This window comes from Calothrix sp. NIES-2100, from assembly GCF_963875285.1.
Classification (GTDB): domain Bacteria; phylum Cyanobacteriota; class Cyanobacteriia; order Cyanobacteriales; family Nostocaceae; genus Aulosira.
In genome coordinates this window covers 2,525,665-2,583,335 of sequence record NZ_CAWNLA010000001.1, presented here as the reverse complement: position 1 = coordinate 2,583,335, position 57,671 = coordinate 2,525,665, and the positions used below count along the sequence as shown (strand labels likewise).

Genomic DNA, 57,671 nt, shown 5'->3' with positions numbered 1-57,671 from the left:
CAAATGCCTGGGGTTTGGGAACTGTAGCCGTGATTACTGGGGAAAGCACACCAAACAGCATTGCCAAAGTCGCTGTACGCGCTTCTGGTACCATAGTCATTACAGGCGGCTACAGCAATGATTTTAGAATAGCTGGCATAGCCATCATTATCTACGCTCTCGTTACCATTACCAGCCGCAAATAAAATCACACAGCCCTTTCCATTGCGCCCTTTTGTAAAGGCGTAGTCCATCGCCAACCTTGTAGAATCAGGTAAAGGCACTTTTTGCTTGTGAACCGGGTCGGTTGTGTCCCACCAATCCCCATCTGCTGGGCCCCAGCTACAAGAAATGATATCTGCACCATTTTGCGCCGCCCAGACAAAAGCGTCAGCTTCTTCTTGTGAACCCAACGCCGAAACAAACCGAATAGGCATTAGTTTAGCTTTTGGTGCTACACCTGATGCACCAAAGTTACCATTACCACAGGCTACCCCAGCACAAGCTGTGCCATGATCGTCTGAGTTTCCTGGTCTGGGATTATTAGTTTTGAAGGTCACATCTCTAGGGGCGACAACCTTACCAGCAGAACGGAATTCTTCATGGTCGATATCCACACCATCATCAACAATGGCAATAGTCACTCCTGTACCGTCGCTCAACTTCCAAGCTGCTTCTACGTTGGCATGAGCATTAATATTTTTACCATTAATTGTAGTTTCTTTAAGATGCCATTGCTGGGGAAAAGCTTGACGTTTACGAATTTCCCGGACTAATTCAGGATGGCACAATTCCACAGATTCTTCATTGAGTAGACTTTCGGCTAGGTCAAAGATTGCTAACCCAGTATTTGCAGGCGCACTGACAAAATAGGCATTACGGGCATAATCGAGTTGACGTTTGATGGTTAAATTGTAACGCCCTAAAACAGCCTCACAGGTGCTAGCTTCCGCTTCATCATCAAACTTCACGAATAAGTTTTCCGTGTAGATTACTGGCTGCTGTGACCGAGGATCAACCAATACCCGCCCAGCAAATTGAATTTGGGGTTCTTGATTGAGAATTGCCCTAGCTTGGTCACGTAAAGCACCATCTTCCCTGGGTGCTTTCACTTGCAAAACTTCTACACCTGCTTGCCGAAATCGGGTTTTTACCTCAAATTGCTTGAGGATACTCCGGGCTTCGGGTGATACAGATGCTACTTCAAAAGGGCGATCGCCTACAAGTAAACTGCGATTTTCCGTACGAACTACAATGTGATTATCACTAATAACAAGTTCATACTGTTCACCGTTCTGACCACCATAGCGAACCTGAACCATAATTTCATCTCCTGGTATCTAGTAAATCTCAGCCTCTGGCTTGCATGTGCATATCTGAAATGAAGCACCCGTAAGCCGCAGCTAAGAAATAAGTTAGTATTGCCAGTAAATACAAGCTTTAACTAGATTTTTCCTGAATATTGCTAACATAAGTTTAAATATCTTAGTAAATAGCAATCTGGGGAAACTTTCTCTTGTCTAAAGGCGACAAGTTTGTAGTGAGGACTTCAGTCCTGTTAAAAATAAGAGAATTTAAACAAGATGATCGAATTATTTCTCCAGGCTAATTCTCTACCCCCAATTGCTGAAGTGAGATTTCCATCAGACTACTTTAGTGAATATCCCCAACAAATTCGCATTGGCAAAGATGCGCCTGTGTTATACAGTCGTCAGCCTGGGTACTACGCTGTACACTTTCAGCAACCAACAGCGATGTCTACGCAATCAACAGCCGCTTTAGTATTGAATGAGGGGAAAATAGCAGTTTTTGCTGGTGAACCAAAGCCAGCAATTACAGATAAACTCAGCCCGGTTTATACATTGCAAGGAGGTTCACTCGCTGTTCCCACAGGTTTAGTATTTATTCGCTTTGCCGAAAACGTTGATGTAGAGTCACAACAAGCCGCGATTAATCAAGCCGGTTATGAAGTCGCCGAAAAATTGGCTTATGCTCCTCATGCTGCTTGGTTACGTGCTAAATCAGGTAAGATGAGTGATGCTTTCCAAAAAATTGCCCAATTACAAGCAATACCGAATGTGGAAAATGTCGAACCGCAAATGCTGATGGAAAGAAGACAGCGTTAGGAAGGTCTGAGAAAAAAAGGCAGATGGCAGAGGGGGATGAGAGAGACAAGGGAGATGAAGGGGATGAATCACAAATGACAAATGACCAATGCCCCATGCCCCATGCCCAATCAATTACTTAAACCATGTTCCAGGGCATAGCGCACTAACTCGGTGCGACTATTTTTACCAGTTTTGGTGAATAATCTACTAACATACTTCTCAACGTTGCGAACGCTAGTGTCTAGGCGACGGGCAATTTCTTTATTCATTAAACCTTGTGCTACTAGATCTAAAACACTTTGTTCCCGTGGTGTCAAATCAATGTTAATTGGCGAAGGCTTAATTGGCGCAGGTGATTGAGGAAACACACAAGTTCTCTCTAACATTTCCTGAAGTATTTCAAATTGGCGGATAATATCATCAATATTTGTCATGCCACTGCTGGTTTTAATCGTACTCCCTCGCCGTAAGAGCAAATTTTCCACAATAGCAACCAACTCATCAGGGTTAAAGGGTTTTGGTAAATAGGCATCACAACCAGCTTGGTATCCAAGAATGCGATCGCAACTCATGCCTCTAGCAGTCAAAAACACTACTGGTAAGGACTCAAAACGGGGATCTTCCCGTAATTGCTTCAGAAATTGCATCCCGCTTACCTGGGGCATCATAATATCGGAAATTACTAAGTCTGGCACATTTTTTTGCAATAATTGCCATGCCTGATTCGCGTTACTAGCTACTTGAACCGTAAAACTACTTTCTTCCAAGTAATCTTTGACTGCTTGGCGCACTCCAGGTTCGTCATCTACTAGTAACAATTTTGCTGACATAGTTTCTTCCTTGCCACTTGTTGTTTATATATGTGTTGATATATGTACCCTGTCCATGCCCAAGTCAATAGTTGAGCCGCTAGGATAGAGCTATTTTTCTTCTTGGTTTCAATTTAGCGAAATTTCTCCACCTACTTTTGTACGGTTATCCCTATATAATAGTCCGGTTTATTTTACTTGACAAATTTCAACTTTCTTAAATATTTAAGACAGCCTATTTAGTTCAGGACTTACAGCAGATTACAGGTATATGAGGTACACAAATTAATCATATAGCTCTTGTAGTGCTATTGTAGTACGGGACGGAAAGCCCGCTACGACTAAGGACAGTAAATTAATGTCAGCCCTAGTAATGTTAAGTTAGACTCTAAAACAGCAGTAATTACACGGTTACAGACAAATGAGTAAACGCCTATCGCAAATTTGGCAGAATCTATTTTGAGGTTAAGAGACGTGTTGTCGCCAAGCGCCGCACCAAGGTCTAGAATACGGTACAGTACTCTCGCTGATAACGCACCCTACACATACTTAGATTTTTTCAATAATCAAATCGGATTCCTAAATGAAGCAATAATCCCCGAAATTACAGCAGTTTTCACGTATTTGCACCACATCGTAGGGGCACAGCAATGCTCATACGTGTCAACTTAACATGAAACCCTTGCCAAAGCTTGATTTTGAATTAAATCGCTTAACATCAAGATCCGCGTTACCCCACCCCAGTTTTGTCTAAAGCCAAAACGTCCCCTCAGAGTTTACGGGGAGGGGATTAAGGGGTGGGGTGAAAGACTTGTGGGATAAGCGTTTTAACTTAAGTTGACACCAATGAGCATTGCTGTGCCCCTACAACGTGGTCTATTTAAGGGAAGATGCTGGAAATTTCGGGGAGTGTCAAGAAGACGAACACTTTCATTAACAAAGGGAACCCTTTCATTAACAAAGGGAACCCTGTCCGCAGCGTGTCGCAGACAAGCGATCGCAAAAATTACGGGAAGATGGGATTACTTCGCTTCGCTATCGCTGCGCTCGTAATGACAATTTAAAGGGGATCATAGACGCAAGAAAACACGCCCTAGGGGTGGGTTTAAACCCGTTGCAAATCCTCCAATCGCGCCAGCACTTCTTTACTGTGAATATTAGGATTAACTTTGACAAAAGTCTCCCGCAAAATGCCCTGTGGATCGATGATAAAACTGTGGCGCATGGAGACAGCCCTAATCCAAGAACCGTAAGCTTTACTCACAGCACCGGTAGTATCTGCCAATAGCGGGAATTTTAGCCCCTCGGAATCACAAAATTCAGCGTGAGAATCAACATCATCCGCACTCACACCGATAACTTGCGTATTCTTTTCCATATATTTGGGTAAGTCTTGCTGAAACCGCCGCGCCTCTATTGTGCAACCAGAGGTAAAGTCTTTCGGGTAAAAATAAAGCACTACCCACTTACCGCGTAATTCGGAGAGTGAAATTGTACCATTACCTGTATTAGTTGGCAAAGTAAACTCTGGTGCAGGTTGATTAATTTTTGGCAGTATCCCACCCAGAGCATCAGCAACAGAAGTAAAGTTTAGCCAACTGAAAAGCGTAACACAGCTGGCAAATAATATGCTTAAAAAAGTACGACGAGAAATCATGTACAGATCAGAATTATAACTTTACACAAGTTTACAATTCTTGGTTACTATTTGAGACAAGCAAGGATGAAGTGAGAATTAGTACACATCGTCCATTTCATCCTTCAGTTGACTCTGGCTGAGATTCAGAAGGGATATCTGTACTTTCGATGTATTGACTATCAAGGAGAAAAGCTCCCTTGGTAAAACGAATACCCCAATATCCACCAGGACGACGGTCAATTACCGTACCTTCTTCCCCAAGGTGAATCACATCAGGAGGACGCAGCATCGGCATAGGTTCAGCAGTTTTGACGTAAGGAGGTAGCGCTACCACCCGGACTTTACTACCAATGATAAATTCTTTAGACATTTTGATGATGTAAGGAGTTGTGAAGAAGGCAGAGGGCAGGGAATTGCCTTGTTAAATTAACTCATAACTCAAAACTCCTATCTTTAGCTAGCCCCCAAGCGATACCTTTTCCTGTCAAAGACGCTGCGCGGTAAGCGTACGATCTCACACACAACCAGAGTATGAACATCTTTATTCCCTAGCCCCTAATCCCTAACCCCCATTTCCAAAATAGATGCACTTATTTTATAAGAGTGATTATAACTAGGTTATTATTTATCGCTGTCATAATTTAAACAATGGTGAACTCTACCCTCCTGTCCACAATCTATGTCAACTCTGTCCAAGGGAGTGATGCTAACGCTGGTTCACGGTTGAGTCCGTTTAAAAGTCTCACCCGTGCTTTAAAAGCATCGACAAAATCTACAATTATTCAGTTAGGTCCGGGAACATATAGCACTGCTACTGGTGAGGTGTTTCCACTGATGATCCCGCCCGGGGTAATTGTAGTAGGTAACGAAACCAACAAAGGCGCAGGGATTGTGATTATCGGCGGTGGGGCTTATCAAAGTCCCAGCTTTGGGACACAAAATATTACATTGCTATTACAGGAAGATGCTAGTCTGAGGGGTGTGACTGTCACAAATAAAACGAATAAAGGTACTGGTGTCTGGATTGAATCAACCGCACCAACTGTATCTAACAATACATTTATTAACTGTACGCGGGAAGGTATATTTACAACAGGCTCAGCCAAACCAGCAATTTTAGATAATGTATTTTTGCAAAACGCCGCCAGTGGGTTAACAATGGCACGCAATAGCAAAGGAGAAGTGTTGCGGAATATTTTTCAGAAAAATGGCTTGGGGATCGCAATTAGTGACTTTGCTGCTCCTTTAGTAGCAAATAATAAACTAACTGAAAATCAAACCGCGATCGCGCTTTCACGAGATGCACGCCCTGTATTGCGACAAAATGTCATTACTAATAATACCCAAGGTGGTTTATTGGTGAATGGAAACGCCATCCCCGATTTAGGTAGTACCCAAGACTCGGCTGGTAATATTTTTCGCGATAATCAAGAATTCGATTTACAAAATGTCACATCAGTGCAGCTGGTTTCCGTTGGGAATCAGTTAAATCCGATTCTGGTAAAAGGAGCAATAGATTTTCTCTCAACTACCGTAGAAGCTTCCCCACAAGTATCAGTTGGCACTAGTTTCTATGACCTAGGTGGACATTGGGCTGTAGCTTTTGTAGAGGCGTTAGTCAATAAAAGCTTAATCAGTGGATTCCCCGATGGGTCATTTAAACCCAATTCCCCGATCACTCGTGCCCAGTACGCTGCTATAATTGCCAAGACTTTTCCGCCACCAAATGGCAGCAAAGCCAGTAATTTTACAGATGTCAAACCAGATTATTGGGCAACCTCAGCCATCGTGCGAGCTGCCAATATGGGGTTTATTAGTGGATTCCCTGATGGCACTTTTAGACCAGAACAAAATTTAACAAAAATTCAGGCAATAGTATCAATTGTGAATGGTTTGAAATGGAGTGGGGGGAACCCTCAGGTGTTGAGTATCTACCGCGATCGCGCCCAAATACCCAGTTATGCTACTAATGGTGTGGCAGTTGCTACCCAAAAACTCTTAGTAGTCAACTACCCAAAAACAGAACAGCTAGAACCAGTCAGGGACATCACCCGTGCTGAGGTAGCAGCATTAATTTATCAAGCATTAGTCGCCATTGGTCAAGAAAAAGCGATCGCCTCGCCTTATATAGTCAATCCCGAAATTAATCTTCCCTCCTTCACAGACTTAAAAGGACATTGGGCAGAAGCATTTATTCGGGGATTAGTTAGTATGGGATTAACTACAGGTTTTGCTGACGGTAGCTATCAGCCAGATAAACCCATGAATCGCGCCCAGTATGCGACTTTAGTGGCGCTGGCTTTTAACCCCACGGCTAAACGCCCAGCCATAGAATTTACTGATGTGGCGAATGATTTTTGGGCGGCGAAAGCGATCCAAACTGCGGCTAGGGGAGGGTTTGTCAGCGGATTTAGCGATCGCACCTTCCGCCCAGATCAAAACGTGCAACGATTACAAGTGATCGTCTCCTTAGTCAACGGACTAAGTTTAGCCGCTGGTGATAGTAATAACTTACTGGCTTATAGCGATCGCAATTCCATACCCGAATATGCCCGTCAGGCTGTAGCTACCGCCACCCAACAGCAAATAGTAGTTAATTATCCAGATCCTAAGCAGCTTGTGCCAGTTCGTGAAGCCACACGCGCTGAAGTAGCAGCTATGGTTTATCAAGCTTTGGTGGCAATTCAACGCACAAATGCCATTAAATCACCATATATTGTCTCCCATACAAGCAATTGACCAAGTAGAATAAGAAACATTTCCTATTAATTTAAAATAACTTGGGCAACCACCCCGTAGCTTAAAAGCTCTTTCGCCTATCAGCAATGGGTAAAAAATATCACTTATGTCTGAAGCTCATAGCTCCATGTTAACACCAGTTACAGACAATTATGCCGACTTAGCAACCGCCTTATTAACTCACTATAGCTTTGACCTCAGCGGTTATAGTGCCAGTGAGCTAATTAGACGTTGGCAAGCCAATTACCCCATTGAGTGGCTACACATTGCCGTGATCGAGGCATTGTATCAAGGTCGTTACAAAGCAGTTTCAGTACAACAAATTTTAAACTTTTGGCATCGGCGCGGTCAGGCTACGTATCATTTCAACATGGAATTTGAACGCCTGATTTGCAGCAAATTTCCCGAAAGCTTAACTTCTATCCACACCCCAGTTTTATATCCAGCCAAGAAAAGCGTCAGTCCGGAAAATAATAACTATCATTTATCATCCGCGAGTGGCGAACCATCACCAACTAAAGTAGAGCGTGACTATAGCCAAAGAAAACTGGCGCCAGTGAAAGTGATGCGAGAAGTCGAACAGCCACCAGTTATCAGCGAAGATACAGAAGAAGCTGTAGCTTATGCAACAATACCTCCAGTTGCCGCTGTGTCACCCAGCCACCAGGCCCAAAGTGATCATAAATCACAGCGACTACTACCATCGAGTGCGAGTCATCATCCCATTGGGCAATTTACCCCCGACACAAGCGATCGCACCGAGTCATTTACATCAAAACTCAAAGCTATGTCTAGTAGACCAATGGGAAAAACCTATACAAGAGAAAAAATCAAAGATGAAAATAGTGCCAAAACTTACGCTAATAATAGCCAAAATCCGTAGTTTCATGTAGGGGCAATTCATGTAGACGCTCAGCGGCTTCCCGCAGGGTATTGCTTCAACTACAGCCTGTAGTTGTGCGTAAATGTTAAGTGTAAAAAATTAATATTTTACAAGTAGAAGATAGAAGGTATTTTAGTTAATGACAATTTTGTCCGCAATTGCGAATTGTTCGGTCAAATTAAACCGCTGATAAACATTTTGGGCAATGCTTGAAACTCCCCTGCTGTCCATGCGAGGTGATTCTAGCTCTACATATAGAGCTTGCTTAGACTGCTTTTTATGATAAGTTTGTCATTCAAAAATTAGCTTTTTGGCTTTTTATTTTTGATTAATTAAGCCTTGAGTTACCTGTATGCTGTTGCTGACATTGGATAATACAACTCACTAATCGCATTGGCTAACACAGTCAAGGTAACCCATTCGAGCGACAAGGAGAAATCTATTTGATTGTTATCATTCCTAAGCGAGCCACTCCCGAACAAATGGAACAAATGCTTCTGGAGCATAAATTTTATATAAAAGTGGCGGTTGACATCGAGCGTTATACCCTGGCTGGTGGTGGTGAAATGCATTACGATTGTGAACAAGCTTTACTTGCAGACGGCAGCCGACAACAAGATATTTGGGGTGCGGGTTATATGCCCTCAACTCAAAATATTACCTATGATTCAATTATTAACCTTCGCCCGCGCCAAAACCGTTCAATGGAAATCCTCGACGTTACCATAAGAGAACGGGTAGCCCAAATTATTACCGAATTCTTGGGAGATATATGAATACAGTAACGCTGGATCGAGAACGCTTTCAACAAAACGATATCCCCACGCGGTTAAACCACTTGGCAGCACACCTTGCCCAAATTCAATCGTTTGTAACGAATGGAACGGGTGAAGATAAAATTGTTAGCCTCATGCGCGAAAGCCTATATTTTATTGAATGGACTGTACCGCATTATATTGATACTGATGTGGATCGCTCTGCCGAACTAGTAGATTTGGGACGCATCCTTGCCCAGTGGCTGTTTAACTGGGAAAAAATCTGGGCTGACATAGAGAAGCGAACCGAGGTAGCCCAAATTGCTGGTAGTTTGTCAGAACGTGTGCAGGAAGTGTCTTCATTAGCATCATGACAGGTATCTTTCCCCGTGCAAACATCGTCAAAACTATTAAGTTTCTTGCCTATCCTTTGCAATTGGAGTATTTCCGGCACAATTTTAAAACAATCATAAAATAATTACACTAATCACAATAGTTTTAATCTATTTCAGGAATTGTGGCATCAATAATATTGCTGCTAATTTCTTGGTATCGCTGCATTGCTAAACTCAAGATGGAACTATTGTAAAACGATGGCTTGCATAAAATTCCTTCCAATAGTCGATGCCACATTGCATACTTTTCCTCAGACATATAAACTTCTTGCAAAAATTGATACCAAGCTTCTTCCTCCTCATCAGTTTGAGGTTGTTTCAAATTATCTAAAATAAGATTTCGATATTTGTTATCTTCAACTGGATAATCAGATAGAGTGAGAAGCGTAATACCTACCACACGATATTTACTATTTTCATGAGCAATAAAACTCATTCCCAAATTAAAATCTATACGAATTTTTTTCAATTCTTGAAATATATATTTTCTAGAGTATTGGCGCTGATTTTCAAAGTCTATAATTAATTTTAAAATTAGAGATATCCCAACACGTACAGCTTCTTCTTTGTAGAAGAGCAAAGATTGCATTAAATGGAGGAATTTCGGGTCAGATTCGACAACAGCTTCACGAGGAGGCCAAGGTCTTCTAATTCCTAAAATTTTAACTGGCGATAAAGTGGTAAACAAACGAGAAGCTGTTTCCTCTACCTGTGTATCATATATTAATAACTTAAGAAAAATAGCTACGCTTATACTAGCAAGAGGAAATTCGGAATCTTCAGAGTAAGTGTCAATAATTAACTCCAGAAGTTGACGAAATTGCTTGACTATTACAGTGTCAAACATCCAGCTATTATCAATTATAGCCCATAGTAATTTACCTGGTATTTCACCTTGTTGTATTAGGTTATAAGCCGTTGTCAATAATTTTGGTAGTTGGTCATTATCATAGTTCATTGACCGACGAACATCGGAAACAACATAACTAGGATATACTGTAATATGCGCTCCCACAAAATCCTCTACTTTTATACCCATCTGTTCTGCCAAATTTACCAATTCAGGCAAAAGTTCATCCAACCCAATTTTTGTTTGTAGTGCTATCAAAAGTTTTTGTTTTTGTGCTATTTCTGATTGTTGAAAATACTCTTTAATTTCCCCTATAATTCTTTCAGAAACAGATATTTGGGTATTTACATCCAAGAAAGGTAGTAAATTATTTACAGTACTTTGCCCTTCAATTCTTTGTCTCTCCAGAGCCAGAGTCAAAAGAGGCCAAGCTGCGCTTAAGCCAGAATAATACCATATCTTATAAAGAAATTTATGTATTTGCTTATTTAAATTAATATCCTCAAGAAAAATTGTTGCTTTTGCTTGACTTGGTTGATTTATAAACCAGTAAATTGCCCACAAAGTTCCTCGTAACCAAGGCATCAAGTCAGAACGCTGTAACAGAGCATCTATAGCCTTGACAATGTTATCAGGAACTGATAAGCGAGGAGATGATTTATAGTTTAATCTTGTTCTTATATGAAGCACAGTTTTTGGGACGGCATCATCGTCATTTATCGCAATATCAGAGCGATTTGGAATTTCCATTCTCAAATTGTGGACAAACCAAAGATACCTCAACATCAATATTAATTGCTCTGAGATTGTGTTTGGCTGTGGCATATCCCAATCGATTTTCTGGCGAGAATACATCTCAATATATCGGCGAGGATTTTTACAAATTGTTTCAGCAATTTCCGTTGCTTCAGCTTCGGATAATGACCAGATATTTAACAGATTTTCAAGATATTTGTATGAACGAAAAAATATAGGGGGAATGTCATTTTTCCAAAATGACCAATAACGTTTTAGCCGCTCCACCATCCATGCAGGATCAGATTCATAGAGCAGAGAAAGCTTTAATGCAGAAAGCACAAGATTTTTCTCTTGAGTCTCAAGTAGAACATCAATCTTCTCTTGAAAGAATTGCGTTGTTCTAAAATGCCGACCATACAGATTCAAGGCGACTTCCCAACAAGTTTCTGGTAAATTCTTTGAGCTAAGTTTACCTTCCAACATAGGACGGAAAAGGTCGCGTTGGTCTTTTTCAGACAGTTGCCCTATTAGAGAACTTAACTTACGCCGTTGTCCCTCCGTCAGACCTGTTTCTAACACCTCTAAACCATACTCGATAGCTTCACACTGGAGGTCGCGGTAATTTTTACTGAGAGAGCCATCGGCTGCTACTTCTAAAGCAAACCAAGCTCCAGGTCGTAAGTAATGATTTTTATTTTCGTCATCCATCGGTTGCGGTCGATCTACAGCACGACACACATTTCTGAGAATGCCATCTGCATCATCACCCAGTTCGCGAGCAATTCGACCAGCTAGGAATAAAGCTACATAACTCCAGTGTTCAGAACAGAAATTAACAAGCATTCTTGGCACAATAAAATGTCTTGAATATTTTGAGGAGATATATCTCCTGGTCGCAAGGTTACTCTACTCACTTCTTCAGCTAGGTAAGCTTCTAAGCTATTATTATCAGATGTTTTATTCCCAAGCCACTGAGCAAAATACTTTAGTACAACCCGAAAAGGAATACGTTTAACTTCAACTTTGTCCTCGAAATCATAAGGCTTTTCAAGCCATATGGCACGATATAATTGGGCAATTTGTTGCCCTAGAGTAGATTTACCTTGACCTGGCCCACCGATAATTACAATTTTAAGAAATTTTTCTTGCAAGAGACATTTAATTGCAGACAAATTTTCATTACTTTCTCCAAAAAAATCATTATCATCATCATCAGACGATATATCCCTAGCAAATAGACTTAGTTGTTCTAGTTTTCTATTACGTGTATTAAGTCTTTCATAAAATTGAACATCAAGATCAATAAAAACTTGTTTTAGTTGTGTGCGACGTTCGGAACCTGTTTCTGGCTCACCCGCTTGGTCTAATTCAGCAAAAGTGTCAGCGCTAAAAGACTTTGAGAGATAAGTCTTTATAGTTGTTTTAAGTTTTGAGTCTAGTTCTTTCTTCGGAATCTCAGATATTTGTATGTCACTTGCTAATAAATTTTTCTCAAGTTTAGACTTTTTTAATTCGGGACGGTTGCGCCATGTTAATTCCAACTGTGTCAGATTTTCTTGCTCTTTGCTTGAGTGCCAAAGAATAAACGTGAAATTTCGTATACCTTTGCGTTTATCACTACTTGTGCTGTTTTCTCGCACAATATCTAAAGTTTTGAGGCGGTCAATTATACTTTGAATTTCTTCTTTTTCTTTCTTTAATCTACTGTCGTGTTTCGACTTAATATTACTGTCTTGATTCAGTAACCAGGCAAGATTTAACAGCCTTGTTTGTATATCTAGCTCAGGACGGTTACTATCTATTTTACGCCAAGCTTGAACAAGCAAGCTGTCACGTTGGTTATTGTTATAACCTAGCAAAAACTTAATTAAATGCTTCGCCCGCTTTAAAGGCTCCTCTCCCCAGTTATCTGTGCGTCCCATAAGTTGAGTAAATCACAAAAGTTTCTTACTTCATGTTTGGGTTAACCGACACCTACCCCAAGCTGAATGTAACTATTTTACAGGACTGCTGCTAGAAAATGTTTGGGGTATTCCCAAACACACCCCAAGCTGTAAAGCTTGTTTTATAGCTATTTCGCTGATTATCAAGTGTTTCTTGGCTTGGGGTAATACGTAAGATTTACCTTTGGGTCAGCATTGGAAATGTATTCATGACCCTAAAACATAAACGAATCCTTACAGATGACATCCATCAACCACTAATTACTGGATTTCAAGAAGCGTTTTCACAATCTCAAACATCAGCAACTACCTATAAACCACTGTCTGACACATCCTCTCAGGAAATTCAATTGACACAACCAGCAAAAAAACGGTTAAAAACCTATATCTGGGTAACTTGGCTTTCCAGCCTCATGGGCGAAGACAAGCAGTGCAAGTACACTGCTTGGTTATCTGCTAATTACCAGTTTCCCAAACGTGAGAGTGACTTTGACTCCTCTGCACACGATCGCATGGTGAAACAACGAGCAATACAGCATAAAAACCAAGGCTTTGCTGCATACATTGAGGACGATAACTCTTTTACAATCAATGGGGAAACCTGCGACATCGGTGGGAAACCCGACATTGTAGTCAACGAGAATGGTCAGATCATTATCGAGGACTGCAAATCAGGCAAACGAAAAACTTCACACCGGATGCAAGTTTTGATTTATATGCTGCTGTTTCCACTTTCTCCCCAAGGCCAACAGATCTGTCAAAGACAGGCTCCCTCAGGGCGACTAGTATATCCTAATGGAATAGTAGAGATTGCGCCGTCAGAAGTTAACACTGAATTTAAAGAGTTTTTCCGTCAAACTGTTGCTATAGTTAGCAGCACCACTCCTCCTTGTCAATCTCCAAGCCATTGGGAGTGCCGCTATTGCAATGTTCCTAGTGCATACTGTCCTGCAAAGTTTGACAAAGAAGCAAATACAGAAAATCACGACCTCTTTTAAACTGTAAATTGTCTAGTTAAAAAGCAAGCTCTTGAATTTTCAGGAGCTTGTCACCAGAAAAGCAACAACTTGATCGACCTTAAAACCCTTACCAATGACAAATAACAAATGACAAATGACAACCTAAACATCTGCAATTAACCGCGCTTTTCTCAAGAAAAATTGCAGTACTGTTTCTTCACGGGAAATAATATCTACTCTACCTTCCATTCCCAATTGAATGTGACAGAGATTATTGCCTTTACCTAAAACCAGACTTTCCGGCTCAATAGTCACCTGATAAAAAGCACCAGGGACAGACGCTTTTGGAGTAGTATTGGGATGGGGAGATCCATTTGGGCTATTTGTAGGCGGAGTCATGGCATCTGGAGAAATCGCCTCCACCTTACCATTGAGAGTACCATAATCTGGATAGGGACAAGCACTCACCCGCATTTGCACTTTTTGACCAATTTTGAGCTTACTTTTATCTTCAGATCCCACAGCGGCTTTGATAATCTGCTTAGCATAACTAGGGACAATTTGCAAGACTTCCTCGCCAGCACGGACAGTTTGACCGGGGTTACGCAAGTTTATCTGAGAAATGATACCATCAGCAGTGGCAGTAATCGTGGTGTGATTAAGTTCATTTTCTACCTGCTTGAGTTCGCTGCGATCGCGCTCTAGCTGTTTTTCAACTTCAATCCGTTGCTTGATCATTGCTTGCAGTTCTTTGTCTAAAACTGCTTTGTTACTTTCACCTGCGGCTTTTTCTTGAGCTATTCTAGCAGTCGCAATTTCTACTTCTGCATGACTGGGATTTAAAGCTGTTTTCGCACGTTGCTTTTTAGCGATCGCCGCATATACAGCTTGTTCTTGCTGTTTTGTAGCTAACCGTGCTTCCTCTAATTTATCCCTAGACAATGCTTCCGCTACACTCTCATATCGTTTTTGCTTTAACTTCGCTGCATTCAAAGCTGCTTCAGTAGCATGGAGATTAGCTTGAGCCTCTTGGAATTCAGCCACCGTGGTAATTTTTTTATCCTGATATTGGCGCAGGCGATCGCGTAATTCCGCCTCAGTAGCAGCGATAATTCGGTTAATTTTCGCCGCTTCGGCACGAATTTGACTGTTAAAAGCTTGAATTTGCGCGTTGATTTGCACTAGCTGCAACTTAGCTTGCTGAATATTACTTTGCAGTTGGCTTTTTTTAGTTTGTAAGCGGGAGTCATCAATAATAGCGATCGCATCTCCGCTTTTAACAACCTGATTTTCTTGAACATAAATCTGCATAACTTGGCCTTCAGTTGCAGCCTGGACAATTCGCAATTCCCCAGATGGACGCACCACGGCTTGTCCTTTGACTGTCACCTTATATTTAGTAATTGCGGCGACGGGAATTGCTAGTGCCAAAACGCAGAGAATAAACACTCCACCATAGGTAGTCCAACGACTAATCGGTGGGATAAATTCATCTGTTTGAATTGGGTGTAAAGAATCTGTGTTGTTAACCATAGTTATACCAATTCACTGACTTGTTCCTTCTGCCCTCTGCCTTCTGCCCTCTGCCTTCTTCAACGCCAATTCATCTTCAAAATCACATCATCCAAAAAGTCTAAATGCTCCCCAGGAACTTGCAGCAAATCTTCTCGCGTACCGGCAATTTTTAACTGTCCTTTTTCTAAAAAAACAATCCAATCTGCTCGCTGAATCACCCGAGGGCGGTGACTAATTAAAATAGTCGTTTTACCCTGACGATGGTCTAAAAGCTTATCTAGTATTTGTGCTTCGCTCACAGGGTCAAGTGCGCTAGTAGATTCATCTAAAATCAGGATAGGTGGGTCAGTAACTATGGCTCTAGCAATAGCTAATCGTTGCTTTTGTCCACCAGAAAGATTAGCACCAAATTCTCCTAAGACAGTTTGATATTTATCAGGTAATTCGCTGATAAATTCATCTGCACCAGTAATTTTACAAGCTATAACAATGTCTGCAAAACTAATATGAGGATAGCTAAATTGGAAATTATCCAGAATAGAACGACTCCAAAAATGAGCTTCCTGTGGGATTAAAATCACCTGTTGCCGCAAACATTCTAAAGATATATCTTGCTGATTATAACCACCATAGCGAATATTTCCTGATTGAATTTTATATAAACCAGTCAACAATTTTGCCAGGGTACTTTTACCACAGCCAGATTTACCAATTAAAGCAATTACTTCACCACCAGGAATAGTTATAGAAAAATCTTGCAGTAAATCAACTCTACCTGTGTGGTGAAAATTAATTTCCGTGCAAGTAATATCTGTATAAGCGGGAATTTCTACCCACTGCTTTTTCAGGTCATTTTCATCTTCTGGGGTAGCATCAATAACTTCTGTCAGCCGTTGAATAACTATTTGCGAAGTGATAAACTCATCTATCAAGTTAATGGCAGAACCCAAAAAGCCGAGAAAATTGCTACTCATGCCGTTATAGGCTAACAATTGTCCGATTGTTAAAGTGCGATTAATTACTAAATAGCTACCCATCCAGAGGATACCAATATTAATAAATGTCGAAAGAATACTGGTAATAGTGCTGCTGTAAAGTCCTAGCTGCATCGTACTCCAGCCTAGGTTAGCAAGGTGTCCAAAATTTCCTTGATATTCTTCCCAAGCTGGGGTTGTAGCTTGGGTAGTTTTGAGGACTTGTACTCCGCGAAATGTTTCTACCAAAAAGCCTTGGTTTTCTGTACCAGAAACAATCATGTTGCGGGTTTTCTGTCGCAGTGCTGGTAAGAAAAGTAAGTTAACAGTCGTGACAATGACAAATGCAACTATCGAAGCCAGAGTTAACTCCCAAGTGTAAAACAGCATAAAGCCCAAGGAAACTACAGCAATAAAAAATTGACTGGGTAATCCGAGGACAATTTGGGAAACTAAGTTATTGACAGCGTGAACATCAGCAATGCGGCTTACAACCTCCCCACTGCGTCGTTCTTCAAAGTAAGATAAGGGTAAATGTAAGAGTTTGCGCCCGTATTCCAGGATTAATCCTAATTGCAATCTTTGACCAAAATAGCCGATGAGGTGCGATTGTACCAAACCAATAGCACTTCTAATTAAGTTCAGGGTGATGACACCAATAGCCACAGTGGTTAATAGTTGGGTATCTCCCCGCACGAGAACATCATCGGTGAGTAGTTGCATCATGAAAGGTGATGCGAGAGAAAGCAGACCAATAGCGATGTTAATAGCGATCGCTTGGGCTAAAATAAACCGATAGGGATAAACCCGTTGGATGTAACGTCCCAAACCGCCAATATTATCTGATTCTTGTTGATAAAAGCGGCTTTCATCGGGAAGGAGTAACAGCATCACCCCATTACTCCAACCTGTAATTAATTCCTGGTGAGTCAAGAAACGAATCCCAACACCAGGGTCAGCAATGACATATTTATTACCCTTCTGCCCGTATAATACTACCCAGTGGTAGCCTTTCCAATGAATGATGGCAGGTAAAGGAGCTTGATTTAACTGCTTGATGAGTTCGGGAGTAGCTTTAACTTGTCGGGAATGAAATCCCAAAGCTTCTGCACCCCGCTTTAATCCTAATAAAGTCGTTCCTCTTGCTCCCGTACCAACAGCTTCGCGCACACGGTTCAGGGTAAAGTTGCGTCCGTAATGTTTGGCGATAGTCGCTAAAGTAGCTGCACCACAGTCTTCTTCACTGTGTTGAAGGACAATTTGATATTTCATTTACAGGCGCAATTGTTGAGGAGAAAATACAGTGAAAGAAGTTGACTATATGGAATGAGGATTTACGTTGAAAAATTATGATTCAACAAAGTAGCTTCAATGTTGGGTTTCTGTGCGTCCAAAGTCACCGAATTTGAGATTTTAAATTTTATATTTTGGTGAAGATTCAAAATTTAAAATCTCAACGAGTTTGAAGCCCCCAAATTAATTACGTGAAATAAATCCAAAATTGATTCATTCCCTACAAGCCGGGAAACTCATCTATGGCGGTAGCTCATCAACCTACATTTAGATTTTTCTACATCATGCGAAAAGCCAGATTAGCCTACAGAATAGAGATCAAGATCATATGGATTGCCTACAGTGTAGTCGTTGTTTTGAAATTCATAGATTCCCCCGTCATCCAAATTGTATGATTTAGTGAAGTTGTAACCCTCTCGACCATCAGTATCAAATTCAATTATTCCTCCGCTGTAGGCAGTATATGTCCATTCTTCACCAGGTTGAATTAGGAATTGTGTACCATCTACAGTGTGTGTAATGTTGTAGTTTGTTTGATTTCTAATCGTAAACACCTCGTAGCCGCCAGCAATTATTTCCGCAGCTTGTTCGTCCAGTTCTTCAACCAAAGCAAAATTTTGTAAAATGCTTTGGTTGTTTAACATATTTTTTTCAACTGTAATAGCCATTTAAGTTCCTCCTCAAACTTGGTGTAGTTGATTGTTAGTCAATTAAGTAGTAACTCAGGACACAGAGATTAAGCAGCGCGAAAACAATCATTAAGTTACCTATTTGCTTGATATTTACTGCTGATTTATTCAATCAAATTTTTTTTGATGATTCTTGCTGTAATGGCAAATTTTGACCTACAACCGCAATCCTTGTTGAAGAGAAAATACAGTCTAATGAGTTGACTATATTGAGGTAGGATTTACGCAGATAATTTTTATTGACCGTGGAAAAAGATGTTAAAATCCATCGCAATCATCTAACTCTTTAGGGCAGGTTTAGCAAATCAGTTATTACTAAAATCAACAATTGATTTATCAAACCTACCGTGACATTAGCAAGCCCTACTTAATAGTAGTGATTTCTGTTGCTGTTGCTTCTTAACTATCTTCTGTCCAGACCAAATGCAAAATTAGCCTGCTGGAAAAATTGTCCAGATAATGTTTCATCGTCTTTTTTGTCATCCTCTCTTTCTTCTCCTTTCTTTGGTGGCTTCTCCTCAAAAGCATTGAAAGATTGACCCCCAGAAATTATTTCTGCCCCTTGTTCATCAATTTCTTCTACCAAAGTAACTTTTTCTAAAATACTTTGGTTGTTTAACAAGGTTTGTTCGCTATTAATAGCCATTTAATTTTCTCCTGAAGTTTAGTCTAGTTCATTGGTAATCAATGCAATCTTTATTGAGAATGCAGAGGATTAAGAAGCGCGAAAATATGTAACCCATTAGGATAGCTGATACCTAGTAAAATGGGTTAATCCTACGAATGACTCCTCACGAAAAAACTTTTTTTGTCAACCCTAAATAATCTGAAAAGTCAGATTACATTAATCAAACCCAATAGAGATTAATACGATTGGAATTATACGGAGCGACTTGGAATTCATATTGTTCAGAATCACTCAGGTCATATCCTTTCGCTCTGACTTGCTTGTCTCGAGTATCTCTATCAAATTTAACGATCCCACCCATATCGGTAACAATTCTTTGTTCTTGACCGGGTTGTATTACACATTCTACGCCATCCATTGTGTAAGAAATTGCCTGCGATGTTGTATTTTTAATCCTAAATTTCTCAGTGCCACCAGAAATTATTTCCGCAGCTTGTTCGTCAATTTCTTCACCAAAAGCAAAATTTTGTAAAATGCTTTGGTTGTTTAACTGGTTTTTTTCGACTGTAATAGTCATTTGAGTTGCTCCTGAACTTTGGTGTAGTTGATAGGTAGTGAATTCAGTGGTTATTCAGGACGCAGAGATTCAGAAACGTGAAAATATATCAACCATTAAGTTACCTCTTGGCTTAATATTTTCTTCTTATTGATTATATTGAAAAAAATTGATGATTCTGAAAGCGGATAGACGCTTTCGTATACTTGCTAAATCATCAATTACTGTTAAAATCATACATTGTTTTTATAGTCATAAAAGTCAATATTGCAACTTTTACAACAATAGGAATTACGCTAGATATTGGGCAATGCTTAACCTGTATGCGTTGCTGATAGATAATATCTAAATCTCACGCATCCAACGGTTGTCTTGAGCATTGGAGAAGGCTAACTGTGTCCTCACAATAGTCATTCTTGCATATTAAACACAAAGATAATTGGAAAAAATCCTGTATTTTCCAAAGATATCATCAAATACCCTGATTTTTTTATCATATCAGAAAAAATAATTTTTAAAGCACTGATTTCCGCCCAACCTTAAACGCCGCATTCAGGGTGTAATAAATTTTCCTTCCCCCTATCGAGAAGGAAGATAATACCGATCCTCTCTAAACTCATTGCAAAGGCGGGGTTTTTCAACTACCGATAACAGCGAAGTCAAAAATTTTATAGTTAACTTTTGTTACTTGGAGGTTGTTTGAAAAGTTTTTAGCTGTGATCTTAAGTAGTTATTGATCCCCCCTAGCCCCCCTTAAAAAGGGGGGAAACCTCTTAAAGTCCACGGCAGTTGCTTCAAGTCGGGAAACCCGCCCAACGCACTGCCTCCCCTTTTTAAGGGGGATTTAGGGGGATCTAAAACTTTTTGCTACACATAAGAGGACTTTTCAAACATCCTCTTAAAAGCGATCGCCCTCACAAATAAATTACGAATTACAAATTACGAATTATTAATCACTTCCCACTTCCGAGGCTGATAAAATAACGAACGACTAGTAATTTTACTCGCTTTGACCATAAATCGAAAAGATTCAACAATATCAAAAGAACACACACCTTCTTTGATATATATTTTGGCACTATATAAACCGGGCAATAAGCAAAAATAAGGCATCTGCATTTGGATTTCCACCTTTCCCGGTAAAATATTCAATGGTTGATTATCGCTAGCAGAAGTGATATATAAAACCCGCTCATTCTGTCCAGATAAAGCAGTGATAGATACACCTAAATTCGCATTTTCCACTTGTTTATCGGCTTTGCATTCTACACATAAATAAGCTAATTCCCCACAAAGAGGAGCCGTAAGTATATTACCATGCTCATCCTTAAAGCAAACAGAAACAATATCTATACCTAAGCTTTCACTCTCCGGCTTTGGCGGTAAAAACATCCTTCCTATAGATGTATCTGTTCCACCCAAACTTAAATCTTCTTCGTATTGACGAATTACCGCTTCTGTTTCACCATATTTAATCAATTCACCCTGCTTCAGATAAACAGAAGTTTCACAGACATTTAAAACCACATGGGGATTATGAGAAACTAAAATAAAAGCTGTACCCGCTTCTCGCAGTTTTGCTAATCTCTGATAACATTTGACGCGAAAATTGGTATCGCCAACCGCTAGCACTTCATCAATTAGTAAAACATCAGGTTCTATGTGAACCGCACAAGCAAAACCCAATCTAGCCGCCATCCCAGAACTATAAGTTTGTACAGGTGCATCAATTGCTTCTGCAATCCCCGCAAAATCTACCACATCTGCAAACCGCTGTTCTATTTCTTGAGTCGATAAACCCAAAATCGACATATTAGCATAGATATTTTCTCGCCCTGTCAAAACCGGATTAAAACCAGCTCCCAAAGCAATTAATGGTGCTAATCTCCCCCTCACCTTCACAGTTCCAGTATCAGGATTAATCAGTCCACTAATAATCCGCAGCAATGTACTTTTTCCAGCGCCATTGGCTCCCACTAAGCCTAAAGCTTCTCCGCGCCGCAGTTGAAAGCTCACATCTTTCAACGCCCAAAATTCTTTGGGACGTAGAGTATCACCTTTTCTAGTTCCTCCGGTTAACTCTGTACAAATATCTTGCACACCATATAGTAAAGACCGTTTTAAATTCCGGCAAAATTTCTTAGAAACTTGCTCAACCGAAATCAGTAATTCAGAATCCATCATTAAGAACTGACTCTTTCAACTACAAAAGGCATCGCCAAACGGAATGTTACCCAAGTTATAATTAAACCAATTAAGGTAATTGCACTGACAACCCAAAAACGATAAGGATCGGATATCACTCCCGTGGTTGCTAATTCTCGCGTTGTTACTAATAAAGGAGTGACAGGATTAAGCTGGACTAAAAAGCCAAATATTCCCTGCTTTGGGACTGGATAAACTACCGGAGTCAGAAATAACCAAAAGCCTGTAATTAAACTCAGACCTCTAGATACATCTTGATATAAAATCCCCAAGGGAGCTAATAAAATCCCTAAAAATGTTCCCAAAAAAACTAAATGAATTAGGGCGACGGGCGCGAGAATTACTGTCCAACTCACAGGAATTCGGAACCACAGGAAAAATCCCGCGATTAAAATTAACTTAATTGCAAAGTTAAAAAATACCTCACCCAGTTTCGCCAAAATCAACGCTTCTCGCGGAAAGTTAACCCTCGCTAACATCGGTTTGGCTACCATGACAGCTTGTACTGGCCCATTTACAGCTTCCACAAATGTTTGCCATAATGCAGTGCTGAACATGACATAAGCTGGATAAGGTAAATCTGTAGCTTGAATATTAATTACTTTGGCATCATGGGCTAAAGTAAATCCCAATGCCATAATAATTGGTGGTAAAAAAGCCCAAGCTACTCCTAAAAAAGATTGACGATATTGCGCACTAATATCTCGCACCAGCAATCGCCAAGCAAGTTCACGAGATGCTAACAAGTCTCGCCACATTTGTTGAGCCAACTTTAGCGGATGTCTCAACCTACTTTCAGGCGTATATATCACTTCTCTGAGTTGAGAATTCGACTGCTGATGCTTCATTCTTACCTTTGCGTGAGACAATACAACATTGACCTCACCCCCAGCCCCTCTCCTCAAAGGAGAGGGGATGAAAAAACCTAATTTTCTCTTACTCCTCCCTCTCCTAATAGGAGAGGGAGGTTGGGTGGGTGAGGTTTTTTAATTCACCAACTAGTAATCAACCGATTCAACACCTTATCCATCCGACGCAGAATTTTATTGATCACCTGAAAGCCAAAGTTACCCAGGGACAATTTCCGCGCAAAAGGACGAATAATTGTCATATTTCGCCTGAATCCCAAGCGTTTGTATTTATTTTGAAAATACTCATCTTCGCTGAGGTTCCATTTTTCCCGCAGGTGTTTTAAACTAGCTAACTCCCAGCGATCGCTCCACCGCAGCATATAGTAATGTAAATCTGTCCACTCTAGTGGTGGCCCTGGTACATAAGTCACCACAGATTCAGGTTCTAGGTAAACTGTACCACCCGCCGCAGCAACCAACATACACAAATCAACATGTTCTTTGGTGGAAAGCAGTGCTTCATCCAAAAAACCAATCTGCGCAAATATCTCTGTGCGTACCAACATACAGTGAAACTCTGCTAAGCCAGTTTGCTGTTGTTGTAATTTGGGACGCACATCTGCAACTTTTCGTCCTTGATCGTAAATCTTCTCAAGAATTCTGCGTCTGTCACCTTCTACGCGCACCCCACTTTCTCCCCCAGCACAATGTACTTCCTCGTGTATGGGTGTACCTTGACACAACAGTGGACTCACTATAGTTGCTTGGGTGGTTTGGGCACAGTCTACCAATAACTTGAGCCAATTGGGACTAACAACTACATCATTATCTAGAAAAACAACATACTTACTCGTAACTTCTTTCAGTCCAATATTCCGCGCAGTGTTGGGATATAAATAAGTATCTTTGCGAATTAGTTGAAATTGCTTTTCCTTTGCTTGCGCTGCTAAATAATCTCGAATATGCGCCGGCGAATTTCCATCTACATAAATTAAATTAAATGGATATTGTGTATGCTCATAGATACTTTCTAAAGATTCGCGACTGTAGCTAAACCGCTCTCGTGGTACAACCACAATAGTAACTGAAAAATCAATTCTCATAGATGAATTCATTTTTTCACATTCCTTTTAGCATTAAAGATTTTTCGGAAATTTGTAAATTATTACTACTTAAACTTTGATAAAGTTGTACTAATTCATCATTCAGCTTGTTGATATTGTAGTGTGTTTCTACATAAGCACGCCCAGCTTGACCCATCTGTGACCAAATTTCTGGATGCTCAATCAGATAAATTAATTTTTGGGCGATCGCATCCACATCCCGTTCGGGAACCAGAAAACCCGAAATCCCGTCTTCTACCAGTTCTGGAATCCCACCATGTAGCGTCCCGATAACTGGTAAACCCATAGCCATTGCTTCCTTTAACGTATTCACCGGCGCATCTTGATTTCCATCAGCACTGGTAACACTAGGAGCCATAAATATATGAGATTTATCCAAAAATTCGATAATTTCCGGCTGATTCTTCCATCCTAAAATCCTGATTTTATCAGCAACATTTAATTCGGCAACTAATTGCTGTAACTCGGTTTTTAACGGCCCATCACCGATAATATTATATTCAATATTGGGGTGATAAGTAGCTACTTGCGCCACAGCACGAATGCCATATTCTAAACCTTTTTTACCCACCAGCCGCGCAGTAGTCACAATATAAATTGTGTCATTTATCTCAGGAGCAACTCTGACTTTAAACTGAAACTGACTGCAATCTATTCCTGAACCATGTACAACAATCTTATGTTCGTCACAACCTAGGCGAATAGCTTTTTTTTGAAAAAATTTGCAGTTTGCTAAGAAAAAATCCCCTTTAGCAAAGAGTTCATCATAAATATCTTCCCCGTATTTATCCACAAACGAACTGATATCATAGCCGCGAAAACAAGTAATCAACTTTCCTTGAATCGCTCCCAAATCTCGCCAAAGCATACCGTCGCGACCTTGTGTGCCAAACTGACAATGGATAATATCGTAGGATTCGCATTTTAATAATGGTATAACCGAATACAGCAATTTCAACGAAGCTGCCCGTTTACCATATTTGAAAAAATTTAGCGATCGCAGTAATACTAAAGGTTTTTTATCATAATTTTTAATGATTAATTTTATCGCCTTCAGCAGCCGCCAAAAATAATTTCGAGGTGCTAGTGGTTGATAAAAAGTCCGATTCAACAACTGATACTTTTTGACATTGGGATGTAATTTAAAACTATTACTCTGCTGATAAGCATAAATATCAACCTCATGTCCCCGGTCAATTACACCTGTAATTTGATTAATAATAAATGTTTCCGATATGAGCGGAAAATATCCAACTATAAAGGCTATTTTCATTATTAAACCTTGTTCATTGTGAAACCAGGATTTTCATATTCAGTCAAGTCCGCAGGAAAAAGAACGACTTAGCGAGCGCAAAGTCTGGTTTTTCGCGCTATGTGTGAGTCTGTAATATCGATATTATGAAAATTATAATTTTCAAGGTAGACGCGGTTTAATTCGCTAATTAGTTCATAGTCAGGACTCAAGTCTGTGAGGTTTTTAGCAGGTTATCTGCTGACTAATAACTGATAAAAATTAATGACTTAGAGCCTTAGCTATGTGTGTATACTTGCATTTTATATTACTAGAAATTATTCCTAATTTTACAAAAAAGATTTCATCAAACATTGACTTTTGATTGTCAAGTATACTTGGTAACTCAGTAAAATTTTTACCATGAGTATCATGTAATAATTTCTACCTTTAGAAAGAATTTATATTTAAAAAGGGATAGAGTTTTTGGGGATGGGGAAGCTGTCCTCAAGTAGCGATCGCTACGGAGGATGATTCCCCAATACCCAGGTTGTCTGTTTTCCCTGTGGTAGCGACTACCAAATCCTGCGGATTGTTCCTCTCCATCCTCAAGGAGATGCAGTTTCCCGCAGACTTCCCATAAAACAAGATTTAGTATTTCAGCCAAGACACACGCAACTAGCAGATTATTTTCAGTTCGTAGTGAAGACTTTATTCCTCAAAATCAGGGACAGAACCGCTGACTACAATGAGAAAACTGTAATTTTTTGTGACACCTGCGTAAGTCCCATAAGCAATAAAAAACTCCACCCATAAAGGAATGGAGTTTTGTCAGTGGTAGGGGCGGGTTTATTTGGATCTTTGTTGAAGGGCGGGGATATCAGTAAACCCGCCCGTACAAAGACATCTAAAAACCACGCCACTTGCTATGCGCGGATATTAAACTCCTTTCAAAAAAAACAACTGACCCCTTCGGGGTTCGCCAGTCGCTCATGGGGGAAACCCCCAAGACCGCGCTGGCTCACAACTGACAATTGACCACTGACACGCGAAGCGTAAATAAAAATTGCGGTTGCAGAAACAGAAAATATCTTAATTATCAATCTACTCATAACCCCGGCTTTACTATAAAATCGAGGGCTATTTTCCCTGAAAAAAAAACTTATATTCGTGATCAATTAACAGTATTTATACTGAAAAAATTTATATTTTAGCCTTCAATATTTAATTAAGAGTAAATACTATTTCATTAGCAATTCATAAATTTGCGGATTTTAAACTGCTAAATTAAATCCCATAATTACCAAAAAATTATGAAAAAATCCCTGAAAATACACCAATATCTGTATTTAATAGCTGCTGTCGCTGGTGCGATCGCAAGTACTACTCCAGCACAAGCTGTGAGCTTTAACTTCACCTATGACACTGGAGTTACGACCCAACAAAAAGAGGCTTTTGAATTTGCTGGTCGTTACTGGTCAGAATACCTGGGCGATGATGGCACACTGAATATACATATTGACAGTGCAGCTAACAGTATAATGTCTCGTCAGGTAAACGGAGTTACTCAAACTGCACTATCTGGAGCTATTCCATACTTCCTCAATCCTACTGTTAATGATGTCTGGGGTAGAATGCTGAATGATGTCAACCTATCTGCTGACGATATTACTGCCATCAATAACAACAACTATAAAACCATAGGCGTAGGTAGTGCTACTCATCCCGATGGACTCCTATGGACTAACTTTCTTAGCCCATACGAACAAAACCATGCTGCGGGGTTTACTTCTTCAAAAATGAGTATTACCCGTGCTAACGCCAAAGCCATAGGGTTACTTGATAAATACAACTCTGCTTTGGATGGAGTAATCCTGGTCAATAGTCTAGATAGCCTAATTAATGGTGTTCAATATGGATGGTATAACAGTAGTTATCAACGTTTTGCTAGTAACTCCAGTACCCAATTTGACCTGACAACCGTTGCTGTCCATGAAATTGGTCATATTCTCGGTTTTGTTAGTAGCTTAGAATCAGCTACAGATTCCACTTCCTACTGGGATATGGCTTATCGAGAACAAGCCATTACAACCTTCGATTTATTCCGCAGTTCTAGTAGACGTTCAACTCTAGGAAACGCCGGAGCAGACCTAGCACACGGAGCACAAACTTACTTTTCCCTTGATAATGGAGCAACTAGTATAGGTCTTTTATCTACAGGAGTAGACGTATCTGATAGTTACAACACTACAATCGCCGGATTTAAAGGGGATGGTTATCAAGGTAGTCATTGGAAGCAAGATAATAGTAAGACTTATAAAAACCCTTTTAATCTGAGCAACGTCAATCGTGGTTTGGGTGTGATGGCTCCAGCTTTGTCTACAGGTCACAGACGGGAAATTTCTGACTTAGATCTGAGGGTGATGGATGTAATTGGTTGGGGACGGAAAAACTCGACTAAATCCTTCTATACTTTAGAATTAGAAGCCAAGACTGCGGCGGCTGCTAAAGGAAATGTGAATCGCAATGTAGAAGCCGTTAATATGTATAACCAAAATAAATGGGGTGGTAGTAGTAGCACTACGACTTTAAGCCAAGTGAATGATTTAGCAGACCATTTTAAACAAATTGGGGTTTTCCAAACAGGTGGTTTTTGGTCAGTTCTGGGAGAAGAAGAAGAAGATTCTGTTTTGGTTCCCGAACCTTCTGCGGTGGTAGGGTTGTTGGGTTTAGGTTTATTAGGTTTAAGGTTGCGCAAACAGAAAACACATACAAACTTACACAACTAGTAGAAAATCTTAGAGTTATGACATGAAGCGACGGTAAATCATGGCTTGCACGCCATTTTTGCATCAATTCTGGAAATTAAGAGTTACCCATCACCCCGACTTTTCCCAGAAGTCGGGGTGATTGTTTATGTGGTGAAATATTAGCAGTATTTCTACTGAATTTTTTTTGATGATCGGATGAAATGTTTGACGAAAACAGAACAACATTTCATTACTAGTTCATAAATTTTATGATTTGAAGCTGCTAAGTTAAAAGCGAGTCTAAAAAAAGCAGATTTTGCACCAACATATATGCGTATAAATAGTAAATTGCTCTCTTTAATTGTAACAATGATTACTGTGATTGGTAGTAGTCTTCCAGCACAAGCATTGAAATTAAACTTTACATATGATAGAGGAATCACAACCGAGGAAAAACAAGCTGCGGAATTAGCTGCAAACATATGGGAAGAATATCTCACAGACAATGCAACGATCAATATTCACCTGAAGAAGAGTGATGCTAGCAAATTACCTTCTGGAGTTCTGTCTGGATCTGTACCAGCTTTTATGAACAATGTGAGTTACAGCAATTTTTACACAGCCTTAAAAAGCGATCGCACAATCGATAACAATATTTTGAATAATACAAATGATGAACTGGCGGTGGCGAATTTACCTATGTCGCTGCTGTGGAGCGGTATAACTGCTAAGATGGAAGGCTTAACAAGTAAATCCTTTAACACCTTAAATTTGACTAGAGCTAATGCTAAAGCTTTAAATTTGTTGGACACAAACAGTAGTGATTTAGATGGGGTGATTGTATTCAGTGATTTGATGAATACTGGCTTTAGTTGGCAAAATGATTATCTCAGTAGTAGCGTTGGCACTAATAAATTTGATCTCACCAGCGTCTTAATTCATGAAATTGGACATATTTTAGGTTTTGTCAGTGGCATAGATGCTGTTAATGATGGTAATTATTCTAATACCACCGACCGGAGCAAATATATTAGCGCATTTGACCTGTTTCGTAAATCATCCAGCACCATTGATGGTCAAATAAATATGGCTTATGGGGGGACTGGTACTTCAACTCCTTACTTTTCTATGAACGGAGGATACACAGCCATAGCAAATTTATCTACCGGGGAAAATGAAGGTTTAACATCAAGCTTCTTCTTCTGGAATAACTATCAACCAGACGGCGAGCAAGGAAGTCACTGGAAGCGTAGTACTAATGGCGTTGCTGTGGGAATTATGGACCCATCTTTACCGACAAATACCAGAAGAAGTTTGACTAATATTGATTTACAAGCACTGGATGTCATTGGTTATAACCGAGCTTCTAGTACATTTAACTCCCTATCTTTATCAAAATTATCCACATTGAAAAGCCAAGCACAAACAACTGTTAATGGTGTGGTAAATAGTACACCTGTAACGAACATTAACAAAATGTTTAAGCAAAATCGCTGGGGTGGTGCTAGTAGTACAACCACCCTGAATCAAGGTCAAGATTTAACTGACTATTTAGCTCAAGAAGGACTATTTCAGGTAAATAATGGTACTATGTGGGAAAGGTATGATGAAAAACCACAATAAATTCCTCACCCACAAGGGGGCGAGGAATTTGGTAATTGGTAATTGGTAATTGGGAAAAGGCCCATTACCCATTACCAAAGCGGCGGTTTATTATCCCTCTCCACCCACAGTCATTGAGTTTCCCGCCGCTTTCAATAAATTCCCGAACCTATTGCGGTGGTGGGATTGTTGATTTTAGGTTTGTTCGGTTTGCGATCGCGCAAACAAACAACACATTTAGACTTACACATCTAGTAGAAATGATTTTGGCATAAATTCTACAAATAAAGAGTTACCCAGAACCCCGACTTTTTAGAAAAGTCGGGGTTTTAATATCATTAAAATAATGCTTTTTGCTGAGAATGTTAGTCAGGGGGAGTTGAGGGGAACTATATAAGTAACTTTTCTGGGGATAGATTGAATAGGGAAAATTATGTATAATCACGGAAATATTTGTTTATTTGGGATTTTATCCTCATTTTTTCTAACTCCATCCATAACTTTAGCCCAAATTATTCCTGACAATACAATATCTTCTCCATCAGCAACTTCTACTTTAGGAAATGTCACAGAAATTACTGGTGGAACTAGAGCAGGTAGTAATCTATTTCATAGCTTTGAAAAATTTTCCGTCCTAAAAGATACGACTGCTTGGTTTAAAAATGATTTAGATATTACTAATATAATTGGTCGGGTAACTGGTGGTAATATCTCAGAAATTAATGGTTTAATTCGAGCAAATGGCACTGCAAATTTATTCTTAATTAATCCTAATGGAATTGTGTTTGGTGCTAATGCTGCTTTAAATATTGGCGGTTCCTTTGTAGGTAGCACTGCTGATAGTATTAAATTTACTGATGGCAGTATTTATAGTGCAGTCAATCCCAAAGAACCACCTTTATTAACTATTAACCTTCCCATTGGTTTACAGTATGGTGCAAATCCGGGCAAGATTACCGTCAATGGAACGGGTAATCAACTATTTGTGAATGAATTTTCTGCCACTTCCCGAGAAAATCGACCTGTAGGACTACAAGTACAATCTGGTCAGACCTTAGCATTAGTTGGTGGTGAAGTTTCCTTAGTAGGCGGTAATGTAACCGCAGCACAAGGTAGAGTAGAAATTGGCGCTGTTAAAGATAGTTTTGTCACAATTAACTTCAGCAATTCTGGTTTATCTTTAAGTTACGATCAAGTCAATAATTTTGCCGATATTAATCTCAATGCAGCTGCTTCTATAGATGTGAGTGGTGATGGTAGTGGGAACGTTCAAGTTATTGGTAAAAATATCAATCTCACTGAGGGTTCGGCAATATTAGCTAATACTGAAGGCGGTTTAAATGGAGGTATTATCAATATTAAAGCTACAGAATCTCTGCAAGTCAGTGGCTTTAATAATGATTCTGGTTTGTCTACTGTAATATCTACCGATGTATCTCCAGATGCAATCGGTCAAGGTGGCATTATTGATATTGTAACTCAAAAATTAATTGCTACAGATGGGGGACAAATTAGTAGTACTACTTTTGGTCTAGGAAGTGGCGGCACAGTTAATATTAAAGCTGAAGATATAGAACTAGTTTTTGGTGGTGCTTTGGGGCCTAGTGGGATATTTGCTAGCACTGATTCTGGTGGGGGAAATGCTGGCCAAATTAATCTAGAAACAGAGAATTTATTAGTTACTGATGGGGCACAAATATCAACAAGTAGTTGGTCTGGTGAAGGCAATGGTGGGGATATTAATATTACTGCAAAAAAAGCTCAATTTATCGGTGCTGCATTTGATGAATTTCCTAGTGGATTGTTAGCTATTACTCAATCCAATGGTGATGGTGGTAATATTTTCCTGAAAACTGATATTTTAGAAGTTAAAAATGGGGCACAAATCCAAAATAGTACATCGGGCAGTGGGAATGCTGGGAAGTTAGAAATTGCAGCCCAAAATATAGAATTAAGTGGTACGGTTGGGACAATTGCTAGTGGTTTGTTTAGTAATGTCGAAAAAAATGTAACAGGTAACGGTGGTTTATTAAGAATAAAAACCGATAACTTAAGTATATTTGATGGTGCGGTAATAATTACGAAAACGACAGGTTTAGGCAATGCAGGTGAGATAGAAATTGACGCGAAAAATCTAGAAATTAATAACAACAAAGGGAATACCCTACCAACTATTATTGCTACTAATGTTGAGCCTACAGGCACAGGTGCAGGCGGTAAATTAAATATTACTACGGAAACCCTCAGCTTAATTGATGGTGGGCAAATTGCCACTAGTACTTTTGGTAATGGAAACGCAGGAGAATTAAGTATTCAGGCACAAGATATCAGTTTAAGTGGTTTTGTTGCTGGTGGTAGTAGTGGTGTATTTAGTAATGCTGTTAGAAACAATGGAAATGGTGGTGAATTAACCATAACTACCGATAAATTAACTATTCAAAATGGCGCAACTATTGCAGCAAGTAACTTTCCCAGTCGCGATCGCAGTATTGCACCAGGACAAGGAAAAGCAGGTGATATTCAAATTGATGCTCGCTTCTTAGAAATGTGGAATAATACTTCTGAGATACCCAGTAGTATTAATGCATCGACTTTAAATGGTAGTGGCGGAAATATCCAACTTAATATCCAAGAATCAATTATTGCCAGTAATGATAGTAAAATTACTGCTGAAACCAAAGGTACGGCTAATGGCGGTACAATTCGGGTGACAACCAATTTATTAGAATTAAATAGTGGTGCATCTATTAGTACTAGCAGCACTGGTTTAGGTTTAGCTGGTGATATCTTCATTGATGCTAACTTAATTCGCACTAATCAAGGTGAAATTACCGCGACATCCACCCAGTCAGGGGGAGGTACAATCAATTTAAATAGCGATTTGCTATTTTTACGCAACAATAGTTTGATTAGTAGTAGCGTTACCGACAGTACAGGCGGTGGTGGTAATATTTTGATTAATGCCGATTTTGTTGTCGGGGTAAATAATAGTGATATCCGTGCTAATGCTGTTTTTGGCCCTGGTGGTAATATCTTCATCTCCACTAATGGGATATTTTTACCTCCTGATAGTGAAATTGATGCTAGTTCACAATTTGGAGTTGATGGAGTTGTGACTATAACTAACCCAGATGCAGCAAACAAAATCAATACCGAAGAACTACCACAAAATGTCATAGATGCTTCCAAACAAGTTGTTGCTAGTTGTAAAAAGAATCGAGACAATCAATTTGTGATTTCCGGGAGAGATGGATTACCACAAAATCCTACTCACACTCTCTTAAGTCAAAATCCCTGGAATGATTTACGTAATTTGTCTGAGAACATCAGAGAAACGACTAAAGCAAATCTTCCCCAAACTGATAATAACCAAACAAAAATAATAGAAGCCCAAGGGTGGATAGTTAATAGCAATGGGACAGTTGAATTAGTTAAACAAGCGCCAAATGTTACTTATGTGTCAACTCAAAATGCTGCACCCTACTGTGCTGGTTCGTGACAAAGTGAAAAGTAAAAATCATATTAGTAACTGACAAATAAAAAAATATTCCAATCATTAACTTACCAAACCCACAACTCGTAGGGGCGGGGTAACCCATACGTGTCAACTTAACGTGAAACCCTTACCAAGACGTGATGAGCGAATTCTCTCACTTAACATCATGATCCGCGTCACCCCACCCCGGCTTTGCTGACGCAAAACCTCCCCTCCCCGTTTACGGGGAGGGGATTGAGGGGTGGGGTAAAATGCCTGTGGGATAAGCCTTTTAACTTAAGTTGACACCAATGGGGGTTACCCCGCCCCTACAATTTGGCATAATTTATTTTTTGGAGTTCCCTTGCTACGAAGCGGTCTTAATTGACCTAGGTTGGGACGGTTTACTACTTCTCTCAATATACAAGGTTGGGTTGAGGAAGGAAACTCAACTATAGCTGTTGACTGTTGACACTATCTTTAGCTTGGATTGTTTGTGTCATACTCTGAGAATTTAGGAATTGGGAATTTAGAATTTAGACCCAATATCTAACTCTCATAATAGAGGATGAAAGGAAACAGACAAGGAAACGCCAAGGTTATGAGGTGATTTTCTGTAATCGCTAACTCCTCATTTGTAGTTAAATAAATAGACGCACAACTGTGACAAGCGATCGCCATCTGTGGAGAATTAGCCGTGGGTAAGTTAGTCGTCTTAAAGATAGGAGAAGGTAGCTTTGAGCAGGGATTCCCTGTAACTATCGAAATTGGCGACGAAAACGCCCGCCCAATCGTGGAAATGACCGGAAAACTTCCTCCCAACACGGAAATTCCTTGTGATTACCATCATTGGCAATCGATTTATCGCCATCTCAGGTTACCATCTCGCCCCATTGGTTTACCCAAGCAATCTATCCCCACACCCAGCTTAGAAGATTGTCAGCAAGCAACGGAAAAACTAAAAGTATCATTTAACACTTGGCTTGCTGCCGAAGGTTTTCGTCACATCCGCGAAAAATGGCTAGAAAAGCTAATGTCTGCGGATAAAATTCGTGTGCTTTTACAAACTAAGGATTTACGATTACAAAAACTCCCTTGGCATCTTTGGGATTTGTTGGAACGCTATCCCCATGCAGAAGTAGCCTTGAGTGCGCCTGCTTATGAACAGGTACACCGAATTACTAGCAGCAGCGATCGCGTCAAAATCTTAGCGATTTTAGGTAACAGTCAAGGAATAGATACGCAAGCAGACAGAAAGTTGTTGGAATTGTTACCGAATGCAGACATTACATTTTTAGTAGAACCACAATCCCAAGACCTGACAGACCAACTATGGGAACAGAATTGGCAGATTCTATTTTTTGCCGGACACAGTGGTACTGAGGAAACAAATATTACAGGTAAAATATATATTAATCAAACCGAGAGTTTAACAATTAGTCAGTTAAAGTATGCGTTGAAAAAAGCTGTAGAAAGAGGGTTACAACTGGCAATTTTTAACTCCTGTGATGGCTTAGGATTGGCGTGGGAGTTTAGCGATTTGCATATTCCCCAAATCATTGTCATGCGCGAACCAGTAAGCGATCGCGTCGCCCAGGAGTTTTTAAAGTATTTTTTGACAGCCTTTGCAAGGGGAGAATCTTTATATTTGGCGGTAAGGGAAGCAAGAGAACGGTTACAAGGGCTAGAAACACAATATCCCTGTGCTACTTGGTTACCTGTGATTTGCCAAAATCCGGCGGAGATGCCAATTAATTGGCGGGAATTAGGGAATAATTGGGCTAATAGTCCTAAAAACCTCATCAATGTTCCCCAACGCCGGAAAATATCACTGATGCTACTTTTAAGCATGGCGATCGCTGGACTGTGGATGGGGGTTCGCTATTTGGGTGTCCTGCAACCCTTAGAACTAGCAGCCTTCGACCAATTAATGCGATCGCGTCCTTCGGAAAAACCAGACTCCCGCTTACTGGTGGTAACTGTTACCGAAGAAGATATCGAATCCCAAAAACAATTAGAACGCCGGGGTTCCCTAGCAGACGAAACACTGGGGCAATTATTAGCAAAATTAGCCGCCGCTCAACCACAAGTTATTGGTTTGGATATATACCGCGATTATCCAGTCAGTAAAAATTCTCCCCAATTAGCCAAATTAATGCAAAGCGATCGCTTAGTGACAGTTTGTCGAGTTAGCGATCCGCAAACTGGAAAATCAGGCGTAGCGCCACCACCAGAAGTTCCCGCCGACAATTTAGGCTTTAGCAATACACTCAGCGATGCCGATCATATAGTGCGTCGTCACTATTTAGCCTTAACACCCCCTCCCGCATCTCCTTGTACAGCATCCTATTCCTTGAGCGTACAACTAGCACTACGTTATTTATACAGCAAAGGAATTAAATTAGAATTTACACCTGATGGCATGTGGAAATTAGGGAAAGTGAAATTTCCCCCCCTAGAAGCACATACAGGAGGGTATCAGGGCATAGATGCTTTAGGACACCAAATTTTACTAAATTATCGGTCTTCGCCTTCACCAGTGGCGATCGCCCCACAAATTACATTACAAGATGCGATCGCAGGTAAACTCAACGCCGCCGCAATCAAAGACAGGATAGTTTTGATTGGGACAACAGCAGAAAGCTTTCATGACTATTGGTTAACTCCTTACACCGACCAAGGAAACTCACTCGTCATCCCCGGAGTCATATTACAAGCACAAATGGTCAGCCAACTTTTAAGTTCCGCCTTAGATGGGCGACCTCTGCTATGGAGTTGGTCAATTTGGGGTGACCTGATTTGGGTTTGGTGTTGGTCTGTCACTGGTTGTTTACTTAGTTGGTATATCAGAAAAGTATCTTACTTACTTTTAGCCGGAGGAATTGCAGTTGTTGTTATGTACGGTACTTGCTTCCTATTTTTAATTTCCTTCAGCGCTTGGATTCCCTTAATCCCCGCCATCCTCGCCTTGGGAAGTAGTGCGAGTGTAGTAGCTTTTATGAGGGACTAGGGGTTAGAGGGATGTGCTTCTCTTCGAGAGGCTGCGCCAACGACTTCGCTCAGCAACCGGGGCACAAGGGGGACAAGGAAGCCCAATGCCCAATGCCCAATTACAATTGACTATTGACAAATGACAAACTATTACCAAAAAATATCATTAACTGTTGTATTAAATATGACTTTATTGGGCAGCGTTATCTATTGCCCAGCACTTTGGGCATTACCAGTTACCTTAAACAATGCCCCAATCAAGTTTATACCACCGCCACCGCCACCTGACAGAGGAGCAGCAGGCGATCGCGGGGGAGCAGCGAGTCGTGGCTGCGGTAGTGGGAATGAGTCTCTGATGGCGCTAGCTCCTGTTTATGAGCAGACTCTCAAACCAGAGCAAACAGCAGCTATTTCCGTCACCAAAGTCTGGGGTTTAACAACCGCTGCACATTCGACGTTTTGGTTTTTTGTACCCCATCAAAAAACCGCGATCGCATCTATGGAGTTTGTGATTAAGGATGAGACGAATAAACCAAGTCAAACTATATACCGCTCAGCTGTAAATCCTCCGTCGAATCCAGGAATTATTAGTGTTGCTTTACCAGAAACCACTACACCTTTGCAAGTGGGCAAAATCTACCATTGGTTCTTGAAAGTGAAAGTCAACTGCAACCCCCAACAACCAGCAGAATTAACCTATGTTGAGGGATGGGTGCAAAGGGTTAACCCTAATTCCCGCCTTGCGGAAAGTCTCAAGCAAGCAGCACAAGAGCAACAGGTAGCCCTGTATGCAGAAAATGGTATTTGGTATGATGCTTTAACCGCTGCGGCAAAACTGCGTTTAGACAAACCAAAAGATGCGTCTGTTGTCGCTGACTGGACAAGTTTGCTCAAGTCGGTAGGTTTGGAGAATTTAGCGAACCAACCGCTGGTGAATTAGTCATTGGGTATTGGGCATGGGGCATTGGGCATAGTTCACAATTCTTTTTGTCTCCCTTGTCTCCCTTGTCTCCCTTGTCCCCCTTGTCCCCCTCATCCCCCCGCCGCGACTACCTCAAATGCGATCGCCATTGCTGCTAATTTTTGGGTATCAATCCCCCGCACTCCAGGTGGGAGTTGTATCCCTTCGACATTAATCGCCCCCCGCGTACCTGCATCCAAGTCATTGAGTAAGCTGTTGGTGACATCTAATAATTCATTAGTCACAGCAATCGGGGCGCTACGATTTTCTAATCCCCTAGCTTTGGCAATTTCTTTTAATGCTTTGAGTGCAGTTCTCAGAGGTGTGGTACTCGCCACAATCAGCGCTTCTGAGACTCCCAAAGGCTCACCAATTGTGAGTTTGAAAGAATCGCCAGTCTGGGGAATAACTAACTTCTGCTTTGCTTCTACCAATGCAGCATCTTCTGCCGATGACCAATTATTCGGAAAGATAATTGCCATTTCTCCTTGAGCATCAATTACCAAAATACTGATATAAAGTGGTAAGGATTCATTATTTTGAATTTGAAAAGTAACCTGTGTACCTACAGGTAATTTTCCCAGGTTTGAACCAGAAGGCTTAACAGGCTTGACAGACGCTGGTTGATTTGTCCCCGGAGCTACCTTGTTGATTCCACGTATGGGAAATGATTCACCAAGTATATCTTTACTCCCAACCACACTCATCGCCGCAGTCACATTAATTCGTGATGAATTAACATTACCAAGCATTTGCTTGACAATCCTCGCTGCTAGCAGAGATTTGAGTTTTGGTTCCAACCGATTAACTGCTGCACTCACTGTTTCGCTACTAGTGCCAAAAGAACTAGGAATAATCTTGTTGAGTCCTGGTAAAAATAACCCAAAGCTACCCACATCAGGTATATTAGACACACGTAGTTTACGTAATTCTTGGGACTTCGCCTCAGTCATCCGACCAAAAATATATTGCACCTGTTGTCCTCCCAAAGTTTTCGGTTGGATGCGTGGAAGCGCCTGTAGAGCCTGTTGTGCTTGTTGAGTGTTATTTCCTAAAGAATCATCCAACCCAATTTTTAAAGTCAAATCGTTGGGAATACTGCGAATGCGTTCTTGTAAGAGGGTTCCTTGCTGTATTTTCTGTTGTGGGGACTTGATAAGTTTACCTTGCCCATTTAATCCTTGACGAGACTCTAACTTCACCAGTCCCCGTTCGTTACCTTTACTATCCAAAACTGTGAAAATAGCGTTTTGTGTGAATGCTTCCAAGCTTTCGGAATCAAGCCCACCCAGCCACAATTTTACTTGGTCACCTTGGACTTCGGTAACTACCGCCTCCGCAGAAACTGTCGGCTTGGGAGTAAAGTAGATAGGTGAGTTAGTATTTTGGGGATTAAGATTTGATTCTAATTCCGGTTCTTGAAAATTGCCTGTTTGCCTAGCGAAGACTGTTGTAGAGCGACCAACATTAGCGATCGCACTTTTCATCGATTCATTAAGAGGTTGTTGCCAAAGATACTGGGTAAATAAATAAGTAAATGCTCCAGCATAAAAGTCATCAAAAGCAGCATCAGCAGCGTATTGATCGCGTTTGGCGCTAGCAATCACCACACCTTTAGCAACTGTTTTCCGGCGCAATTCGATAAATTTTTGCGGTGACATTCCCAATCGCCCCAGCCATTGACGTTGATACTCCAGTTCCTCAGGGCTAGGTAAAAGTTTTTCGCCCCCCTCCACAGCACGCACCCGGAAATTTCCCCGCTTACCACCGCCAGAATGACAACTATCCAGCACCACAGTCACGTTATCTGTTTTTAATGCAGACATCAGTAAAAACAGTGTATGTCCCATGATGTGCTGCACTGGGCCTGCTTGTTCTGGATATCCTGGTGGTAAAGTGCCATCAATAGGTACTATAGTGCTATTGAGTCCATCTGAGGCATCGCGATCGCGATCCAATACCCGCGAACCATGTCCAGAAAAGTGAAACACTACCACATCCCCAGGCTTGGCTTGCTTAATTAAGTGTTCTTCAAACGCCGTCAAAATTCCTTTGCGGGTAGCTTTGCGATCGGTTAAAGTCAAAATGTCTTGGGGATTAAAGCCAAAACGGTGAATTAGTAATTCTTGTTGCAACTGCACATCATTCACACAACCAGACAAAGCTGGTATACCCTGATACTCATTAATCCCCACTAATAGCGCCAGTTTCCGCCCTGTACCTTGGGCTAAAACTTGGCTGTAACGTTCCCCCTGTTGGATAATATCTAACTGACTTAAGCCCAGTGTAGCTAAAGCAGACCCCGCAAATTGCAAAAAGTGCCGGCGTGTGATATTAGACATCATTCACTCCTCATCGGAAAAATTGGTTTCCTGATCTAAGACCTAGAAAACCACAAGAATTGCTCCCAAGATTACGAAAATAGGGGGCAAGGGGGGATGAGGGGACAAGGGAGACAAGGGGGATGAGGGAGTGTGGGGAATGTGGGGAGTTTTCTTACCCATGCCCCATGACGGCAGTTGCTTTAAGCCGGGGAACCCGTCCAACGCACTGCCTCCCCAATGCCCCATGACGGCAGTTGCTATAACGGGGGGAACCCCCGCAACGCACTGCCTCCCCCATGCCCAATAACAATTAAAATCTTAAACCAACACCACCTTGCAAAGAAAAAGCAGTACCACTACCATCGCGGTAGGCATCAAAAGCAATAATGGCGTTGCCAAAAATCACAGTATTGCTATTTGGGACAACGTAATCAATTCCCGGTTGCAAAGCAAAACTGATTTTATTCCCCACAGGAGAAGGATCATCGCCACTAGCTAAAGTCAAGCCAGCACCTAAATAGGCATCAGTTTGCCAATTTAGGGGAATATCGTAAGAAACAGTGGGCACAACTGCTGTACCATGACCGACTAAAGCTTGAGCGCGGAAAGAAATTGGCGACTCTAAAAGCTTATAACGAAAGGCAATCACCCCACCAATTTGGGCACCATCACTCAAACCCACAGATGGTCCAACGCCAACATAACTACCATAGGCAACTTGAGCTTGTGCTGGCTGAATATTCATAGCCAGATTCAACAGCGAACCAGTCCCCAGAACTACAATCAAATACCAAAGATACTTCATTGCCTTCTCACACCATTTGTAATTGTTAAAGTTCCTTTTAATACCTATGGTATCGCTGTTGTTGGGAATAATCAGTAGCTAGTGGTCAGTTGTTAGTGGGCATGGGGCATTGGGCATTTCTTATTGATCTCCCTTGTCTCCCCAATACGGTTCGGCTAAGGGAGAAAGGGAAAAGGGCCCATTCAAACCTTTCCCCCTTACCCCTTAACCTTTTCCCTTTCCCAAAAGGGAGATGAAAATTGCTTATCCGAACCGTATTGCTTGTCTCCCTTGTCCTTCTTCTCCCCCTGCCCCCCTACCCCTCATCCCCTAGGGACAACGAGGATGAAGGCCGCCTTGAGTACAAATGTAAGCTAGTTGTTTGGCATCTAAGTTTTTGGCTTGAGAAAAATCAACTCCTTGGACTACGGCAGAGACTGAACCTTTAGATGGTGTTTGGACGAATTGATCTGCTGGATCTTGCTTGGTAGGTGAAAGAACTGTGCCCTTAAAATCAGCGCCTGCAACATTGGCTCCCCGTAAATCGACAAGGCTTAAATCAGCATTTTGCAAGTTGGCGTTTTGCATCTGAGCAGAACGCAAAACAGCACCAGTTAAACGAGTCGCGCTTAAATTAGCATTGCTGAGATTAGCATGTTCAAAATCGGCTCCAGATAAGTCTGATGCTTGCCAATCGGTTTTGGTTAAGTTGGCATAGGATAATTGTGTGCCGATCGCAGTGACGCGACCTAAACGAGCTGCATATAAATCAGCTTCGTTCAATTTAGCATCGCCTAAATCTGCCCCGGTTAAACTGGCATTTTCTAAAACTGCACCACGCAAATCGGCTCCTACTAGTTGAGTGCTGCTGAGGTTAGCACCAATGAGACGCGCATCAGATAAGTTCGCTCTGTTGAGGGTGGAACGACTCAAATCGCTACGGTTCATTGTCACGCGGCTGAGAATTGCGTCGGTGAAATTGGCTTGCTTCATTTGCACTTCGGTCAAATCAGCCACAACATCGTCGTAGGTATCCCAGCGCCCATCTTCGCCAACGTTGCGAAAGCGACTACCACGAAAACTAGCTTGATTAAGATTTGCAGATTTGAATTTAATTCCCGATAAATCAACCTTGTCTAATACCAAGTTGAAGGAGGGATTAGCTTCGGCGCTAGTGAAACCTAATTGGGTACGACTTAAATCGAGTCCGTGACTTTGACCACTGTAAACAGCGAGAATTTTGTTGATCGCTTTTTGATTGAGTTGTAACTGCTGTTGTCGTAATTGCCCATCTTGGGATGCATTTGTGTTTTTAGATTCCAACTCACCAGCGAGAAACTGATTCTGATTTTTTAATTCTGGGAGAGCTTTTAAACCAATATGCACTAAAGCTTGTTGAACTGTATCCACTAGGGTAGGGTTGGTTTCCTTAACTAGTAGATCCGCCAGAAATTGAATCGCTTGGGAGTCGTTGAGAGTACCCAGAGCGAGAATTGCACTGCGGCGTTCTTCATTGGTAGCAGTCGAGTTGGGGTTGAGCTGTTTTACCAGTTCCAAAAATTGTTGGCTGTTGATCTGCTGAGTTCGGCGCTGAGTTTCCTGAGTTTGGATGTAAATTTGAGTGCCTACTAAGGTTGTTAACACAGATGTCATACTCACCAGCGCTACTGCAATGAGGGTGAGATTAGGATTACGCCGGATCAGATCCAATAAAGAATGTGTCTGTGTCGTTTCATTTTGATTTTCTGCCGGGGACTCCTCCTCATCCAAGTTGTCACCAGAAAGTGAAGTTGGCAACGGACGAGTTGCATCTATTGTATGAGTACCTGCCAAAATATCATGGAATGCCCGCCGCCCTTGCTTTGATGGTAAGCCAATTGCTTCGGCGGCGATCGCTAACAATGCCAAAACTGCAAAAATCCCCACATTAGGAAAGGCTAAGCTGTAGCGCCACAGCAAATAAGCGACGGATAAAGGTACAGTCCAACGCCCAACGCCTTCGCGCAGTATCGCTGCACCGAAACCGGGTGCTTTGCCTTGGTCGTTCACCACCCGAATGCCAAATCGCCGCTTGGGTAACGTACTACCTGTTTTTGCCAGTAAATATAATTGCCAAGACGATAGTGTCACCGGTGCTAATAAAGCTATGCTCCACAAGATATTCGTCGGCCAAGCTACATTACGGATACCATAGCTCACGGGCAAAGCTAAAGGTCGGGCGATCGCTCTTTCTGTGACCACCAGTACGGGATTAGGCTGTACACGGTTTAAATCGCTGTTGGAATTAGCATACACGCCTAAGCCGAAGGGAATCAACCCAGTGGCAGCCACCAAGGTGATTTCAGCTGTCCAAGCTGCAAAACGTCTAGTTACTAATGACAGTGAATGGGATTTTTCCGGGTTGTTTGACCGATTAGATTGATCGTTACGTCTCCTGACAATTGGGGTCGCCATCGTATTAATTACCTTTAACTTTACTTCTACACCGCTTTGAGGGCGGTTACAATCGGCTATTTTTTTTGTTGAAAACTACTAGAAACAAAAAATTTGTATCCAACATACACCAACCCTGCCAACACTGCCAGACTAATCGCAGAGGCTACAAGTTTAAACACTACTTGCACCATTGCTAGACCTAATAGCACCGTCACGCCTAAAACTACTAGCTTTTTCGTTCCAGTCAAGCTATTGAACCTACTTTGCAATTGCATTAGCTGGGAGTTTATGCTCTCAAAATTCCACCTAGTGCTTGGTCTTGGTTTTTCTGGCTGGGAATTAATCTCTGCCTCTAGCTTTTGGAGGCGACGCTGCAAGTCTTCTTCTGGTTGAGGATTCATAACTCTTTTCTACCTCAGCTTTGGCTCGGTTTTGTCTGTGATTTTAGCTGATGTATATGTTTGTCAGACATCTTTCGATAAATCACCATCTCGTTTTTGGGAAATTTCAATTTAATAAATTCCTCAAACACCTTTATGGCAACGATTTCATGATTTTTCTGCGCCAATCCGGACATTCCCAAATCGTACAGGTGTGGTCATCAACAAAAACATTAATTAATCACAATCATACTGAGTACTTTAGTTGCTTAGATATCAGTAAGAGTTGTCGATTTCTGCTTCCTTACCAAACCGATACTTCACGCTTTTTTCATCCAGATTATGTTTTATATTTTTTATATATAAAGAGCAAATTTTATACCTAGTTTTTTGGAACACAAAATGATTACGATCGTCTTAAATCTTAGATTATGTCTTAATACCGCTCGATTACCAGTCGGGAGCATGAATTTAATCTTATGAAAATGCAGAGAATATTTACGGTTGTTCCCGCAGCTTTGGCAATGAGTTTGGTGTTTAATAATGCCAATTTGGCGCAGACCCCACCCAAAGTTGTTAATCCCAACTTTAGCCCCGACCCATTAGTTGTGAATGGCAATGGTGAAGGTTCTGTGAAAAGCAATTGTGGTCACATTCCTGCTAAACCTAGTCAAGTTATTCAAGTACCCAAATCGCTGCCTTATTTGCGCGTCACTGTAGAGAGTAAAGGACAGCCAACTTTGCTAATTGATGGGCCTGGAGGAAAGTTCTGTGTTCTCGCAGATAGTTCGGAAGCGAAGGCAGAACTAGCTGGCTTTTGGCAAGCGGGAGAATACTCATTTTATGTCGGGGACATATCTCAACGGGAATATAGCTATACCCTCTCAATTTCCCAACAGCCATCGAAGAAGTAGTCCAGATGTCGTAGGGGCAGGTTCAGCCAGATAGTCGTGAATTATTGGATCATATCTGTAAACCCGCCCCTACTGTTTGTGAGAAATGCGGATAAAGTGCTGACTACAAGTTAGATGTAATACATCAGTTCCTTTTTTTGTTGCGTGCTACGGCGATCGCACAAGTCTTGGAGTGTATAATTTTCCAAAACAGCGTTAGCCGCCTGACGTGCTTCTTGCCAAACTTCTTCAATGATTTGAGTTTCTAATGTTTTCCCATGTTGCTCAACTTTCGCTGTCACCGCCTCTACTCCTTCAATGCAGCTCCAAGCGTCCAGTAAGGTAATTTTCTTTGGTTCTCGTGCTAAAACGTAACCTCCCTTGGCTCCCCGGATACTCTTAATTAGACCGCCACGCCTCAAAGTTGCTAGCAATTGCTCTAAATAGCGGTTCGGTATATCTTGGAGTACAGCCATCTGTCGGATTTGTAGAGATTCGCCACTAGAGTAACGGCTCGCCAACTCTAACAGCGCTAGAAGTGCGTATTCAGATTTGTTAGAGAGTTCCACTGTTGTAATATATTAAACTTAATAAATTTAGTTTTACTGTTGACTTTTGCTTCAGGTTATGTAAAGCAAAATTTGCTCATCAATCTTTGCTTGATTGGCTGATTTAACTTTAGAGACTCTTAACCATAGAAGCAAATATTTTTCTTTCTCAATACGATAAATAAAACTTATTATTCAGGGATAATCGCCTCTGAGCAACAAAAACAGGGGAGAAATAGCCTTAAGTAAGGAATTGTGTATTTCTTGGGATTAGTATTCCCAGAAATACAAAAATAGTATCATCACAACTAAAGTTGTAGCTGAGTTCTGCATAAAGAGGCAAACAACATGGAACTCAAAGCCGTTGCAATGCAAATTCCGGAAGACTGTAACGTTATTTTGGGACAAACCCACTTTATCAAAACCGTGGAAGACCTGCATGAAATTATGGTAGGTATATCTTCACAGGTCAAATTTGGGATTGCTTTTTGCGAAGCCTCAGGCCCATGTTTAGTCAGAAGCACAGGAAGCGATCGCTCTTTGGAAGATGCAGCAATTAACAATGCGATCGCTATTGGTGCAGGTCACAGTTTTATTATTTTACTGAAAGACGCTTATCCGATAAATTTTCTCAATGCCATCAAGCAGTGTCCAGAAGTCTGTACAATTTACTGTGCCACCGCCAATCCTGTAGAGGTAATTGTCGCCCAAACCGAGCAAGGTAGAGGTATTCTCGGTGTGATTGATGGATTTTCACCCAAAGGATTAGAAACGCCGGAAGATGTCAAGGCGCGTCAAAGCTTTTTACGCCAAATTGGTTATAAGCTTTAGACCAAAGCATTAATGAAATTAACTAGGACTGACTGATGGATTTCTTAAGACAGGCTGGGATGTCCCTGCTGGGAGGGTTTATTATCGGTGTTGTGTTTGGTTGGATAAAGTTACCTGCTCCAGTTCCTCCATTATTAGGATTAATCGGGGCAGCAGGTGTATTATTGGGAGGATATTTTTACGACTTGATAGTGAAATTAGTATTTAAGTAATGGTTAAAACTGCTGATGAGATGGCTTAATGTTTAATTGTGTTTGCAGCATTCAATTTAGCTTTTAAGTCTACCCATGTAATACCTGCTAGGCTAGGTAGAACGACGTTAGCTGCACCTACACGCTCAACCGGGCCGAGTCCGACTGTTAACATCCCGCCGGCTAAACCAGCTTCAATCCCAGCAGACGCATCTTCTACGACTATACATTGATTTGGTGGTAATCCTAGCTCTTGGGCGGCGAAGAGAAATAAGTCGGGTGCGGGCTTAGGTTTTTCCACACTATAACCATCAGCGATCGCATCTACTTTATCAGCAATCCCTAATTTCTCAACAACTGTATGGGCGTTTTTGCTAGCTGAACCGATCGCAATTTTAATTCCAGCTTGGCGTAGTTCATCTAAAAGTGCGATCGCACCTGGTAACAAATCCTTTGGTGTAATATGTTGAATTGATTCTACATAATAATTATTCTTCCGCTCCATCATCTCTTGGATTTGGGCTTCTGTATACTGTCTATTTTTAACAATCAGCATCAGTGATTCCCGCCGCGACACTCCCCGCAGCGCTTCATTATCCTGCCGATTAAACGGGATTCCCTCTTCATCGGCTAGCCTTTGCCAAGCGCGATAGTGATATTCTGCTGTATCGGTTAATACCCCATCTAAATCAAAAATCACACCGCGAATATCAGAAGATAGGGTTGCTTCTTTCCGCAAATCAAACTCATGCCATTTTCCCCGCCAATGCAGTTGGAATTTCAAGCGCGTCCAACTAGGAGGTAATTGGGGATGAGCTACAGGGCCATTTTCGGTGAATTGGATACCACCAAAGCCAAAAATCACTGTTTGCCAGATTCCCCCAGCACTCGCCCCATGTATACCATCGTTATTATTACCCCGGACATCTTGCAAATCTACCATCGCCGCTTGCATAAAGCGTTCGTAAGCCTCGGCTGATTTACCTAAATCTGAGGCTAAGATAGCGTGAATCGCAGGGCCGAGGGAGGAACCGTAGGTAATATCTGTGCGGGGTGCGTAGTAATCCCAGTTTACCTGTAAGGTTTTTGGGTCGTAGGGAGATTCCCCTGATTGGCGCATCAGATATAGCAGCATTAACACATCTGGTTGCTTGAGTACTTGGCGTTTATTCGCTCCTTCTATCCCTAAGATTGCTTGCATGGAACGTGTACGCGGTTCGTATTCATTTAAGTTGATATCTGATAATTGGAAAAATCCCTCGTACTGCTCAATCATCCCTGTGGCAGAATTTTGGAGAATCCAAATATTGTCGATGATATCTTGCCAACGCGATCGCTGTTTTGTACCCAGATGCAATTTCTCTTCTAGTTCCCTGGCTTTTTCCGGGAAGGTAGCCTTGAGCCAATCATAAACTTTGATCGCTCGTTCCAAATGCCATTGCACCATGCGGTTGGTGAAGGTATTGTTATGGACAAACTCGTGATATTCATCTGCACCAATCACGCCGCGAATCTCATAACGTTCGTATTTGGGGTTAAATTCCACCCGACTACCCCAGAATATGGCCGTATCTAAAATAATCTCAGCACCACAGTCTCCCATCCACTGATCATCATTAGTGGCTTGCCAGTAGAACCAGACGGCGTAAGCGATATCTGCACTAATATGAATTTCGCGATCGCGGCACCAAATCCGTACATCTTCCCCATAAGGATCGTTGGGTAACGCCCACCTTGGTGTAACTTCATCTCCACTATCGGCACTTTCCCAGGCATACATCGCTCCCTTATACCCATCGTGAGCTGCCTTGCGTCGCGCTCCATTTAAGGTATGGTAGCGGTAACTCAGGAGATTGCGGGCTAAGGCAGGTTGGGTATATATAAAAAATGGCAGAATAAAAATTTCTGTGTCCCAAAATATATGTCCGTGATAACCGAAGCCAGAAAGGGTTTTGGCAGGGATACTGACTTTGTCGTCATCTTTGGGAGCAGCAATGAGAAGTTGAAATAAATTATAGCGAACAGCAAAAGCTGCTATAAGATCCCCTTCGATTATAATATCACTTTTTTGCCAAATTTCAGCCCAAGCTTTTTCCTGCTCTTGAAGAAGGGTTGCGTAGTTGGGTAGAAGAGTCAATTTTTCTCGTGCTGCTTGTTCTGGTGCGGCAACTTCCCGCGAGGTAAAAACGGTCACCAGCTTTTCGGCTGTGACTGTCTGATTGGATGTCGCCAGGAAGGTGGCGCTGAGAGTTGGATAACCAGGCGCACTGTTAACCTGTAAAGAAGCTTCCGCCCCAGAAATAGTCAACTTAGCAGCCAAACCAATATCAATCCGGGAGTTGCGCGTGCGGCGATGTAACCAGATACCCTCGTCTGTTTTGTCTTGTTCGAGACATTCCCAATGATTAAAACCGGGATTTTCTGGATAACCGTTGATGCTAGCTTGAATTTCAATCACACCAGAAAAATCTAGAGGTGTGACTTGACAGCGTTGCCCTAACACATGTTGATCGGCGATGCTAGCGAAGCGCTCAAAATGCAAGTCTATTGTACTTCCCTTCGGGCTGCGCCAACGTACAGAACGACTCAAAAGACCTCGACGGACATCAAGTTGGCGACTATAGTTTAATATCTCACCTTGATCGAGACGAAAGCGATCGCCATTTATCGTCACCACCAATGGTAGCCAATCAGGACAATTGACCAATTCCGTATAGACAACAGGAACCTCATCATAAACACCGTGGATAAAAGTAGCCGGTAATGCACGCATGTACCCTTCCTCAAAGCTACCTCTGGTTCCTAAATAACCATTGCCGATTGTAAAAATCGTTTCTCTAGACTGCAATTGGTCGGGGTGAAACTGGGTTTCAATTAAAATCCAGTCTTGATAAATAAAATCGCGATAATTACCTGTTATATCCATTGTCATTTGTCATTGGTCATTGGTCATTGGTCATTGGTCATTTGTCAACAGTCAACAGTCAACAGTCAACCCTCAACCGTCAACATTCAACCGTCTCCTTCACTCACGATGCAAATGCTTCTCCAAAATCTTTTCGGCTCTGGGTTTATAAATTAAATGAAATAGTGTTTGCATATAGCGCAACCTGGCTTCAGTATTTTCAGGAGCTACAAAATTCCAAAAGCCATAGATTTTCGCTAGCAACAGCAGCTGATTACTATGTAATTTCCAGTTGTATTTATTGCGAATTCGTTGAATCATCCAATCGGAAACTTCATCCCAATATTCCCGATGGCTATCGCATTGGTTACAGAAATCCCCTATTTTTGTAGCAGAGCCTTCTAAATCTGTAGGATTCAGCGTAAATCTATCTTCTTGCTCTTCAATAATTTCTAAAGCCCCGCCAAATTGAGTGATGAAAGTTGGTAAGCCAGAAATCATGGCTTCTAAAATACTTCTCCCAAAGGCTTCAAAGCGAGCGAAGTGGACATAAATACCCTTTTTATCCGCAACTACTCGATACACTTCCCCAATATCATTATTAGGAAGACGCATCCCCAACCAACGAATATGTCCGTGGAGTTGGTATTGGTTAATAATGTCGTGAAGTTTTTGAATTTCTGCGGCTTCTTCAGCATTGGCGGCTTCAGATGTATGCAACTTGCCTGTTATTATAAATAAGTTGCAATGCTCTTTTAGAGCCTGACTTTTACCAAAGCACTCAGCCAATCCAGTCAGATTTTTAACCGAAATTATGGGAGCTACAGTTAAAATCGGTCGTTTTTCTAGATGATTTAAGTGACCCAAAATCTGTGAATCTTCCCGGTGAAAAAGTAAGTCGTTGATTTGTGCTTGCAGTTTTGGATCTCGGTTTTCTGCTTCATTGAAAGGGAAAAAGATGTCCTCACTAACTCCCGGCGGTACCACGTTGAATTTATGATTGAACAAATCGATGCCATCAATTACGTGATACAACTGGGGCATGGTAAAACACTTGTATGACTCATACTGACCGATGGTTTCCGGTGAGCCGACAATTTCTTGGTAGGATGAGGTAACAATAAAATCGGCTGCATTCATATTGATCAAATCTGCACTAAATTGTGCTGAGAAATGATATTTTTCCTCTAAATCTTGCCAGTAAAGATTGCTAAATAAATTTTTTGGCTTTTCTAAAACATGGGCAATATGGCAATGGGTGACTTTCAGCCGTTGGGACAGGAGAAAGGCGACTAAGTTACCATCGGTATAGTTACCAATTAATAGATGGGGTTTACCCTGAAATTCAGCTAGTAGTTCTGTTTCTGCATCGTGGGCAAATGTTTCTAAATAAGGCCAAATTTCATATTTAGAAATCCAATTCTCGGTAATTTCGGGGTTAAATTCCCCAAAAGGTACGCGCAATATCCAGCCATTTTCTGTCCCAGCGATTTTTTCCCGCCGCAGGTTGCAAAATGTACCTTCGCAGTGAGGAATTAGTCGCGTCAGAACAATTACATGGGGTTGAATATCTAAAAGGTCAAGTCCAGCCAGTGCAATTTCTTTTCGCAGTTTGTTTTCTAAGCTACGCGCTTGTTCGAGAACATAAGCAACTTGACCTAAGGTTTCATCTCTGCCGAGAACTCCCTCTTGTCCCATCCAACCATGTATGGAAATCAGCACCACCCGGAAGACAGCGGGAACACGCGCCACAAATGCTTCTAACATTGCCGGCTGGGGATTTTCAATCAAGCGTTGGAGAAGTTCTAAAGTTTCGCCCATGCGCGAAGCTGTGTTACCCCAACCTGGTTCAAAACCCAGTTCTTCCAATTCCCAGCGAAATTTGGCGTATGGTGTGTCAGGATGCTGCTGACTCAGGAATTTGCGGACTTGCTGCATGTTTTGGGCTAATTCGTCGCCTGATTTAATGCGATCGTTAATCAGCAAGCCAATGCCATCATAGTTTAATCCATGTAATACCTGAAATAATACATCTAAACAGTATTGTGGATCTGTCAATACCTGACTACACAGATAACGGTTGAGAAAGCCTAGACCTTGACCAATATTTCTCGGATCGCTAATCGTGGGAGAATTCGCGTAAAAGGGATGCAGATCTATATCTAAAATATGGGGTTGGTAGCGATTAACCAGACGATCTCTCACATCCAGTAATGCTTGGGGTGTCATTTGCTCAAATTGAGTACCTGCGGTTGTTAATCGCCAAACCTCCTGGCTCGCAATCCGGGGACGAACCACAAACCAAGTATTGTCCTCTTCTAAAATGATTTCATGACAGTAGTGAATGAGTTTACCTACAGAAGAAGAATGGTAAAAGTACGTAGGTCGATGGGATTGCTCGCAATAGTCAGCAAAAGCTTGTAAAATCTCATTTCTCAGGAAGTAACGCTTATCAGTAGCTTTGAGTGCCAAAATTAACTGGCGCAGAGCAATTTTATCATCACTATTTAAGGCAGCTTGAACTAGCTCATACATGACTAAGTCCTAGAAATCTGAGTAGGTCACGACCTCATTAGTTGTCTCCTCAACAAAGATGCTTTTAGATCGCTGGTGTCTAGAGGTACATTTCCCCTGGAATTGTAAAAAATCTATCAAGTCCTGTACGTCTAGCTAGAGGATGAGATATGCAAGACTCGTTAAACTTACCTTAACCACGCTAGACGGTATAATTTACTTTTGTCTGAGTGAGGCTTAGTAATTACGGCAATTGGTTATTTTAAAAATCTTTACCCACAAGTCTCATGAGGATTTTGTCAATTTGTAGGGATGACAACTGACAGGCTCAGGGCAGTCAACTTTTCATGAATGACATAACATACAACTATTTTCATGACCTCATTCTAAAGGTAGACATTGCAGACATATAAGTAGAAAGATGCAAATAAACACAATCATCTAAGAAACAATAAACTTTGCGCAAACCCTGTTCTGTTTTAGCTTCTGGCTTTTATCCACATAATATTCACCTATGATTAACTTACACTTAATCAGAATTTAATGTTATTTAGAGTGTAATTTAGTCTTATTTCTGCCTACTTATAATAAGTTACAAAAAGCACAAAAAAATCTAATTTACTGAAATTAGGGAAATCTAATTTTTACCATAATTTTATAAAAAGCTCCTGATTGTAAGGATATGGTAAAGAATAGCGTAAATTTCGGTTGAATTGGGGTTTTTCGAGTCTCCCTTTCTTGACAAAGCAATTGGTAAATGCTTAGTATTCTTGTGTATGTACGTACGAAGCCTAGGCAGCAGCAAAAATATTTAAACCCTTCGGCTTGGCTAGCTAATTTTTCCCAGGTGGCGTCTTATGTATCTTATACAATCTTCTAAAAACATTGTCTGGAACTACAAAGTCCCTATATTATTGAGGTGCAATCTGTCTTAATTGCTAGTTTAGGACAGGTAAACAGGTTCGATAGGTAAATTTTTAGTTTAGCATTTCATGTCCTGAACTTTCAATACCATTCAGAGTGACGCATTGAGAATTATCCCTCTCATATAACGCTGATATGTATGAAGCACGGAAGTTATCTAGGGTTGATGAGGTAAAGGTTGCACAAGCGGTAAACCTGCCCTTGGAAATCTAGTTGTAATGCCAGAAAAAAGATTTCATCTAGAACTCACCCCTGTCAAGGTATGACTCCAAAGTTTTGCGTTTTTTTAAAAAACATTTAGTAATGTCTAAAAAACCGGAATTGGTGTTGACAATACTGTAATAGTGAGCAGTCATCCATTTTCGGAGATTTTTGGCAGCAAGAGTCACCAAATTTTGAATGCTTTGCAGTCAGGAATCAAAATTGAATAAAAATTCTCAGGAATTAAAAGAGCAATTTACGCAATCTAAACACCAGTAAGTTGGGAGATTGATAGTGTGCTTTTTAACAATTCCCAAATTTTCGCTGAAAAAAAATTAATAAACTTTTAACAAACCTGTCAAGTTTCGGTACTGTATGAAAAAGATATTAGGAGAAGTGGAAGAAGGTATTGCTAGGACAGACGGTAACAATCGCCAGCTTCTAGAAGAGATACTGCTCAATTTACTACCGGACAACAAAAACTTAGTATTGAAATTTAGTCAAGCATTTCAATTCAACGTTTTTTCTTTAGGAGAGGAGATAGTAAACTATAGTACATTCCCGACAACAGAAAATTCTGTTCAGTTTGAACAAAATCAGCAGGGTTTTTACATAGTTTGTCAAGGTCGAGTGCGACTGGTGGGGTTTGATGCAGCGGCACAAAGGGAAGTACCATCTGCATTGTTGGAGGCGGGAGACAGCTGTGGGACAGATGAGTTATTTGATGATCGCCCTCTAGGTTACCGAGCGATCGCCGCCAGTACAGGGATCATTGCTTTTATACCGACAGCCAACCTCCAGACGTGGTTAGGACAACTACCCCAACTGCCAGATTACTTGCAACGCGCCACAGCAAATCGGCAAATGTTGCTGTTCTTTAAAACTATAGTTGATTTACAAAAACGGGCAGCAAGTTCCAAACTCAAAGAAGATCTCCGCAAACAACAATCTAAACTCCAACAAGAAGCAACAGAGGAATCAAAAGAAACTGTTAAAAAAGGACTTGGTCGTCAGACATTACTTTCCAGCCATACTCTCAAAGAGTTTTTACCCTACCTAGGAGAAATCAAAGTCCCTGCTGGCTCTGTGCTGACGCAAGCAACTCCAGCAAATAGTGGACGCTTCTTTTTACGTAGTGGAGAGATTCAAAGTCAAAATAACCCATCACAACCACCGCTGTTGATTGGTGACAGTTGGGGATATCCCCAAGAAATACCCACAGATTGGATTGCGCAAACAGATGTGGTCGCTTATAAGCTACCCCTAGAACATTGGGAAGCAGCTCTAGCAATTATTCCCATGCTCGCCGAGAAAGAAGAGAATGGAGCAACGCCTGCGGCGACGGGAGCAGGTAAAACTATAGGCTCACCCAACCGCACTCGCAGAGCTGCTGTAGCGCCCACAATGTTCTTAGAGCAACCGAAATCCCAGGAGCAATCACCGCATCAGCAGCCCTCAGGCCTACAACCCAACTCCCAATCAATCGAATTTCCCCATCCCAATAAGTACCGCCGCCCTTTGTTTGGCAAACGCTATCCTTTCATTCAACAGCAGAGTAGTTCTGATTGTGGTGCGGCTTGCTTGGCAATGATCTCCCAATATTGGGGGAAAAAATTTAGTATCAATATGCTGCGGAATTTAGCCAATGTGGGACGTTCTGGAGCCTCCCTCAAAAGCCTAGCCGCAGCCTCAGAAAACTTAGGATTTCAAGCCAGACCAGTACGCGCAAGTTTTAACCGCTTAGTCGATCAGAAACGTCCTTGGATTGCACATTGGCAAGGAGATCACTATATAGTGGTGTTCGCAGTCAAGGGAAATCAGGTGATGGTTTCCGATCCGGGCGTTGGGCGGCGCAAGCTGAGTGTCAAGGACTTTCAAGCAGGCTGGACGGGATACGCACTGTTATTAACTCCCACACCGACACTCCAGCAAACACCTTCATCCAAACCCTCTTTAGGAAGATTTTGGGGCGCATTTTTGCCTTACCGCTCAATGCTGATCCCGATCATCGGAGCCTCTTTACTCTTGCAAGTGTTTGGTCTGATCACTCCCCTATTTACACAGATCATTCTTGACCAGGTAGTAGTACACAAAAGCTTAAGCACCTTGCAAGTCATGGCTGTTGGGATGCTGGTGTTTAGTATCTGGCGCATTGCTTTGGGGAGTATTCGCCAGTACATGCTAGTGAATTTTTCCAATCGGGTAGACTTAACCCTCGTTAGTGGATTTATTCGCCATGCCTTAAACTTACCCTTGCAGTTCTTTGCCTCACGTCATGTAGGTGATATCCTCACCCGTGTTCAGGAAAACCAGAAAATCCAATCCTTTCTCACCCGTCAAGCGATCGGCGCTTGGTTAGATGTGTTGACAGCAGTTGTTTATATAGCCCTCATGGCATATTACAACTCGCATTTAACCATCTTGGTGCTGTCAATCCTCGCACCCCTGATCCTGTTGACAGTTGTTGCTAGTCCGATGTTGCGCCAGGTATCGCGAGAAATTTTTAATGAAGCCGCTAAACAAAGTTCCTCCCTGGTAGAAATGCTCACAGGAGTGGCTACAGTCAAGGCAGCAGCAGCAGAGCATGAGTTGCGTTGGCGCTGGGAAGAACATTTAACCAGTACGATCAATGCCCAATTTCGCGGTTATAAATTGGGCATTGGTTTAGGAGTTATTAGTGAATTAATTAATACCCTAGGTAGTACGGCATTACTTTGGTATTCTGCCACACTGGTAATTCAAGACCAACTCACTATCGGTCAATTGGTAGCGTTCAATATGCTGATTGGTAATGTGGTAGGCCCGGTGATGTCGTTGGTGGGTCTGTGGGATGAATTGCAGGAAGTCATGGTTTCTGTAGAACGCTTGGATGATATTTTTAACACAGAACCAGAAGAAACAGCGGAAAAAGCAATGATGGTGTTGCCCAAACTGCGAGGTGATGTGGAGTTTGAAAATGTGACCTTTCGCTATAATGCCGATGATGAGCGCAATATTCTACAAAATATTTCCTTTGCGGCCCATCCTGGTCAAACAATTGCCATTGTGGGTCGGAGTGGTTCGGGTAAGAGTACCTTAATTAGCTTATTACAGGGTTTATATCATCCGACTACGGGAAGAATTTTCGTGGATGGGCACGATATCCGCCATGTTTCCCTCCAATCTTTGCGCCGTCAACTGGGAGTAGTCCCACAAGAGTGTTTTCTGTTTTCGGGAACGATTTTAGAAAATATTTCTTTATATCGTGAAGAATACAACTTAGAAGAAGTGGTGGAAGTTGGTAAACTAGCAGAAGCACACGCTTTTATCCAAAGTTTGCCTTTAGGATACAGCACTAAAGTCGGTGAGCGGGGTTCTAATCTTTCGGGTGGACAAAGACAGAGGATTGCGATCGCTCGGGCGCTGTTACCCAATCCCCGAATTCTGATTCTAGATGAAGCTACTAGCTCTCTAGATACAGAATCCGAACGTCGCTTTCAGAGGAATTTACAGCACATCAGCCGCGATCGCACTACCTTTATCATTGCCCATCGCCTCTCTACAGTCAGAAATGCCGACAACATTCTTGTACTAGATCGAGGGGTGATTGTTGAGCAAGGCTCACACGAGACACTCATCGCTCTCAAAGGTCTTTACTATCATCTAGCTCAGCAGCAAATTGATATCTAAAATTAAGCTGTTTTGATCAACGTATAGTAATGTGGAAAAATTGCGGAATTAGGGACAAAAATTTATTAGTTAGACATTGACAAAACAACAAATACACACTTAAGCACTAGTCATATTATTAAGTTGAGCAATATGGCACAGGGGAAATAATTCTTATCAATTAAGCTAGGGAATTTGGTGTCAAATCAGGAGTAAATTAGTAAATATACTGACAGCCTTGATAACTTCATCAAGGTTTTAAAATCAAAAAGATTTCATGAATTAAGTTTATTGAAGTTAAGTTATCAGCTAGTATTTGATGGCAGATTTATGCCAAGAAACAAAAACCCCCTACTTTGCCAAAAATAGCAATAGTAAGGTGTAAAGGTTTAGTACTTGGTAGTGATTTTTATTTACAGCCAAGATGGGAAGAAAAAATACATTTTTTAATCAAAAAAACTAGCCAATTTGGCTAATGTCATTCCCAAGACAGATTATGATATAAGTATATACGTACATAATAAGTCATCAATAACTACAGAGTTATCATAACTCATTATGTAAGGATATTGGGAGGTAGTAATTACTGCTCAGTTAAAAAATTAAAGTCCATTGCTAAATAGACTTTAATTACAAATAGTCGATGAAACTAGTTATCCTTCACTTGGTAGTGAACCTAGTCGATAAGATTTACAAGCAATACTGTTGAGATGGTCACCATTTAAATAGTAATTGCTGTAGCACAAAAGCCTGACAATGAGTCAAGCTATTTTGGTAGAAACCGTAACTGGCAACAGCGAAGTTTCAATTATAGAGAGCTTCCATGAAAATCCTTTTAAAATCTCTAGTTTATCAAAATGTAAATCCGTCAGTCGTGCCACCAAACCCAGAGCCATCTTTGGCTATTGATGAAGGTGACATGCTAGTAGATTTATCATCAGAGACAGCTTTCCTTTACGGAGGTACAGCTGTTTCCGAACAGGTAATGACCAAGCAGGGAGCTAATTTACAAGACAATTTCCACACAGCAACTCCCAAGACATTTCCGGCTGAATCAGTAAACTGGTCTGGTTCTTTGCAAACAGTACTAGACGACCCGCCCTCATCTCTTCCCTATCAAATAGTATTAGGCGGAGTCATATTTGGAATATCTGTGATGGCTTGGGCGACCGTGGGACAAATTGACGAAGTCGGTAAAGCCTCAGGAAGATTAGTTCCCCAAGGAGAGACATATAAAATCCATGCAGTTGTCCCAGGGAAGATAGCCCGCATTGATGTTAAAGAAGGTGAGACGGTAAGAGCCGGACAGATATTAGCACAACTCGACAGAGAAATAGCCCTGAATGAAGTTGAGCGGTTAGCGCAAGAGACTGCATCTTATAAAACTCAATTAATTCAAACCCAATCCTTAATTGAAAAAACCCAATTAGAAGCAAAAACCCGTGTAGCGATCGCGAATGCGGAAGTTAAGGGACAAGAAGCAGTAATTAGCCAAACTAATGCTAAGATTGACAGCCAACAAGTAGCGATCACTCAAGGTCAACAAAGAGCTAATACTGGACAATCACTATTATTACAACTAAATACCGCTGCGAGTGCCGAACAGGAAAGATTAGAACGGTTAAAATCATTAGCAGCGCAAGGTGCAATCTCCAAAGACCAAATATTTCAAGCACAACAAAATTTGGGCGATCGTCAACGTACCATTACCCAACAAACCGGAGAAATTCAACAAGCGATCGCCGAATCAAAACGATTGCAAGCAAGTTTAAGACAAGTTCTCGCAGAAGCCCAGCAACTACAAGAACAACTAAACCAGAAGCGAGCTGAAGGTAACACAGTCCAGTTACAAGCCCAGCAAACAATTCAGAAACTAGAAGTAGATAAAACTCAGTTGTATGCCAAAATCCAACAAACTGAAAAACTCTTACAGCAAGCAAAAGCTCAATTAAAACAGCTTTCTTTAGCGGCTCCCGTTGATGGAATGATTTTGTCTCTCAACGTCAACAACAGCGGGGAAGTAGTGCAACCAGGACAAACGATAGCCGAATTAGCTCCTGAGGATGCACCACTGATTCTTGAGACCGTTTTACCTACTCAAGAAGCAGGTTTTATCAAGGTAGGAAACACAGCAAAAGTCAAATTTGACGCTTATCCCTATCAGGATTACGGTGTGATTAAAGGTAAAGTTATATCGATTTCCCCAGATAGTAAACCAGATGAGAAATTGGGAGCAGTCTACCGAGTAAAAATTGCACTAGACCGTAATTATGTGAAAACAAATCATCAAACTGTCCAATTTAAAGCTGGTCAGACGGCTAGTGCTGAGATTATTATTCGTCGTCGTCGCATTGCAGATATTATCCTAGAACCAATCAGGGAACTGCAAAAAGGCGGGATCAATTTATAAACCTCTAGTTAAGCAAGTTCAATAAGGATTAATTTTATGA

Annotated in this window: 40 protein-coding genes (2 of these 40 only partly in view); 18 read left to right on the top strand and 22 right to left on the bottom strand. The window is 41.2% G+C overall.

Annotated elements, in window-relative coordinates:
- Positions 1-1,301, bottom strand: partial view of a S8 family serine peptidase gene (locus AACU32_RS11130; protein WP_096599627.1) — the 5' portion only. The gene continues 688 nt to the left of window position 1, outside the view; the window shows 1,301 of its 1,989 coding nt (coding positions 1-1,301); the start codon lies at positions 1,299-1,301; the stop codon falls past the left edge of the window.
- Positions 1,302-1,562: 261 nt separating this feature from the next.
- On the opposite strand from AACU32_RS11130, the gene AACU32_RS11125 reads away from it, so the two are divergent.
- Complete coding sequence (locus tag AACU32_RS11125; protein WP_096599626.1) at positions 1,563-2,105, top strand: hypothetical protein; 543 nt, start codon at positions 1,563-1,565, stop codon at positions 2,103-2,105.
- Positions 2,106-2,215: 110 nt separating this feature from the next.
- Here AACU32_RS11125 and AACU32_RS11120 read toward each other — a convergent pair whose 3' ends face one another.
- The 3 genes from AACU32_RS11120 to sipA form a co-directional block, all read right to left on the bottom strand.
- Positions 2,216-2,917 (bottom strand): response regulator transcription factor, encoded by a 702-nt coding sequence (locus AACU32_RS11120; RefSeq protein WP_096599625.1) that lies wholly within the window; start codon positions 2,915-2,917, stop codon positions 2,216-2,218.
- Between the two features lie 1,084 nt (positions 2,918-4,001).
- The gene (locus AACU32_RS11115) at positions 4,002-4,553 is read right to left on the bottom strand and encodes a peroxiredoxin (protein WP_096599624.1); all 552 of its coding nucleotides are present in this window, start codon (positions 4,551-4,553) and stop codon (positions 4,002-4,004) included.
- 97 nt (positions 4,554-4,650) lie between these two features.
- Positions 4,651-4,905 (bottom strand): regulatory protein SipA, encoded by a 255-nt coding sequence (gene sipA, locus AACU32_RS11110; protein WP_096599623.1) that lies wholly within the window; start codon positions 4,903-4,905, stop codon positions 4,651-4,653.
- Between the two features lie 278 nt (positions 4,906-5,183).
- Between sipA and AACU32_RS11105 the strand changes: the two genes are divergently transcribed.
- The 4 genes from AACU32_RS11105 (at position 5,184) to AACU32_RS11090 (ending at position 9,286) form a co-directional block, all read left to right on the top strand.
- A complete protein-coding gene (locus AACU32_RS11105) occupies positions 5,184-7,274 on the top strand; it encodes an S-layer homology domain-containing protein (protein ID WP_096599622.1) in 2,091 nt (696 codons plus the stop codon).
- Positions 7,275-7,380: 106 nt separating this feature from the next.
- Entirely contained in the window at positions 7,381-8,157 is a 777-nt protein-coding gene (locus AACU32_RS11100; RefSeq protein ID WP_339377768.1) for a hypothetical protein, read from the top strand.
- A gap of 443 nt (positions 8,158-8,600) precedes the next feature.
- Complete coding sequence (locus tag AACU32_RS11095) at positions 8,601-8,933, top strand: DUF5674 family protein (RefSeq protein ID WP_339377767.1); 333 nt, start codon at positions 8,601-8,603, stop codon at positions 8,931-8,933.
- Positions 8,930-9,286 carry a hypothetical protein gene (locus tag AACU32_RS11090; RefSeq protein ID WP_096599621.1) on the top strand — a complete coding sequence of 119 codons (357 nt, stop codon included), beginning with the start codon at positions 8,930-8,932 and terminating at the stop codon, positions 9,284-9,286. Before AACU32_RS11095 ends, AACU32_RS11090 begins: the two co-directional genes overlap by 4 nt.
- Before the next feature lie 124 nt (positions 9,287-9,410).
- Here AACU32_RS11090 and AACU32_RS11085 read toward each other — a convergent pair whose 3' ends face one another.
- Positions 9,411-11,603 carry a hypothetical protein gene (locus AACU32_RS11085; RefSeq protein ID WP_339377766.1) on the bottom strand — a complete coding sequence of 731 codons (2,193 nt, stop codon included), beginning with the start codon at positions 11,601-11,603 and terminating at the stop codon, positions 9,411-9,413.
- 95 nt (positions 11,604-11,698) lie between these two features.
- Positions 11,699-12,817: a hypothetical protein gene (locus AACU32_RS11080; protein WP_096599619.1), complete on the bottom strand. Its 1,119-nt coding sequence runs from the start codon at positions 12,815-12,817 to the stop codon at positions 11,699-11,701.
- A gap of 230 nt (positions 12,818-13,047) precedes the next feature.
- On the opposite strand from AACU32_RS11080, the gene AACU32_RS11075 reads away from it, so the two are divergent.
- Positions 13,048-13,836 (top strand): CRISPR-associated protein Cas4, encoded by a 789-nt coding sequence (locus AACU32_RS11075; protein WP_096599618.1) that lies wholly within the window; start codon positions 13,048-13,050, stop codon positions 13,834-13,836.
- Positions 13,837-13,959: 123 nt separating this feature from the next.
- Here the strand turns inward: AACU32_RS11075 and AACU32_RS11070 are convergent, their stop codons facing one another.
- The 9 genes from AACU32_RS11070 to AACU32_RS11030 all read right to left on the bottom strand — a co-directional run bounded on the left by AACU32_RS11070 (position 13,960) and on the right by AACU32_RS11030 (position 24,905).
- Entirely contained in the window at positions 13,960-15,330 is a 1,371-nt protein-coding gene (locus tag AACU32_RS11070) for an HlyD family efflux transporter periplasmic adaptor subunit (RefSeq protein ID WP_096599617.1), read from the bottom strand.
- A 59-nt stretch (positions 15,331-15,389) separates the two neighbouring features.
- On the bottom strand, positions 15,390-17,558 hold the full coding sequence (locus tag AACU32_RS11065; RefSeq protein ID WP_096599616.1) for a peptidase domain-containing ABC transporter: 2,169 nt from the start codon (positions 17,556-17,558) through the stop codon (positions 15,390-15,392).
- Between the two features lie 320 nt (positions 17,559-17,878).
- Positions 17,879-18,247 (bottom strand): hypothetical protein, encoded by a 369-nt coding sequence (locus AACU32_RS11060; RefSeq protein ID WP_096599615.1) that lies wholly within the window; start codon positions 18,245-18,247, stop codon positions 17,879-17,881.
- A 424-nt stretch (positions 18,248-18,671) separates the two neighbouring features.
- Positions 18,672-18,914, bottom strand: a complete 243-nt coding sequence (locus AACU32_RS11055) for a hypothetical protein (protein ID WP_096599614.1) — start codon at positions 18,912-18,914, stop codon at positions 18,672-18,674.
- Positions 18,915-19,116: 202 nt separating this feature from the next.
- On the bottom strand, positions 19,117-19,473 hold the full coding sequence (locus AACU32_RS11050) for a hypothetical protein (RefSeq protein WP_096599613.1): 357 nt from the start codon (positions 19,471-19,473) through the stop codon (positions 19,117-19,119).
- Positions 19,474-20,391: 918 nt separating this feature from the next.
- Positions 20,392-21,636 (bottom strand): ABC transporter ATP-binding protein, encoded by a 1,245-nt coding sequence (locus AACU32_RS11045; protein ID WP_096599612.1) that lies wholly within the window; start codon positions 21,634-21,636, stop codon positions 20,392-20,394.
- The gene (locus AACU32_RS11040; RefSeq protein ID WP_096599611.1) at positions 21,636-22,505 is read right to left on the bottom strand and encodes an ABC transporter permease; all 870 of its coding nucleotides are present in this window, start codon (positions 22,503-22,505) and stop codon (positions 21,636-21,638) included. The genes AACU32_RS11045 and AACU32_RS11040 overlap by 1 nt, the downstream gene beginning before the upstream one ends.
- Before the next feature lie 143 nt (positions 22,506-22,648).
- Positions 22,649-23,623: a glycosyltransferase family 2 protein gene (locus AACU32_RS11035; RefSeq protein ID WP_096599610.1), complete on the bottom strand. Its 975-nt coding sequence runs from the start codon at positions 23,621-23,623 to the stop codon at positions 22,649-22,651.
- A gap of 4 nt (positions 23,624-23,627) precedes the next feature.
- The gene (locus AACU32_RS11030) at positions 23,628-24,905 is read right to left on the bottom strand and encodes a glycosyltransferase (RefSeq protein ID WP_096599609.1); all 1,278 of its coding nucleotides are present in this window, start codon (positions 24,903-24,905) and stop codon (positions 23,628-23,630) included.
- A 1,271-nt stretch (positions 24,906-26,176) separates the two neighbouring features.
- Between AACU32_RS11030 and AACU32_RS11025 the strand changes: the two genes are divergently transcribed.
- From AACU32_RS11025 to AACU32_RS11005, 6 genes are all read left to right on the top strand, one after another.
- A complete protein-coding gene (locus tag AACU32_RS11025) occupies positions 26,177-27,652 on the top strand; it encodes an NF038122 family metalloprotease (RefSeq protein WP_096599608.1) in 1,476 nt (491 codons plus the stop codon).
- Positions 27,653-27,982: 330 nt separating this feature from the next.
- Entirely contained in the window at positions 27,983-29,236 is a 1,254-nt protein-coding gene (locus AACU32_RS11020) for an NF038122 family metalloprotease (protein ID WP_339377763.1), read from the top strand.
- Positions 29,237-29,392: 156 nt separating this feature from the next.
- On the top strand, positions 29,393-29,470 hold the full coding sequence (locus AACU32_RS40690; RefSeq protein WP_445223222.1) for a hypothetical protein: 78 nt from the start codon (positions 29,393-29,395) through the stop codon (positions 29,468-29,470).
- A gap of 178 nt (positions 29,471-29,648) precedes the next feature.
- Positions 29,649-32,714 carry a two-partner secretion domain-containing protein gene (locus tag AACU32_RS11015; RefSeq protein WP_096599606.1) on the top strand — a complete coding sequence of 1,022 codons (3,066 nt, stop codon included), beginning with the start codon at positions 29,649-29,651 and terminating at the stop codon, positions 32,712-32,714.
- 673 nt (positions 32,715-33,387) lie between these two features.
- Entirely contained in the window at positions 33,388-35,700 is a 2,313-nt protein-coding gene (locus AACU32_RS11010) for a CHASE2 domain-containing protein (RefSeq protein WP_096599605.1), read from the top strand.
- A gap of 120 nt (positions 35,701-35,820) precedes the next feature.
- Positions 35,821-36,621 carry a DUF928 domain-containing protein gene (locus tag AACU32_RS11005; RefSeq protein ID WP_096599604.1) on the top strand — a complete coding sequence of 267 codons (801 nt, stop codon included), beginning with the start codon at positions 35,821-35,823 and terminating at the stop codon, positions 36,619-36,621.
- 92 nt (positions 36,622-36,713) lie between these two features.
- Here the strand turns inward: AACU32_RS11005 and AACU32_RS11000 are convergent, their stop codons facing one another.
- The 4 genes from AACU32_RS11000 to AACU32_RS10985 form a co-directional block, all read right to left on the bottom strand.
- Positions 36,714-38,984 carry a caspase family protein gene (locus AACU32_RS11000; RefSeq protein ID WP_096599603.1) on the bottom strand — a complete coding sequence of 757 codons (2,271 nt, stop codon included), beginning with the start codon at positions 38,982-38,984 and terminating at the stop codon, positions 36,714-36,716.
- A 292-nt stretch (positions 38,985-39,276) separates the two neighbouring features.
- Positions 39,277-39,771, bottom strand: coding sequence for a hypothetical protein (locus tag AACU32_RS10995; protein ID WP_096599602.1), 495 nt, complete (start codon positions 39,769-39,771; stop codon positions 39,277-39,279).
- Positions 39,772-40,080: 309 nt separating this feature from the next.
- Positions 40,081-42,204 (bottom strand): pentapeptide repeat-containing protein, encoded by a 2,124-nt coding sequence (locus AACU32_RS10990; RefSeq protein ID WP_096599601.1) that lies wholly within the window; start codon positions 42,202-42,204, stop codon positions 40,081-40,083.
- Positions 42,205-42,260: 56 nt separating this feature from the next.
- Entirely contained in the window at positions 42,261-42,587 is a 327-nt protein-coding gene (locus tag AACU32_RS10985) for a hypothetical protein (protein WP_096599600.1), read from the bottom strand.
- Positions 42,588-43,045: 458 nt separating this feature from the next.
- On the opposite strand from AACU32_RS10985, the gene AACU32_RS10980 reads away from it, so the two are divergent.
- The gene (locus AACU32_RS10980) at positions 43,046-43,480 is read left to right on the top strand and encodes a hypothetical protein (RefSeq protein ID WP_096599599.1); all 435 of its coding nucleotides are present in this window, start codon (positions 43,046-43,048) and stop codon (positions 43,478-43,480) included.
- 110 nt (positions 43,481-43,590) lie between these two features.
- On the opposite strand, the gene AACU32_RS10975 is transcribed toward AACU32_RS10980, so the two are convergent.
- Complete coding sequence (locus tag AACU32_RS10975) at positions 43,591-44,028, bottom strand: RrF2 family transcriptional regulator (RefSeq protein WP_096599598.1); 438 nt, start codon at positions 44,026-44,028, stop codon at positions 43,591-43,593.
- A 327-nt stretch (positions 44,029-44,355) separates the two neighbouring features.
- On the opposite strand from AACU32_RS10975, the gene AACU32_RS10970 reads away from it, so the two are divergent.
- Both AACU32_RS10970 and AACU32_RS10965 read left to right on the top strand, forming a co-directional pair.
- Positions 44,356-44,838 carry an adenosine-specific kinase gene (locus AACU32_RS10970; RefSeq protein ID WP_096599597.1) on the top strand — a complete coding sequence of 161 codons (483 nt, stop codon included), beginning with the start codon at positions 44,356-44,358 and terminating at the stop codon, positions 44,836-44,838.
- Between the two features lie 35 nt (positions 44,839-44,873).
- Complete coding sequence (locus AACU32_RS10965; protein WP_096599596.1) at positions 44,874-45,050, top strand: XapX domain-containing protein; 177 nt, start codon at positions 44,874-44,876, stop codon at positions 45,048-45,050.
- 25 nt (positions 45,051-45,075) lie between these two features.
- Here the strand turns inward: AACU32_RS10965 and pgmB are convergent, their stop codons facing one another.
- Together pgmB and AACU32_RS10955 are read right to left on the bottom strand one after the other, a co-directional pair.
- Positions 45,076-47,955, bottom strand: coding sequence for a beta-phosphoglucomutase (gene pgmB / locus AACU32_RS10960; RefSeq protein WP_096599595.1), 2,880 nt, complete (start codon positions 47,953-47,955; stop codon positions 45,076-45,078).
- Positions 47,956-48,054: 99 nt separating this feature from the next.
- Complete coding sequence (locus AACU32_RS10955; RefSeq protein ID WP_096599594.1) at positions 48,055-50,469, bottom strand: sucrose synthase; 2,415 nt, start codon at positions 50,467-50,469, stop codon at positions 48,055-48,057.
- Positions 50,470-51,948: 1,479 nt separating this feature from the next.
- On the opposite strand from AACU32_RS10955, the gene AACU32_RS10950 reads away from it, so the two are divergent.
- The 3 genes from AACU32_RS10950 to AACU32_RS10940 form a co-directional block, all read left to right on the top strand.
- Positions 51,949-55,242, top strand: coding sequence for an ABC transporter transmembrane domain-containing protein (locus AACU32_RS10950; protein WP_096599593.1), 3,294 nt, complete (start codon positions 51,949-51,951; stop codon positions 55,240-55,242).
- 802 nt (positions 55,243-56,044) lie between these two features.
- Positions 56,045-57,631, top strand: a complete 1,587-nt coding sequence (locus tag AACU32_RS10945; protein ID WP_096599592.1) for an HlyD family efflux transporter periplasmic adaptor subunit — start codon at positions 56,045-56,047, stop codon at positions 57,629-57,631.
- A gap of 36 nt (positions 57,632-57,667) precedes the next feature.
- Positions 57,668-57,671: the 5' portion of a HetP family heterocyst commitment protein gene (locus tag AACU32_RS10940; protein WP_339377762.1), read on the top strand. The gene runs 437 nt beyond the window's last position; the window shows 4 of its 441 coding nt (coding positions 1-4); the start codon lies at positions 57,668-57,670; its stop codon lies beyond the right edge, outside the window.

Coding starts and splice junctions, on each gene's coding strand:
- AACU32_RS11090 (WP_096599621.1), top strand. CDS start 8,930: ATGAATACAGTAACGCTGGATCGAGAACGCTTTCAACAAAACGATATC.
- AACU32_RS11040 (WP_096599611.1), bottom strand. CDS start 22,505: ATGAAGCATCAGCAGTCGAATTCTCAACTCAGAGAAGTGATATATACG.
- AACU32_RS11085 (WP_339377766.1), bottom strand. CDS start 11,603: ATGGATGACGAAAATAAAAATCATTACTTACGACCTGGAGCTTGGTTT.
- AACU32_RS10970 (WP_096599597.1), top strand. CDS start 44,356: ATGGAACTCAAAGCCGTTGCAATGCAAATTCCGGAAGACTGTAACGTT.
- AACU32_RS10955 (WP_096599594.1), bottom strand. CDS start 50,469: ATGTATGAGCTAGTTCAAGCTGCCTTAAATAGTGATGATAAAATTGCT.
- AACU32_RS11035 (WP_096599610.1), bottom strand. CDS start 23,623: ATGAATTCATCTATGAGAATTGATTTTTCAGTTACTATTGTGGTTGTA.
- AACU32_RS11075 (WP_096599618.1), top strand. CDS start 13,048: ATGACCCTAAAACATAAACGAATCCTTACAGATGACATCCATCAACCA.
- AACU32_RS11070 (WP_096599617.1), bottom strand. CDS start 15,330: ATGGTTAACAACACAGATTCTTTACACCCAATTCAAACAGATGAATTT.
- AACU32_RS11100 (WP_339377768.1), top strand. CDS start 7,381: ATGTCTGAAGCTCATAGCTCCATGTTAACACCAGTTACAGACAATTAT.
- AACU32_RS11125 (WP_096599626.1), top strand. CDS start 1,563: ATGATCGAATTATTTCTCCAGGCTAATTCTCTACCCCCAATTGCTGAA.
- AACU32_RS11080 (WP_096599619.1), bottom strand. CDS start 12,817: ATGGGACGCACAGATAACTGGGGAGAGGAGCCTTTAAAGCGGGCGAAG.
- AACU32_RS11050 (WP_096599613.1), bottom strand. CDS start 19,473: ATGACTATTACAGTCGAAAAAAACCAGTTAAACAACCAAAGCATTTTA.
- AACU32_RS11055 (WP_096599614.1), bottom strand. CDS start 18,914: ATGGCTATTAATAGCGAACAAACCTTGTTAAACAACCAAAGTATTTTA.
- AACU32_RS10965 (WP_096599596.1), top strand. CDS start 44,874: ATGGATTTCTTAAGACAGGCTGGGATGTCCCTGCTGGGAGGGTTTATT.
- AACU32_RS11065 (WP_096599616.1), bottom strand. CDS start 17,558: ATGAAATATCAAATTGTCCTTCAACACAGTGAAGAAGACTGTGGTGCA.
- AACU32_RS10950 (WP_096599593.1), top strand. CDS start 51,949: ATGAAAAAGATATTAGGAGAAGTGGAAGAAGGTATTGCTAGGACAGAC.
- AACU32_RS11020 (WP_339377763.1), top strand. CDS start 27,983: ATGATTACTGTGATTGGTAGTAGTCTTCCAGCACAAGCATTGAAATTA.
- sipA (WP_096599623.1), bottom strand. CDS start 4,905: ATGTCTAAAGAATTTATCATTGGTAGTAAAGTCCGGGTGGTAGCGCTA.
- AACU32_RS11045 (WP_096599612.1), bottom strand. CDS start 21,636: ATGATGGATTCTGAATTACTGATTTCGGTTGAGCAAGTTTCTAAGAAA.
- AACU32_RS11115 (WP_096599624.1), bottom strand. CDS start 4,553: ATGATTTCTCGTCGTACTTTTTTAAGCATATTATTTGCCAGCTGTGTT.
- AACU32_RS11030 (WP_096599609.1), bottom strand. CDS start 24,905: ATGAAAATAGCCTTTATAGTTGGATATTTTCCGCTCATATCGGAAACA.
- AACU32_RS11120 (WP_096599625.1), bottom strand. CDS start 2,917: ATGTCAGCAAAATTGTTACTAGTAGATGACGAACCTGGAGTGCGCCAA.
- pgmB (WP_096599595.1), bottom strand. CDS start 47,955: ATGGATATAACAGGTAATTATCGCGATTTTATTTATCAAGACTGGATT.
- AACU32_RS11025 (WP_096599608.1), top strand. CDS start 26,177: ATGAAAAAATCCCTGAAAATACACCAATATCTGTATTTAATAGCTGCT.
- AACU32_RS10995 (WP_096599602.1), bottom strand. CDS start 39,771: ATGAAGTATCTTTGGTATTTGATTGTAGTTCTGGGGACTGGTTCGCTG.
- AACU32_RS11015 (WP_096599606.1), top strand. CDS start 29,649: ATGTATAATCACGGAAATATTTGTTTATTTGGGATTTTATCCTCATTT.
- AACU32_RS11060 (WP_096599615.1), bottom strand. CDS start 18,247: ATGGCTATTACAGTTGAAAAAAATATGTTAAACAACCAAAGCATTTTA.
- AACU32_RS10990 (WP_096599601.1), bottom strand. CDS start 42,204: ATGGCGACCCCAATTGTCAGGAGACGTAACGATCAATCTAATCGGTCA.
- AACU32_RS10945 (WP_096599592.1), top strand. CDS start 56,045: ATGAAAATCCTTTTAAAATCTCTAGTTTATCAAAATGTAAATCCGTCA.
- AACU32_RS10980 (WP_096599599.1), top strand. CDS start 43,046: ATGAAAATGCAGAGAATATTTACGGTTGTTCCCGCAGCTTTGGCAATG.
- AACU32_RS11105 (WP_096599622.1), top strand. CDS start 5,184: ATGGTGAACTCTACCCTCCTGTCCACAATCTATGTCAACTCTGTCCAA.
- AACU32_RS11005 (WP_096599604.1), top strand. CDS start 35,821: ATGACAAACTATTACCAAAAAATATCATTAACTGTTGTATTAAATATG.
- AACU32_RS10985 (WP_096599600.1), bottom strand. CDS start 42,587: ATGAATCCTCAACCAGAAGAAGACTTGCAGCGTCGCCTCCAAAAGCTA.
- AACU32_RS11000 (WP_096599603.1), bottom strand. CDS start 38,984: ATGTCTAATATCACACGCCGGCACTTTTTGCAATTTGCGGGGTCTGCT.